Source organism: Reyranella humidisoli, assembly GCF_019039055.1.
Lineage (GTDB): Bacteria > Pseudomonadota > Alphaproteobacteria > Reyranellales > Reyranellaceae > Reyranella > Reyranella humidisoli.
On the sequence record NZ_JAHOPB010000001.1, the window covers coordinates 1,231,365 to 1,286,588 of the forward strand.

56 protein-coding genes (2 of these 56 running past the window's edge) are annotated in these 55,224 nt (G+C 66.1%); 30 read left to right on the forward strand and 26 right to left on the reverse strand.

Annotation, left to right across the window (positions count from 1 at the left end; translation table 11 throughout):
• The 8 genes from KQ910_RS05970 to KQ910_RS06005 all read right to left on the reverse strand — a co-directional run.
• Positions 1-613 carry the 5' portion of a LutC/YkgG family protein gene (locus tag KQ910_RS05970; protein WP_216957553.1) on the reverse strand. 62 nt of this gene lie to the left of the window's left edge, so 613 of the gene's 675 nt are visible here — the first part of the coding sequence; its start codon is at positions 611-613; its stop codon lies beyond the left edge, outside the window.
• Positions 610-2,031 carry a LutB/LldF family L-lactate oxidation iron-sulfur protein gene (locus tag KQ910_RS05975; RefSeq protein ID WP_216957554.1) on the reverse strand — a complete coding sequence of 474 codons (1,422 nt, stop codon included), beginning with the start codon at positions 2,029-2,031 and terminating at the stop codon, positions 610-612. The genes KQ910_RS05970 and KQ910_RS05975 overlap by 4 nt, the downstream gene beginning before the upstream one ends.
• Positions 2,031-2,819, reverse strand: coding sequence for a (Fe-S)-binding protein (locus KQ910_RS05980; RefSeq protein ID WP_216957555.1), 789 nt, complete (start codon positions 2,817-2,819; stop codon positions 2,031-2,033). Before KQ910_RS05980 ends, KQ910_RS05975 begins: the two co-directional genes overlap by 1 nt.
• A 155-nt stretch (positions 2,820-2,974) precedes the next feature.
• Positions 2,975-4,075: a murein transglycosylase A gene (mltA, locus tag KQ910_RS05985; RefSeq protein WP_216957556.1), complete on the reverse strand. Its 1,101-nt coding sequence runs from the start codon at positions 4,073-4,075 to the stop codon at positions 2,975-2,977.
• 17 nt (positions 4,076-4,092) lie between these two features.
• Positions 4,093-4,815, reverse strand: coding sequence for a Tim44/TimA family putative adaptor protein (locus KQ910_RS05990; protein WP_216957557.1), 723 nt, complete (start codon positions 4,813-4,815; stop codon positions 4,093-4,095).
• A 107-nt stretch (positions 4,816-4,922) separates the two neighbouring features.
• Positions 4,923-6,278, reverse strand: coding sequence for an adenylate/guanylate cyclase domain-containing protein (locus tag KQ910_RS05995; RefSeq protein ID WP_216957558.1), 1,356 nt, complete (start codon positions 6,276-6,278; stop codon positions 4,923-4,925).
• Positions 6,278-7,114: a class I SAM-dependent methyltransferase gene (locus tag KQ910_RS06000; protein WP_216957559.1), complete on the reverse strand. Its 837-nt coding sequence runs from the start codon at positions 7,112-7,114 to the stop codon at positions 6,278-6,280. The genes KQ910_RS05995 and KQ910_RS06000 overlap by 1 nt, the downstream gene beginning before the upstream one ends.
• 10 nt (positions 7,115-7,124) lie before the next feature.
• Positions 7,125-7,973 (reverse strand): MBL fold metallo-hydrolase, encoded by an 849-nt coding sequence (locus KQ910_RS06005; RefSeq protein WP_216957560.1) that lies wholly within the window; start codon positions 7,971-7,973, stop codon positions 7,125-7,127.
• Positions 7,974-8,171: 198 nt separating this feature from the next.
• Between KQ910_RS06005 and hspQ the strand changes: the two genes are divergently transcribed.
• Positions 8,172-8,543 carry a heat shock protein HspQ gene (gene hspQ / locus KQ910_RS06010; RefSeq protein WP_216957561.1) on the forward strand — a complete coding sequence of 124 codons (372 nt, stop codon included), beginning with the start codon at positions 8,172-8,174 and terminating at the stop codon, positions 8,541-8,543.
• Positions 8,544-8,555: 12 nt separating this feature from the next.
• Here the strand turns inward: hspQ and KQ910_RS06015 are convergent, their stop codons facing one another.
• The 6 genes from KQ910_RS06015 to KQ910_RS06040 all read right to left on the reverse strand — a co-directional run bounded on the left by KQ910_RS06015 (position 8,556) and on the right by KQ910_RS06040 (position 14,835).
• Positions 8,556-9,218: a cysteine hydrolase family protein gene (locus KQ910_RS06015; RefSeq protein ID WP_216957562.1), complete on the reverse strand. Its 663-nt coding sequence runs from the start codon at positions 9,216-9,218 to the stop codon at positions 8,556-8,558.
• Between the two features lie 121 nt (positions 9,219-9,339).
• A complete protein-coding gene (locus tag KQ910_RS06020; protein WP_216963635.1) occupies positions 9,340-10,797 on the reverse strand; it encodes an ABC transporter ATP-binding protein in 1,458 nt (485 codons plus the stop codon).
• A 50-nt stretch (positions 10,798-10,847) separates the two neighbouring features.
• A complete protein-coding gene (gene biuH / locus KQ910_RS06025) occupies positions 10,848-11,531 on the reverse strand; it encodes a biuret amidohydrolase (RefSeq protein WP_216957563.1) in 684 nt (227 codons plus the stop codon).
• An 8-nt stretch (positions 11,532-11,539) separates the two neighbouring features.
• Positions 11,540-12,466 carry an ABC transporter permease gene (locus KQ910_RS06030; protein WP_216957564.1) on the reverse strand — a complete coding sequence of 309 codons (927 nt, stop codon included), beginning with the start codon at positions 12,464-12,466 and terminating at the stop codon, positions 11,540-11,542.
• Positions 12,467-12,468: 2 nt separating this feature from the next.
• Positions 12,469-13,524, reverse strand: a complete 1,056-nt coding sequence (locus KQ910_RS06035; protein WP_216957565.1) for an ABC transporter permease — start codon at positions 13,522-13,524, stop codon at positions 12,469-12,471.
• 198 nt (positions 13,525-13,722) lie between these two features.
• A complete protein-coding gene (locus tag KQ910_RS06040; RefSeq protein WP_216957566.1) occupies positions 13,723-14,835 on the reverse strand; it encodes a BMP family ABC transporter substrate-binding protein in 1,113 nt (370 codons plus the stop codon).
• 210 nt (positions 14,836-15,045) lie between these two features.
• Between KQ910_RS06040 and KQ910_RS06045 the strand changes: the two genes are divergently transcribed.
• Entirely contained in the window at positions 15,046-15,705 is a 660-nt protein-coding gene (locus KQ910_RS06045; protein WP_229600339.1) for a GntR family transcriptional regulator, read from the forward strand.
• Between the two features lie 63 nt (positions 15,706-15,768).
• Here the strand turns inward: KQ910_RS06045 and KQ910_RS06050 are convergent, their stop codons facing one another.
• Genes KQ910_RS06050 through rph form a run of 4 tightly spaced genes read right to left on the reverse strand, consistent with a single transcriptional unit; the run spans position 15,769 to position 19,116 of the window.
• Complete coding sequence (locus KQ910_RS06050) at positions 15,769-16,635, reverse strand: transporter substrate-binding domain-containing protein (RefSeq protein ID WP_216957568.1); 867 nt, start codon at positions 16,633-16,635, stop codon at positions 15,769-15,771.
• Complete coding sequence (gene hemW, locus KQ910_RS06055) at positions 16,632-17,786, reverse strand: radical SAM family heme chaperone HemW (protein ID WP_216957569.1); 1,155 nt, start codon at positions 17,784-17,786, stop codon at positions 16,632-16,634. Before hemW ends, KQ910_RS06050 begins: the two co-directional genes overlap by 4 nt.
• Positions 17,783-18,397 carry an RdgB/HAM1 family non-canonical purine NTP pyrophosphatase gene (gene rdgB / locus KQ910_RS06060; protein WP_216957570.1) on the reverse strand — a complete coding sequence of 205 codons (615 nt, stop codon included), beginning with the start codon at positions 18,395-18,397 and terminating at the stop codon, positions 17,783-17,785. Before rdgB ends, hemW begins: the two co-directional genes overlap by 4 nt.
• Positions 18,397-19,116 carry a ribonuclease PH gene (gene rph / locus KQ910_RS06065; protein ID WP_068200264.1) on the reverse strand — a complete coding sequence of 240 codons (720 nt, stop codon included), beginning with the start codon at positions 19,114-19,116 and terminating at the stop codon, positions 18,397-18,399. The genes rdgB and rph overlap by 1 nt, the downstream gene beginning before the upstream one ends.
• Positions 19,117-19,251: 135 nt before the next feature.
• On the opposite strand from rph, the gene hrcA reads away from it, so the two are divergent.
• Positions 19,252-20,355, forward strand: a complete 1,104-nt coding sequence (gene hrcA, locus KQ910_RS06070) for a heat-inducible transcriptional repressor HrcA (protein ID WP_216957571.1) — start codon at positions 19,252-19,254, stop codon at positions 20,353-20,355.
• Between the two features lie 41 nt (positions 20,356-20,396).
• On the opposite strand, the gene KQ910_RS06075 is transcribed toward hrcA, so the two are convergent.
• The gene (locus KQ910_RS06075; RefSeq protein WP_216957572.1) at positions 20,397-21,008 is read right to left on the reverse strand and encodes a L,D-transpeptidase family protein; all 612 of its coding nucleotides are present in this window, start codon (positions 21,006-21,008) and stop codon (positions 20,397-20,399) included.
• Positions 21,009-21,060: 52 nt separating this feature from the next.
• Between KQ910_RS06075 and KQ910_RS06080 the strand changes: the two genes are divergently transcribed.
• The gene (locus KQ910_RS06080) at positions 21,061-21,762 is read left to right on the forward strand and encodes a fumarylacetoacetate hydrolase family protein (protein ID WP_216957573.1); all 702 of its coding nucleotides are present in this window, start codon (positions 21,061-21,063) and stop codon (positions 21,760-21,762) included.
• Between the two features lie 87 nt (positions 21,763-21,849).
• Here KQ910_RS06080 and ypfJ read toward each other — a convergent pair whose 3' ends face one another.
• On the reverse strand, positions 21,850-22,797 hold the full coding sequence (gene ypfJ, locus KQ910_RS06085) for a KPN_02809 family neutral zinc metallopeptidase (protein WP_216957574.1): 948 nt from the start codon (positions 22,795-22,797) through the stop codon (positions 21,850-21,852).
• A 65-nt stretch (positions 22,798-22,862) separates the two neighbouring features.
• Here ypfJ and KQ910_RS06090 point away from each other — a divergent pair, with 65 nt between their 5' ends.
• Together KQ910_RS06090 and KQ910_RS06095 are read left to right on the forward strand one after the other, a co-directional pair.
• Positions 22,863-23,684, forward strand: coding sequence for an exodeoxyribonuclease III (locus KQ910_RS06090; protein WP_216957575.1), 822 nt, complete (start codon positions 22,863-22,865; stop codon positions 23,682-23,684).
• A 12-nt stretch (positions 23,685-23,696) separates the two neighbouring features.
• Entirely contained in the window at positions 23,697-23,942 is a 246-nt protein-coding gene (locus KQ910_RS06095) for a GlsB/YeaQ/YmgE family stress response membrane protein (protein WP_216957576.1), read from the forward strand.
• Here the strand turns inward: KQ910_RS06095 and KQ910_RS06100 are convergent.
• The 3 genes from KQ910_RS06100 to KQ910_RS06110 are packed head-to-tail and all read right to left on the reverse strand — an operon-like array spanning position 23,939 to position 27,642.
• Positions 23,939-24,427 (reverse strand): class I SAM-dependent methyltransferase, encoded by a 489-nt coding sequence (locus KQ910_RS06100; RefSeq protein ID WP_216957577.1) that lies wholly within the window; start codon positions 24,425-24,427, stop codon positions 23,939-23,941. The two genes, KQ910_RS06095 and KQ910_RS06100, sit on opposite strands and share 4 nt — an antisense overlap.
• Before the next feature lie 25 nt (positions 24,428-24,452).
• Complete coding sequence (locus tag KQ910_RS06105) at positions 24,453-24,902, reverse strand: cyclic nucleotide-binding domain-containing protein (protein WP_068200279.1); 450 nt, start codon at positions 24,900-24,902, stop codon at positions 24,453-24,455.
• Between the two features lie 19 nt (positions 24,903-24,921).
• The gene (locus KQ910_RS06110; RefSeq protein ID WP_216957578.1) at positions 24,922-27,642 is read right to left on the reverse strand and encodes an ABC transporter ATP-binding protein; all 2,721 of its coding nucleotides are present in this window, start codon (positions 27,640-27,642) and stop codon (positions 24,922-24,924) included.
• A 171-nt stretch (positions 27,643-27,813) separates the two neighbouring features.
• Here KQ910_RS06110 and KQ910_RS06115 point away from each other — a divergent pair, with 171 nt between their 5' ends.
• From KQ910_RS06115 to KQ910_RS06215, 21 genes are all read left to right on the forward strand, one after another.
• Positions 27,814-29,085, forward strand: coding sequence for a glycosyltransferase family protein (locus KQ910_RS06115; RefSeq protein ID WP_216957579.1), 1,272 nt, complete (start codon positions 27,814-27,816; stop codon positions 29,083-29,085).
• A 13-nt stretch (positions 29,086-29,098) separates the two neighbouring features.
• On the forward strand, positions 29,099-30,373 hold the full coding sequence (locus KQ910_RS06120) for a glycosyltransferase family 4 protein (RefSeq protein WP_216957580.1): 1,275 nt from the start codon (positions 29,099-29,101) through the stop codon (positions 30,371-30,373).
• Between the two features lie 2 nt (positions 30,374-30,375).
• Positions 30,376-31,482, forward strand: coding sequence for a glycosyltransferase family 4 protein (locus tag KQ910_RS06125; RefSeq protein ID WP_216957581.1), 1,107 nt, complete (start codon positions 30,376-30,378; stop codon positions 31,480-31,482).
• Positions 31,479-32,072, forward strand: coding sequence for a histidine phosphatase family protein (locus KQ910_RS06130; RefSeq protein WP_216957582.1), 594 nt, complete (start codon positions 31,479-31,481; stop codon positions 32,070-32,072). Before KQ910_RS06125 ends, KQ910_RS06130 begins: the two co-directional genes overlap by 4 nt.
• Complete coding sequence (locus KQ910_RS06135) at positions 32,069-33,217, forward strand: glycosyltransferase family protein (RefSeq protein WP_216957583.1); 1,149 nt, start codon at positions 32,069-32,071, stop codon at positions 33,215-33,217. The genes KQ910_RS06130 and KQ910_RS06135 overlap by 4 nt, the downstream gene beginning before the upstream one ends.
• Positions 33,214-33,993 (forward strand): polysaccharide deacetylase family protein, encoded by a 780-nt coding sequence (locus tag KQ910_RS06140; RefSeq protein WP_216957584.1) that lies wholly within the window; start codon positions 33,214-33,216, stop codon positions 33,991-33,993. The genes KQ910_RS06135 and KQ910_RS06140 overlap by 4 nt, the downstream gene beginning before the upstream one ends.
• On the forward strand, positions 33,990-34,496 hold the full coding sequence (locus KQ910_RS06145) for a hypothetical protein (protein ID WP_216957585.1): 507 nt from the start codon (positions 33,990-33,992) through the stop codon (positions 34,494-34,496). Before KQ910_RS06140 ends, KQ910_RS06145 begins: the two co-directional genes overlap by 4 nt.
• The gene (locus KQ910_RS06150) at positions 34,493-36,445 is read left to right on the forward strand and encodes an ABC transporter ATP-binding protein (protein ID WP_216957586.1); all 1,953 of its coding nucleotides are present in this window, start codon (positions 34,493-34,495) and stop codon (positions 36,443-36,445) included. The genes KQ910_RS06145 and KQ910_RS06150 overlap by 4 nt, the downstream gene beginning before the upstream one ends.
• A 1-nt stretch (position 36,446) precedes the next feature.
• Positions 36,447-37,442 carry an ABC transporter permease gene (locus KQ910_RS06155; RefSeq protein WP_216957587.1) on the forward strand — a complete coding sequence of 332 codons (996 nt, stop codon included), beginning with the start codon at positions 36,447-36,449 and terminating at the stop codon, positions 37,440-37,442.
• A gap of 7 nt (positions 37,443-37,449) precedes the next feature.
• A complete protein-coding gene (locus KQ910_RS06160) occupies positions 37,450-38,640 on the forward strand; it encodes an ABC transporter permease (protein WP_216957588.1) in 1,191 nt (396 codons plus the stop codon).
• A gap of 449 nt (positions 38,641-39,089) precedes the next feature.
• Complete coding sequence (ccmA, locus tag KQ910_RS06165) at positions 39,090-39,749, forward strand: heme ABC exporter ATP-binding protein CcmA (RefSeq protein ID WP_216957589.1); 660 nt, start codon at positions 39,090-39,092, stop codon at positions 39,747-39,749.
• Between the two features lie 76 nt (positions 39,750-39,825).
• A complete protein-coding gene (gene ccmB, locus KQ910_RS06170) occupies positions 39,826-40,491 on the forward strand; it encodes a heme exporter protein CcmB (RefSeq protein WP_216957590.1) in 666 nt (221 codons plus the stop codon).
• A 14-nt stretch (positions 40,492-40,505) separates the two neighbouring features.
• Positions 40,506-41,225, forward strand: coding sequence for a heme ABC transporter permease (locus KQ910_RS06175; protein WP_229600340.1), 720 nt, complete (start codon positions 40,506-40,508; stop codon positions 41,223-41,225).
• Positions 41,222-41,362 carry a heme exporter protein CcmD gene (ccmD, locus tag KQ910_RS06180; RefSeq protein WP_216957592.1) on the forward strand — a complete coding sequence of 47 codons (141 nt, stop codon included), beginning with the start codon at positions 41,222-41,224 and terminating at the stop codon, positions 41,360-41,362. Before KQ910_RS06175 ends, ccmD begins: the two co-directional genes overlap by 4 nt.
• A complete protein-coding gene (gene ccmE / locus KQ910_RS06185) occupies positions 41,359-41,793 on the forward strand; it encodes a cytochrome c maturation protein CcmE (protein WP_216957593.1) in 435 nt (144 codons plus the stop codon). Before ccmD ends, ccmE begins: the two co-directional genes overlap by 4 nt.
• Before the next feature lie 118 nt (positions 41,794-41,911).
• Positions 41,912-43,873, forward strand: coding sequence for a heme lyase CcmF/NrfE family subunit (locus tag KQ910_RS06190; protein WP_216957594.1), 1,962 nt, complete (start codon positions 41,912-41,914; stop codon positions 43,871-43,873).
• A complete protein-coding gene (locus tag KQ910_RS06195; protein WP_216957595.1) occupies positions 43,874-44,413 on the forward strand; it encodes a DsbE family thiol:disulfide interchange protein in 540 nt (179 codons plus the stop codon).
• A gap of 104 nt (positions 44,414-44,517) precedes the next feature.
• Positions 44,518-44,979: a cytochrome c-type biogenesis protein gene (locus KQ910_RS06200; protein WP_229600341.1), complete on the forward strand. Its 462-nt coding sequence runs from the start codon at positions 44,518-44,520 to the stop codon at positions 44,977-44,979.
• A 6-nt stretch (positions 44,980-44,985) separates the two neighbouring features.
• Positions 44,986-46,257: a c-type cytochrome biogenesis protein CcmI gene (gene ccmI / locus KQ910_RS06205; protein WP_216957596.1), complete on the forward strand. Its 1,272-nt coding sequence runs from the start codon at positions 44,986-44,988 to the stop codon at positions 46,255-46,257.
• Positions 46,258-46,608: 351 nt separating this feature from the next.
• Positions 46,609-48,834, forward strand: coding sequence for an HsdM family class I SAM-dependent methyltransferase (locus tag KQ910_RS06210; protein ID WP_216957597.1), 2,226 nt, complete (start codon positions 46,609-46,611; stop codon positions 48,832-48,834).
• A complete protein-coding gene (locus KQ910_RS06215) occupies positions 48,834-50,336 on the forward strand; it encodes a restriction endonuclease subunit S domain-containing protein (protein WP_216957598.1) in 1,503 nt (500 codons plus the stop codon). The genes KQ910_RS06210 and KQ910_RS06215 overlap by 1 nt, the downstream gene beginning before the upstream one ends.
• Before the next feature lie 17 nt (positions 50,337-50,353).
• On the opposite strand, the gene KQ910_RS06220 is transcribed toward KQ910_RS06215, so the two are convergent.
• Positions 50,354-51,301, reverse strand: a complete 948-nt coding sequence (locus KQ910_RS06220; RefSeq protein WP_216957599.1) for a DUF4268 domain-containing protein — start codon at positions 51,299-51,301, stop codon at positions 50,354-50,356.
• Between the two features lie 394 nt (positions 51,302-51,695).
• On the opposite strand from KQ910_RS06220, the gene KQ910_RS06225 reads away from it, so the two are divergent.
• The 3 genes from KQ910_RS06225 (at position 51,696) to KQ910_RS06235 (ending at position 52,879) form a co-directional block, all read left to right on the forward strand.
• Entirely contained in the window at positions 51,696-52,094 is a 399-nt protein-coding gene (locus tag KQ910_RS06225; RefSeq protein WP_216957600.1) for a nuclear transport factor 2 family protein, read from the forward strand.
• Between the two features lie 93 nt (positions 52,095-52,187).
• Complete coding sequence (locus KQ910_RS06230; RefSeq protein ID WP_216957601.1) at positions 52,188-52,439, forward strand: DUF4160 domain-containing protein; 252 nt, start codon at positions 52,188-52,190, stop codon at positions 52,437-52,439.
• Positions 52,440-52,450: 11 nt separating this feature from the next.
• Positions 52,451-52,879: a DUF2442 domain-containing protein gene (locus KQ910_RS06235; RefSeq protein ID WP_216957602.1), complete on the forward strand. Its 429-nt coding sequence runs from the start codon at positions 52,451-52,453 to the stop codon at positions 52,877-52,879.
• On the opposite strand, the gene ahpF is transcribed toward KQ910_RS06235, so the two are convergent.
• The gene (gene ahpF / locus KQ910_RS06240) at positions 52,880-54,484 is read right to left on the reverse strand and encodes an alkyl hydroperoxide reductase subunit F (protein ID WP_216957603.1); all 1,605 of its coding nucleotides are present in this window, start codon (positions 54,482-54,484) and stop codon (positions 52,880-52,882) included.
• Positions 54,485-54,729: 245 nt separating this feature from the next.
• Positions 54,730-55,224, reverse strand: the 3' portion of a protein-coding gene (ahpC, locus tag KQ910_RS06245; RefSeq protein WP_216957604.1) for an alkyl hydroperoxide reductase subunit C. It continues 75 nt past the right edge of the window; 495 of the gene's 570 nt are visible here — the last part of the coding sequence; the start codon falls outside the window, past its right edge; it ends in the stop codon at positions 54,730-54,732.

The following is a 55,224-nucleotide window of genomic DNA, read 5'->3' on the forward strand; positions in this document are numbered from 1 at the left end:
GCTCGATGTCGCCGGTGCGCGACGGGCCGGTGATCGTGTTGACGGTGCGCGGCATCAGATTCTTGCCGTAGCGTTCGCGCAGCCTGCCCCACACATCCTCGTAGCCGGCGACCACATCGGCCTCGCGCAGCACCACGACGTGCGTGTCGGGCAGCAGGTTCAGCGACACGGGATGATCGGGGCCGGAAGCCATCACCACGGTGCCGGTTTCCGCAATGCCGGCAAAGGCCCCGGTGACCGAGACCTGGTCGCTGCCTTCACCGCGGCCGCGGCGGATCGACAGCATCTTCTGGCTCGCCCAGTCATAACCTTCCAGCAGGGGAGAGGGTGCCATGGCGACATTGGCCGGCAGGTTGTTGCGCGCGAGATAGGCCGTCACTTCGCCCGGCACGTCGTCCGCGCCGACGCGCGCGACGGTCGCGTTGAGGGTCTCGGCCCACTGGCAGAACAGGGCGACCTTCTCGGGGTGCGGCAGCTGTGCGCGCGCAACCGAAGGGCCGCGGGGAGGCGAGACGAGGCGCGCTTCGACCGCGCTCCGGGCGTCGCCCGCCAACTCGCCGCGGCGCAGAGAGCGCCGGATTCCGCCCAGGATCTGCGTCCGCGCGTCGCTCATGACTTCCTCCGCGCGGCCCAACGGGCATGGAACGTGCCGCCGGCCTGCGGCGCTGGAAAGTCGCGAAAGCGGGTCCAGCCGCCAGCCAGCGGCAGCGTGCCGTACCGGCCATCGGCGCGGCCGAACAGCGCCAGCACACGGTTGGCGATACCGGTCAGACGGCGATAGAGCGCGGGCCGTCGCGCGAGGAAACTCCACACCGCCAGCCCCTGGCGCATGCCCTTCGGCGTCAGGTGCTTCTCGAACTCGCGCTCGCGCCAGTGGCGCATCAGCTTCGGCAGTGGGATCCGCACAGGGCACACGCTCTCGCAGCGGCCGCAGAAGGTCGAGGCATTGGGCAGGTTGCTCGCCTCCTCGACGCCCACAAGCTGAGGCGTCAGCACCGCGCCCATCGGGCCGGGATAGACCCAGCCATAGGCATGGCCGCCGACGGCGCCATAGACCGGGCAATGGTTCATGCAGGCGCCGCAACGGATGCAGCGCAGGATATCCTGCATCTCGGTGCCGAGCACCGACGAGCGGCCGTTGTCGAGCAGTACGACGTGATACTGCTCGGGACCGTCGAGATCCTCGCGCTTCTTGGGGCCTGTATTGAGCGTCGTATAGGCCGAGGATTCCTGTCCCGTCGCCGAGCGTGCCAGCACGCGCAGCAGCACCGCGGCGTCCTCGAGCGTGGGGATCACCTTCTCGATGCTGGCCAGCACGATGTGCATCTTCGGCAGCGTGTTGGAGAGGTCGGCATTGCCTTCGTTGGTCACCAGCATCGACGAGCCGGTCTCGGCTACCAGGAAGTTGGCGCCGGTCAGGCCGACATCGGCGTCGAGGAACTTCTGGCGCAGGACGTAGCGCGCCTCTGCGACGAGATCGTTACGTTCCGTCAGGCGCTTGTCGAAGCCGAGCTTGGCGTGATGCTCCAGGAAGGTGTCGGCGACCTGGTCCTTGGTGAGATGGACGGCCGGCGCGATGATGTGGCTCGGCGGCTCGTTGCGCAGCTGGATGATGTACTCGCCGAGATCGGTCTCGATCGGCGCGATGCCCAGCGCTTCGAGATGCTCATTGAGCGCGATCTCCTCGGCCACCATCGACTTCGACTTGGCGACGGTCCTCGCGTTCACGCTCTTGCAGAGATCGGAGATGATCTGGCGTGCATCGGCGGCGGTCGGTGCCCAGTGGACCTTGCCGCCGAGTGCGATCACCTTGCGCTCGAACTCCTCGAGGTAGAAATCGAGATGGGCCAACGTGTGGTTCTTGATGTCGCGCGCCCGGTCGCGCAGCGCCTCGAACTCGGGCAGCCTCTCGGCCGCCTGACGCCGCCGCTCGGAGAAGCCGACCTTCAGCTTCGCCAGCGAATCCTGCAGGTTGGGATCGGCCAGCGCGTGGCCGACATTTGCCTTGAAGGCGTGTGCCGTCGATTCCATCAGCTGCGCTCCGGCTCGCCGATGGCGGGCAGGTCGCCCATCCCGGCCAGGACTTCTGCGACATGGCGCACCTGCACGGCACTGCCTTCGCGCTGCAGCTTGCCCGCCATATTCATCAGGCAACCGAGATCGCCGGCCAGCAAGGTGCCGGCGCCGGTCGAGGCGATGTCAGCGGTCTTCTCGCCGACCATGGCATTCGAAATCTCCGGATACTTCACGCAGAAGGTGCCGCCGAAGCCGCAGCAGACTTCCGGCGTCTTCATTTCGTTGAGCTTCAGCCCCTGCACCGAGCCGAGCAGTCCACGCGGCTGCTCCTTCACGCCCAGTTCGCGCAGCCCGGAGCAGGAATCGTGATAGGTCACGGCGCCATCGTAACGCGCGGCGACCTTCCTGACGCCCAGCACGTCGACCAGGAACGACACGAGCTCGAAGCTGCGGGCCGCAAGATCCTCGGCGCGTGCCTTCAGCGCGGGGTCGTCGTCGAACAGGCCGGGATAATGATGCGACAGCATCCCGCCGCAGGAGCCCGACGGCGCCACGACGGCATCGTAGCCTTCGAAGGCATCGATCACCTGCAGGGCAATGGCGCGCGTCGTCGCGCGGTCGCCGGAGTTGTAGGCCGGCTGACCGCAGCAGACCTGGAGGGATGGCACCTCGACGGTACAACCTGCTTCTTCCAGGAGCTTCACGGCGGCAAAGCCCACGGACGGCCGGAACAGGTCGACGAGGCAGGTGACGAAGAGCGCGACGCGGCGCGGGCGGGCGGAGGTGGCTGGCGATCTGGACACGTCGCGAACATGGCAGCGACGAATTTGGCGTGCAACGGCCGCTTGTCCGAAAAGGTTCGAAGGGCGGTGGAAGGGCAACGGCCACCGGATGCCGGCCCCGGGCGATGGGCCGGCTTTTCACCGCCCGCGAACCGCCGCGGGCAGGGTCCCGGCGGTCAGTTCTTGTTGGGCACCAGGATGATGGCGCGGCCTTCGCTGTTCATGCGGCCCGCCCACTCGGCGGCCTGAGCCCCACTGCCGTAGAAGATGTCGCCCCGGGCCGGACCTTTGATGGCGGCGCCCGTGTCCTGGGCGATCATCAGGCGGCGATAGGATTCGGTGGCGCCGGGCTTGCGGTAAACCGGACGGCGCGTGTCGATCCATACCGGCGTACCGTAGGGCGTGATCGTCGGATCGATGGCCATGCTGCGCTGCGCGGTGAGGGGCACCCCTTCGGCCCCGATGGGTGCCGAGGTCTTGGTATCCCGGAAGAAGATGTAGCGCTCGTTCTTGCGCATTACGTCGCGCGCCTGCTGCGGATTGCGCTTCAGCCAGTCGCGGATGGCGGGCCAGGTCGCATCCTCCTTCTTCATCACGCCCGTCTCGACCAGTACGGCGCCGATTGCCGTGTAGGGCCGGTTGTTGGAGCCGTCGAAGCCCAAAGTCATGGTGCCGCCCTCGGCGAGCTGCACGCGGCCGCTGCCCTGGACCTGAACCTCGAACAGACCGACGGGATCCTGAACGTAGGCGATCTCGAGGCCCTTGCCCTTCAGCGCGCCGGCTTCGATCTCGGTGCGCGTATAGTAGGGCTGGTCGGTGAGATCCGGCGGCTTGCGATAGACCGGGACGGTGAAGAGGCGGGAGGGAACCTTGCTGCCGCGCAGATCCGGCTCGAAATAACCCGTGAACTTGCCCGGCGCCTGGACGATCAGCGGGCGGAAATTCGTCTCGAAGAATGCGCGCGAGCCGCGGGCATCGCCGGGCTTCACCGCCGCTGCGGCCTCGCAGATTCGCGCCCATTCACCGGGCGTGATGGTCTTCTCGCCGCCATCGGTTGCGATCCGGACGTCGGGCCCGGCCGTCAGCCTGGGACACGACCGGCGAAATGTGGCGAGCGCCTCGGCGTGGCGATCCCCTGCCCAACCGGCGATCTCGTTGTAGGACGTCGGCTCCATCGCGATCCGCTGTTGCGGTGCGGAGCCGGGTGTCGAGGCGCAGGCAGACAGGAAACCGGCGACCAACAGGGTCAGGCCACCGGCGAGAAGGCTCCCTCGCATTCTCGGAAACGCCTCCCTCAACCTTCGCTTTCGGTCTTGATAAGCTGCCAGTTGGGATCACCCGATGTCGTGTCGCGACGGAACGTCCAGAGGTCGACGACCTTCTGGACCTCGTTGGGATTGCCATCGACGATCTGTCCGTCGGCATTGCGCACGACGTTGATCTGCTCGCTGACGAACCGGACAGTGACGACGGCGTTCGGTCCCTGCATTTCCGCCGCAGCGATGTCCGAGGCCTCGAAGCCGATCAGCGTCGTCTCCGCCGTCTCGTTGCGCTCGATCCGCCCGCGAATGGCGGCTTCGAAGCTGGAATAGGTGGCGCTGTCGAGCAAGGGCTTCAGCGAGCCCGTGTCGCCGCGGGCGAAGGCCTCGACGATGGCTGTGAAGGCGGCGCGCGCGCCACCGGTGAAGCCGATCGGCTCGAAGGCGGGATCGGCCGCGCGAATGGCGGCGACGCCGGGCGTCGCGCTCGGCATCACGGTGGCCCGGATGCCGCCGGGTCCGCTGGTCGGCGAGGACTGGCGCGGGGCCGGCGCATTGGCTGTCGGCAACGGCACGACATTGTCGTTGCCTTGCGACGCATCGCCGACGCGCGGCGTGGTCGGCGGCGCGGGTGGCGTGAACGGATCGCGTGCCGGCGGCTGTTCGTTGCCGGTGCGTTTGCCCAAGACGGATCGCAACCGCAGGATCAGGAAGACCGCGACCAAACCGATCAGGATGATGTCGTAGTTGTTACCCACGATGGCGCTCCGAAGGCTCGCTATCCCACGCGCTCGACTGTCTCAAATTACATAGGCTGCGAATGGGGAAAGGGCAAGGCAACGACCTGACCGCTTTCGAGCCGGGTTCATGCGGCCAGGACCAAAATATCGACGGATTCGCCAACGCCTCCGACCTGCCGGCCGGGCCGGCGCTCAAGGGGAGCGGCGGGGCGATATCCCTGGCGTTCGGCGAGCGCGTAGGTGGCGCCGTCGGTGATGGCACGGGTCCGCTCGACCTTGTTGTGCTTCTCGAGCTTGGAGGCAAAGTTCACGGCATCGCCGATGACCGTGAATTCGAGGCGTTCGCCGTCGCCCACGGCCCCGAACACCACCCGTCCCGAAGAAGCGGCGAGGCCGATGTCCAGCGGCGGCAATCCGGCGGCCCGCCGCTCGGCGGCCCAGGCGGTCGCGGCCTCCATCACGGCCTCGGCGGCCCTGAGCGCGTCAGCCGCAGCGGTCGGCGACGGTGTCACCGCGCCGAACGACGCCAGGATGCCGTCCCCCAGAAACTTGTCGATGCTGCCGCCGGCGGCCACGATCAGGGGACAGACGCGGTGCTGATAGTTCTGCAGGAGCTTCATCACCTCGTCGGGCTGAAGCTCCGTCGACAGTCGCGTGAAGCCCCGCAGGTCGACGGTCAGGATGGCGACGTCGCGCAATTCGCCTTCGCCGGCCCGGATCGACATCTCCGCCCCGCGAATGCGCGCCGCGACGCCGGGGTCGAAGAAGCGCGAGAGGTCGTGGGCCGCGACCCCCTCGCTGACCGAGCGTACCAGCAGATGGCGCGCCCGCGAGATGGCCAGCGCCAGCACCGCCGTTGCCAGCAGGATGGCGATCATCTTGTCGACCTCGGCGCCCACGAGCAGAGCGGTCGAGGTCATGTACTCGACATAGTTGTGCGTGACGTTCGGCGGGCCGCCGAGGCCGGAAGCGGCGTAGAAGGTGAGGCCGGCCCAGCCCGCCGCCGCCACGATCCCGGTGAACACCACGAAGCGGGCTTCGAAGCGCAGCGCCCGCAAGGCGATGAAAAGGAACACGTAGAACAGCGTCGGGGCCTTGAGATAGAAGGCCGCCGACTGCGCGTATTTCAAGTGGAAGGTCCAGATCAGCGCCATCAGCAGCGCGATGTCGACAATCACCGAGACGTAGAGCATCCAACGCGCCAGGCGTCTGGCATGCGCCAGCACGATGCGCACGACGCAGAAGGCCGCGTAGGTGAACAGTACGGTCAGTTCGAGCGAGAACTCGTCCTGGACCGTGCCCTCGGCCATGGCCGTGCCCTGATAGAGCGCCGTGACCAGCAGCACGATCAGAAGCTGGGTCCAGCCGATCAGAATCTCGCTGCGCTCCTGCTGGGCGCGGATGGCGTCGCGCACGCGTTCCGGGACGTTGTCCGGCCCGCCGCCGCCGTCGAACAGCCAGTCGCGGAAGCGGGAAAGCATCAGCGCTTCTCCAGCCAGAGGCTGGCGGGCATCGCATCCGGCGGTCGCGGCAGGCGCGCGATAACCGAGGCAGCCAGCCGGTCGGCCATGCGTCGCTCCGCCCAGACGCTGGAGAAAAGTGGCTTGAACGCCCCGCCGGTCAGCAGCGGCACAACGCCCTGCTGCTCGTTGTAGGCGCGCCAGCCCCAGATCGCGGGATAGTCGAAGGGCAGGAAGATGTCGTGGATGTGGACCAGTGCGCCCGACGGGAGGCCCGGCAGGACTCGGTTCAGCAGGATGTCGACGTCGCTGCCCGGCATCAGGATGTGGCTGGAATCGATGAACAGGACGTCGTCCTTCATCAGCCCGTCGAAGACCTTGGCCGGCGCCGCCTGAAGGGTCGACGACTTCACCCGGACGCCGGGCAGGTCGGCGATATCGGCCCGCGGCGCGGGATCGATCGCCAGGATTTCGCCGACACCGCCCACGGCCCTGGACAGGACGCGCGTCGAATGGCCGGACCCGACCTCGATGATGTGGCGCGGCTTGCGCTCGCGGACCAGCGCATAGGCGACCGCGGCATCGAGAGAGGGAAACCACGATTGCTCGAACAGTGCCTTGCAGGTTTCCAGCGTCTGGGCGTGCGCATCGACGGCATCGAGCACGGCGCCGAACTGGTCCGAGTGCTCCTCGAACAGGCGCTCGATCGCGGGATAGGGCGGCTGCGCGCCGGGCGGCGGCAGCAACGGCGCGTAGCGATGCGGAATGAACCAGCCGCGCGGCTTCAGGCCGAGGACGGTCGGCAATCCCAACGCAAACCGCCTCCAGCGGCCGCGCAGGCTGGGCGTGGCACTCATCGGTACATGCTCACGGCGTTAGGGTCAGGCCTTCATGGGCGACGAGCACGCGCGGCAGACCGCCCGGCGCAAAACCCGGCCGCACGGCAGCCGCCGCGCGCGCCACGTTGTCCATGAAGGCGTCGTCATGGCTGGGATCGTGATGGAAGATGGCGAGCGTGCCGACTCCGGCTGCGTCGGCAATCCGAACACCTTCCTGCCAGGTCGAGTGGCCCCAGCCGCGATAGCGCTGGTACTCCTCGTCGGTGTAGCTCGAATCGTAGATCATCACGTCGGCGCCGCGACACAGTTCGACGATGCCGTGGTCGATCGTGCCTTCCCGATGTTCCGTGTCGGTGATGTAGCAGATCGACTTGCCGAGATGGTCGACGCGATAGCCGGTGGCGCCGTTGGGATGGTTGAGTGGCGTCGTGTGCAGCGCGACGGCGCCGCACGACAGCGTGTCGCCGGCCCGGAACTCCCTGAATTCGACCCGTGCCTGGAAGATGTCGAGCGAGACGGGATAGAGCGGCGCCTGCATCAGGTGTCCGACGACCTTCTTCAGCGTGTAGGGCGCCTCCAGATGACCGGCCCACATGCGGACCGAGCTGCGCTGGTCGAAGAGCGGCGCAAAGAACGTGAGGCCCGAGATGTGATCGAGATGCGTGTGGGTGAAGTAGATGTCGATGTCGAGCGGCGCCTGGCGTGCGAGTTCGACGCCCAGCGTGCGAATACCCGTTCCGGCGTCGAAGATCATGCGCCGGCCCCCGGCGGTGATCTCCAGACACGAGGTATTGCCGCCATAGCGCGCGTATTCCGCGCCGGGACATGAGATGGATCCCCGCACGCCCCAGAACCGGACTTTAAGACCGTCGACCAACAAACTCTTCCCGGTAAGTGTGGCGCCAGAGTCCACAGGGAGGTGGGTGCCGTCAACCGAGGCGCGAGGCAATAAGATCTGGCCGCATTCTTGCGTGGCGATCCGGGCGGCTGTTTTTCACGTATTCTTGCAGTCGGCGGTCGAATCCGGCGTTCCGACTGCGTTGCCTACCGGCCGGTTCGGAGCAATACTTTGCCTATGGACACCATCAATCCCGCTACCGCCCCGGCGCTCGCCGCGCCGCCCCTGCGTTGCGCCAAGTTCGCCATCGGCCAGGTGGTGAAGCACCGCATCTACCCCTTTCGGGGCGTGATCTTCGACGTCGACCCGGTGTTTGCGAACACCGAGGAGTGGCTGTCGTCGATCCCCGAGGAAGTGCGGCCGCGCCGGGACCAGCCCTTCTACCACCTGCTCGCCGAGAACGCGCAGACCACCTACGTGGCCTATGTCTCGGAGCAGAACCTGCTGGCGGACGATACCGGCAAGCCGGTGTCGCACCCGCAGGTGCCGCAGTTCTTCAAGGAACTGAAGCGCGGCCACTATGTGTCGCGCGAGCGCGCACTGCATTAAGAGCGAGCGGCTTTACCGCAGCGCGGCCGCCACCTGATCCACGGTGGCGGTCCATCCGACGATCGCGCCCTGCGCGCGGATCATGTCGATCGCCGCCTTCTTGAATTCCGGGAAATAGCTCTCGGTCGCGTCCTCGGCCAGCAGGCACTCGAAGCCGCGGTCGTTGGCCTCGCGCATGGTCGTCTGCACGCAGACTTCGGTGGTGACGCCAGCGAACACGAGATGCGTGATTTTTCTCTCGGCCAGGATCTCGCCGAGTGGCGTCGCGTAGAAGGCGCCCTTGCCGGGCTTGTCGAGCACGATCTCGCCGGGCTTCGGGCCGAGTTCCGGCACGATGTCCGCGCCGGGCTCGCCCGCGATCAGGATGCGGCCCATCGTGCCCGGATCGCCAATCCGCATCGAGGGCTTGCCGCGCAGCCGCTTGGCCGGCGGGCAATCCGACAGGTCGGGCCTGTGGCACTCGCGCGTATGGACGATCGTCAGGCCTGCGGCGCGGAACGCCTCGATCAGCCGCCCGACCGTCGGGACGATCGCCGACAACAGGCTCACATCGTTGCCTAGGGTCGCGCCGAACCCTCCCGGTTCGATGAAGTCGCGCTGCATGTCGATCACGATCAGCGCCGTGTGCGCGGGATCGAAAGTGAAGTCGAACGGCTGTGCGGCAATGGTTTTCACTAGCGCACCCCCGGTAGCTCAAAAGCAGGTGTCATCCCGAGCGTAGCGAGGGATCCTTGCGCAGAAGCAGTTAAGGATCCCTCGCTGCGCTCGGGATGACACAAGGAGGTATCACTCGTCATCAATGCCCCGCCATGGCGCGGCCGATCGCGCCGACATCGGCGCTGGCGGCGTCGGTTTCGAGCGCAAGCTTGCCGTCGAACATGACGACGATGCGGTCGGAGAGCTGCAGGATCTCGTCGAGATCCTCGCTGACCAGCAGTACGGCGGCGCCGCGATTGCGCGCCTGGACGATACGGGCGCGGATCTCGGCGACGGCGGCGAAGTCGAGGCCGAAGCAGGGATTGGCCACGATCAGCAAATCGCCTTCGCTCGACAGTTCGCGCGCCAGCACGGCGCGCTGCACGTTGCCACCGGACAGACCGCGGATGGCCGCGTCCGGTCCCGGCGTCTTCACCTTGTAGGCTTCGATCAGCTTGCGCGCGGTCTCGCGCATCGGACCGCGCTTGAGCCAGATACCATTCGACGAGGAAGGCGGCTGGTCGAAAGAGCGCAGCGCGATGTTCTCGGCCACCGACATGTCGGCCACGCAGGCGTTGCGCAGCGGCTCCTCAGGCAGGCAGGCGATCCTGTGGCGGACCATCTCGGGGCGCGTGGCGGTGTAGACCTCGCCATGCACCAGCATCTCGCCGGCCTCGGCGTCGCGCTGGCCGGCCAGGGCTTCCACCAGTTCGCGCTGGCCGTTGCCCGACACGCCGGCGATGCCGACGATCTCGCCGGCCCGGATGTCGAGCTTCAGGTCTTCGACGGCGAGCTGGCCGACATTGTCGGCGACGGAAAGGCCTTCCAGCTTCAGCACCGCCTTGCCCGGAGCCCGCGCCTCGCGTTCGACCACGGTGCGCGTTTCGCGCCGGCCGACCATCATCTCGGCCATCATGTCGTTGTCGAGTTCGCTGGTCGGCCTGGTGCCGATGAGCTGGCCGCGGCGCAGCACCGTGACGGCATCGCAATAAGTGTTCACCTCACGGAACTTGTGCGTGATGGTGACGATGGTGATCTTGCCATCGTTCGTCAGCTTCTTCAGCGTCGTTAGCACCTCGTCGGCCTCGTCCGGCGTCAGCACCGAGGTCGGTTCGTCGAGGATCAGCAGGTTTCGCTTGAGGTAGAGCTGGCGAAGGATCTCGCCCTTCTGCTTCTGGCCGGCCGCGAGATCGGCGACGGGCGTGTCGATCGGCACGGTGAACGGCGTCGTCTCGAAGAACGACTTGAGCGCCCGCCGCTCCGCCGCCCAGTCGATCACGGCCGGCAGGTCGCCGCGCGACAGCACGAAATTCTCCAGCACGGTCATGTTCGGCACCAGGGTGAAGTGCTGATAGACCATGCCGAGTCCCAGCTCGTGTGCCTGGCGTGGATGGGCGATTTCGACCTCGTGGTCGTTCAGCAGGATCTGGCCCAGGTCGGCGGCGTAGTAGCCCATCGCGCACTTCACGAGCGTGCTCTTGCCCGCGCCGTTCTCGCCCAGCAGCGCATGGAAGGCGCCGGCCTTGATCTTCACCGTAACGTCGTCGAGCGCGGCCATCGCGCCGAAGCGCTTGGTGAAGCCGATCAGCTCGAGGGACGGCGCGGTCGTCACGCGATTGCCTTCAGGACTGCAGCCGAATTGGCGACGGCGCCGAACACGCCACCCTGCATCTCGACCATCTTCAGGGCGGCGGCGTGGTTGCCGGGATCGGTGGCGCCGGTGCAGTCCTCCAGGATCAGGCACTCGAAGCCGCGGTCGTTGGCTTCCCGCATCGTGGTGTGGACGCAGACATCGGTGGTGATGCCGGTCAGCACCAGATTGTCGATGCCGCGCGTGCGCAGCATCAGTTCGAGGTCGGTGGCACAGAACGATCCCTTGCCCGGCTTGTCGATGATCGGCTCGCCGGCGATCGGCGCGAGATCGGGAATGATCTCCCAGCCCGGCTCGCCGCGCACCAGGATGCGACCGCAGGGTCCGGGATCGCCGATGCCGGCGCCGATCTGCTGCGACCGCCAGCGCTTGTTGGGCGGCAGGTCGGAAAGATCGGGCCGATGCCCTTCGCGCGTATGGATCACGGTCCAACCGGCCTTGCGCGCGGCGGCCAGCAGCGTCTTGATCGGCTCGATGGGCGCGCGGGTCAGCGACAGGTCGTAGCCCATCTTGTCGACATAGCCGCCGACGCCGCAGAAGTCGGTCTGCATGTCGATGATGACCAGCGCCGTGTTGTCGGCGCGCAGCGCGCCGTTCCATGGCCAGGCGTAGGGGCGGGACTCGATGTGGGTCTTGCTCATGGCGGCTCCTACTTGACCGCGCCCAGCTCGGCCGGCGCGCCGCGGACGCTGCGCGCGGGCGAGCAGGTGGCGATCATCAGGGCGAGGGTAAGGACATAGGGCGCGGCGCTGAAAAGGTAGTAGCCCTGGGTCACGCCGACCGACTGCAGCGCGGGGCTGATCGCGCCCGCCGCACCGAACAGCAGCGAGGCCCACAGGCAGCGGATCGGGTCCCAGCGCGCGAAGATCACCAGCGCCACGGCCATCAGGCCCTGGCCGCTCGACAGGCCTTCGTTCCAGCTTCCGGGATAGTAGAGCGACAGGAAGGCACCGCCGATGCCGGCGAAGGCGCCGCCGACCGCCGTCGCCAGCAGGCGGACGCGGGCCACCGAGGCGCCAATGGCGAGGGCGGCGTCGACGCTCTCGCCGGCGAGCCGGACGATCAGGCCCCAGCGCGTGTTCTTCAGCGCCCAGGCCAGAGCGAAGGCGAGCAGGATGCCGAAGATGAAGAGCGGATTGACCTGCAGCGCCTGCTGCACCTGCGGGATGCTGCTCCACCCGCCGAGGTCCAGCGCGCCGAGGTTGGGCGCCTTGGGCTGGATGTAAGGCTTGCCCAGGAAGAAGGCGAGGCCGGTGCCGAACAGCATCAGGCCGATGCCGGTGGCGATGTCGTTCACCTTGGGCAGCTGGCAAAGCACCGCATGCAGGGCACCCAGCATCAGGCCGACACCGGCCGCGACCAGCACGCCGAGCCACGGCGAGCCGCTCAACAGTGCCGTGCCGTAGGCGCTCATCGCGCCCATCATCAGCGTGCCCTCGAGGCCGAGGTTGATGCGGCCGCTGCGCTCGGTCAGGCATTCGCCGAGGCTCACGAAGATGAAGGGCGTGCTGACGCGGATCGCGCCCGCCAGCATCGCCAGTGGCACGCCCCAGAAGCCGATGTCGCTGCCGTCCATGCTCAGCGTCCCTCCACGGCCCGAAAGCGCCACAGCCAGTTCCACGAGCGGCCGTACAGCGTCTCGCTTGCCAGGATGCAGACGAAGATGATGCCCTGCAGCACGACCACCGCGGCGTCCGGCAGGTCGAGGCGGCGTTGCAGCAGGCCGCCGCTGGCGCCGATGCCGCCCAGCAGGATGGCGACCGGGATGATGGCCAGCGGATGATGACGCGCGAGGAAGGAGACCAGGATGCCGGTGAAGCCGTAGCCGACCGCCAGCGAGGCATTGGCCTTGCCGTGGACCGCCGCCACCTCGACCATGCCGGCAAGGCCTGCCGCCGCGCCGCCGGCGAAACAGGCGATCAGCACGTAGCGGCCGACATTGAGGCCCATCATGCGCGCGGTCTTCGGGTTGCCGCCGATCACCTGCATGGCGAAGCCGAAGGTGGTGAAGCGCTGCACGACGTAGCAGATCACGCAGGCCGCGATGCCGAGCGCCAGGCCCCAGTGCACGTCGGAGCCGCCGATCGTTCCCAGCATGTTGGCGTCGCCGATCGGGTGGGTCGACGGCTTGTTGAGGCTCGACGGGTCGCGCAGCGGGCCTTCGACGAAGTGGTTCATCAGCGCGATGGCGATGTAGGTCAGCAGCAGGCTGGAGATCGTCTCGTTGACGCCACGGTACTGGCGCAGGCCGCCGGCCAGCGCGATCCATGCGCCGCCCGCGATCATCGCCGCCGCCGCCATGGTGAGCTGTGCCACGAGCGGACCGGAGCCCGAGACGGCGACACCCGCGGCCGCGGCCGCGACGCCGCCCAGAACCAGCGCGCCTTCGTTGCCGATGATGATCAGCCCCAGCCGCGCCGGCAGCGCCGTGCACAGCGCCGTCAGGATCAAGGGTGCTGCGCGCGTGAGCGTGTTCTGGAAGGAGAACCAGCTCCCGAACGCACCCTGGTACATGAGAGCATAGGCCTCGAACGGATCGACGCCCGCATAGAGGATCAGCAGCAGGCCGAAGATCACCGCCGACGCCAGCAGGGCCAGCGCCGAGACGGCGATGCGTTCGAAGGCGGTGCCCATGGTTACTCGCGGCTGACGTGAAGCGAAGGATCCCTCACTTCGTTCGGGATGACACTATTGTTGGGATTTGCGCAGTGCGCCGATGCAGCAAATGGTGTCATCCCGAACGAAGTGAGGGATCCTTGATTCATATGCGATGGCCCTGCCGTCATACGGGGGATGAGAAGAGTTGCTCGTCTCACGCGTGCGCGGCGTCCGTCAGGACGTCGCGCCGATCACACCCTCGACCAGGTAGTTCATGCCCTCGAGGACCGGCTCTGTCTGGGTGTAGGCGGTGCCGCCGGCGATGACGGTGTTGCCCTTGTTGTCCTTGAGCGGACCCTTGTAAATGGCGAAGCTGCCGTTGAGGATTCCGGTCTTCACCTCGTCGACCTTGGCCTTGGCGGCATCCGACACGGCCGGTCCGAACGGCGAGGTGCGGACATAGCCTTCCTTGAGGCTGCCGCGCACGAAGTTGCCCGGGACGCCGCCCTTCTTCATCGTCTCGACGAAGTCGACGTATATCTTCTCCCAGTTCCACTCCGCGCCGGTGAGGTAGCCCTTGGGCGCGAGCTTGGCCTGGTTGGTGTGATAGCCGCTGGTGTAGATGCCGGCACGCTCGGCGGTCTCGATCACGACCTTCGGGCTGTCGACATGGCAGGTCACGACGTCGACGCCCTGCGCGATCATCGAGTTGGTCGCCTCGGCTTCCTTGACGGGCAGCGACCAGTCGCCGGTGAAGATCACCTGGGTGGTGGCCTTCGGGTTCACCGACCGCGCGCCCATGGTGAAGGCGTTGATGTTGCGCAGCACCTGGGGGATCGGCTTGGCGGCGACGAAGCCAAGCTTGCCGCTCTTGGTGGTCATGCCGGCGACGATGCCGGCGAGATACTGCGCCTCGTCGATGTAGCCGAAGTAGCTGCCGGTGTTCATCGGGTTCTTGGCCTGGTTCCACAGGCCGCCGCAGTGACGGAACTGGATCTTCGGATACTTCGCCGCCATGCGCAGCATGTGCGGGTCGAAGTAGCCGAACGAAGTCGGGAACAGGAGCGTGGCGCCGTCGAGGTTGATCATGCTCTCCATCGATTTCTCGACGGCGACCGTCTCGGGCACCTTCTCTTCCTCGACGACCTTCACGCCGGCCATCTTCTTCAGGACGGCCGCGCCCTCGGCGTGGGCCTGGTTGTAGCCGTAGTCGTCGCGCGGGCCGACATAGATGAAGCCCACGACCAGCGGCTTCTGCGCCATGGCGCCGCCTGCCAGCCCGAAGGCCGCCGCGCCCGCGGCGCCGCCGAGAAGCGCCCGCCGGCCGATATTGAACTTGTCGATCATCGAACGTCCCCCTTGCTCGCTCGGGCGTCGCGGCCCGTAGGGGAAACAGCAAGTGGTGTGCCATGCCTCGGAGGCGCCAAAAGCAGGCAAATCCGGAAAGAAGAGGCACTTTGCCCACCTCAATTGTATGCAATTTCATCGCCATGCATTCTTTTTGGGCATGACTGAGTGCACAATCCGCTTTGGCATCCATCTTGTATGCAAATGGGCATGCGCACCGACCCCAACCCGACCCTGGCCGACAAGCTCGCCACCGCCATCGCCGACGGAATCCTGAACGGCACGCTGCCGCCCGGCGAACGGCTCGACGAGGTGGGACTCGCCGAACAGCATGGCGTGTCCCGCACGCCGGTTCGGGAGGCGCTCCGACAGCTCGCAATGAGCGGCCTGATCGACATGCGGCCGCGCAAGGGCGCCATCGTTTCCAAGGCCACACCCGAGGAGATCGAGAGCCTGTTCGTCGCGATGGCCGAGATGGAGGCAACCTGCGCCCGCCTCGCCGCGATGAGCATGACACCGATCGAGCGGCGGCGTTTGCAGGCACGCCACGAATCGATGGTAGCGCTGGCCGCGGCCGGCGAGACCGAAGCCTATTCCGACGCCAACGTTGCCTTCCATTCGGCGATCTACGCCGGCGCCCACAATGCGCCGCTGGCGGAATATGCGATGAGCCTGCGCCGCCGGGTCGGCCCCTTCCGCCGCGCCCAGTTCCGGATGGACGGCCGCCTGCTGCGCTCGAACCAGGAGCACGACGCCGTGGTGCGCGCGATCCTCTCCGGCGACGCCACCGGCGCCCACGCCGCGATGATCCATCACGTCAGTCTGGTGGAGGATGCCTTCGAAGCCTTCGCGGCGATCAACGCGGCTTGATCAAAAAGCTCTCCTCCCCTTTCAAATGGGGAGGAAAGCTGAAACCAGAAGCGTGTCCGCCGCTCAGTTCAGCGCGAACGGGAAATACTTTTCGCTGAGCTTCTTGTAGGTGCCGTCGGTCATCATCTCGCCGAACGCCTTGTTCAGCGCCTCGCGCAGCTTGACGTCTTCCTTGCGCAGGCCGGCGGCGACGCCCACGCCCAGGGTCTGCGTGTCCTTGATGTCCTGGCCGACCAGCTCGCAGCACTTGCCTTCGGGCTTCTGGCTCCACAGCCAGAGCTGCGCCTTGTCGCCGAACACCGCGTCAACCTCATCGTTGGCCAGCGCGACCAGCGCCTGGGCCACCGAGTCGTAGCGCCTGAGCTGGGCGGAGCGGCGGAAGCTCTTGTCGGCCCAGTCGGCGTGCATGGAATCGCGCTGGATGCCGATGCGCTTGTTGCGCAGCAGCGACGGCGGTCCGTCGAACGGGGCGCCCTTGGCGGCGATGAAGGCGCCGGGCGAAAGGTAGTAGCGGCGCGACAGGCCCATCCGCTGGCGTCGCTCACGCGTCACTTCCATCGACGACATGATGATGTCGAACTTCTTGTCGATCAGCCCTGGGATCAGCTGATCCCACTTGAGCGCGATGAACTCGCACTCCGCCTTGATGCGCTGGCAGGCTTCCTGCGCCAGCTCCATCTCGAAGCCCGCCGGCATGCCCTTGCGGTCGAGATAGTTGAAGGGCGGGAAGGCTCCCTCGGTGGCGATCGTGATCTTGAACGCCGGTGGCGTGAACGGGGATTTGGGGCCGGGCTTGCCGGCAGGCGCCGCCGGCTTGGCGGCCTGTGCGGGCGGTTTCGCCGGCGGCTTCTGCGGCGCCGGCTGTGTCTGCTGCGCGGACGCGATGCCCGTCATGGCCAGCAGCGCGATGAGACCGAACATGAGCCTCATGCGATCAGCCGCTCCAGCAGCGCGTTGAGGCGTTGCCGTCCGTCCAGCGTGGCGCGCAGGTGCGTGGCGTCGATCTCCAGGAAGCCCGCCCGAACGAGCGGTTCGAGCCGCGCCGCGTCGAGCGCGTCGACCGGATCGGCGCCGGCGACGGACGCAAAGGTGGCGCGGTCGATGCCGCCGGCCAGCCTCAGTCCCATCATCAGTGCCTCCTCCACCAGATCCCGTCCCTCGACCGTCGACGTCTCGGCCGTGCCGTGGCCCGTCCGCTCGACCGCTTCCAGCCAGGCTTCCGGGCCGCTCGACCGCCGGGTCGCCTGCTTGGCGTTACCGACGGCGAAGCGGCCGTGCGCGCCCGGGCCGATTCCGACGTAATCCTGATACCGCCAATAGATCAAATTATGGCGGCAGGCAGCCCCCGGTCGCGCGTGGTTGGAAATCTCGTAGGCCGGCATGCCGGCACGTTCGAGTCGCGCCTGTGTCTGCTCGAACATCGCGGCGGACGCTTCCTCATCCGGCAGCACGAAGTTTCCGCGCGCATGATCGGTGAAGAAGCGCGTCCCGCGCTCGATGGTGAGCTGATAGAGCGACAGATGCTCGCCGGCGAGCGCCAGCGCGCGCTCCAGCTCCTCCGCCCAAGCCTCCGGCGTCTGGCCGGGCCGCGTGTAGATGAGATCGAAGGAGTGGCGTGCGAAGTGGCGGCGCGCGGTGGCGAGCGCTTCCAGCGCCTCGTCGGTCGAGTGTTCGCGGCCGAGGAATTTCAGAGACGCTGTGTCGAGCGCCTGTACGCCCAGCGAGACGCGGTTGACGCCGGCCTCGGCCAGTGCGGCGAAGCGGCCGGCCTCGACCGAGGTCGGGTTGGCTTCCAGCGTGATCTCGATCTCGGGCGCGCTGTCCCAGAGCTCGCGCGTGCGCGCGATCAGCGCGGCGACGGTCTCGGGCTCCATCAGCGAGGGCGTCCCGCCGCCGAAGAACATGGTCTCGACCCGCCGGCCCGGCGCCTCGCGCGCGGCATGCTCGAGCTCGCGCAACAGCGCCGCGCGCCAGCGCGCCTGCTCGACGCCGTCGCGGACGTGGCTGTTGAAATCGCAGTAGGGGCACTTCGACTTGCAGAAGGGCCAGTGGACATAGACGCCCAGAGGCGCCGGGCTCATCCGAAGCAGGCCTCGACCATCATCCGGAAGGCGCGGCCGCGATGGCTGATGGCGTTCTTCTCGGCGTCGGACATCTCCGCCGTCGTGCGCGTGTCGCCGGCGGGCTGGAAGCAGGGGTCGTAGCCGTGGCCGCCGCTGCCGCGCGGCGGCCAGACGATCGCGCCGTCGAGCGTGCCGTGGAACAGCTCGACATGCTCGTCGGGCCAGGCCAGCGCCAGCACGCAATGGAAGGTGGCGCCGCGCGCGGCGTCGGTCTTCGGCACGTTACGGGCGGCCAGCTCGTCCTGGATGCGGCGCATGCCGACCATGGCGTCGCGTGTCGGCCCTTCCCAGTCGGCCGTGTAGAGACCGGGCGCATGGTCGAGCGCGTGCACGCTGAGGCCGGAATCGTCGGCTAGGGCCGGCAGGCCGCTGCCGCGCGTCGCCGCCAGCGCCTTCAGCGTGGCGTTCTCCTCGAAAGTCGTGCCGGTCTCATCGGGGGCCGGCAGGCCGAGATCGGCCGCCGAGACGATCTCGACGCCGAACGGTGCCAGCATGGTGCGGATCTCGCCCGCCTTGCCGCGATTGTGGGTCGCCACAACGAGCTTCGGCAGGACGAAGCGGCGGGCCATCAGTCGAGCCCGACCGCGGCGCGCTGCAGCTTGCTCAGTTCGCCGATGCCCTTCTTGGCGAGCTTCAGAAGCTCGAGGAACTGATCTTCCGAGAACGGATCCTGCTCGGCCGTGCCCTGGATCTCGACGATGCCGCCCTTGCCGGTCAGCACGAAGTTGGCGTCCGCTTCGGCCTTCGAATCCTCCGGATAGTCGAGGTCGAGCACGGCCGTACCCTCCCACAGGCCGCACGAGACCGCCGCCACCTCGCCGCTCAGCGGATTGGCGGCCAGCTTGCCGTCCTTGATGAGACGCTGGAAGGCGAAGTGCAGCGCCACCCAGGCGCCGGTGATGCTGGCGGTGCGCGTGCCGCCGTCGGCCTGCAGCACGTCGCAGTCGATGTTGATCTGGCGCTCGCCCATGGCCTGCAGATTGACGACAGCGCGCAGCGAGCGTCCGATCAGGCGCTGGATCTCCTGCGTGCGGCCCGATTGCTTGCCGCGCGCGGCCTCACGGTCCGTGCGCGTATGGGTCGAGCGCGGCAGCATGCCGTATTCGGCTGTCACCCAGCCCTTGCCGCTGTTGCGCATCCACGGCGGCACCTTCTCGTCGACCGAGGCGGTGCAGAGCACATGGGTGTCGCCGAACTTGACCAGGCATGACCCTTCGGCGTGACGGGAAAAACCAGGTTCCAGGGAAACCGGGCGAAGCTGGTCGGGGGCGCGGCCTGAGGGGCGCATGGATTTCTCCTGAGGGATGAGCGGCCGGTGTGTAGCGCCCGGAAGAAGGCGAATCCAGCCGCCATCCGGTGTTTAGGGTCCGATTGATGGGCTGGCTTCATTGACCCTGCTGTCTGCACTACCTACATTTTTTCCATGGCGATCCACCGCATCGGCATTCCCGGGGGCGCCCTTGCCGATTCCCCGACAGGACAACGCGCCGCCTCCGTGGCGGAGCTGAACGAGCGTGCGCGCGAGGTGCTGCGCCATGTCGTGGAAGCCTATGTCGAGACCGGCGAGCCGGTGGGCTCCCGCGCGCTCACCCGCAAACTCACCGAGACGCTGTCGCCGGCGACCATCCGCAACATCATGGCCGACCTTCAGGATGCCGGGCTGCTCTACGCGCCGCATACCTCGGCTGGCCGCCTGCCGACCGATGCCGGGTTGAAGCTGTTCGTGAACGGCCTGCTCGAGGTCGGCAACGTCTCGGAGGAAGAGCGCGAATCGATCGAGGCGCGCTGCGCCCCGTCGGGCCGCAGCGTCACCGAGGCGCTGGAGCAGGCGACCACGATGCTGTCGGGCCTGTCGCGCTGCGCCGGCCTCGTGATGGCGCCGAAGACCGAGCAGCCGCTGAAGCATATCGAGTTCGTCAACCTGGGCCCCGGTCGCGCGCTGGTCGTCACGGTGACGCAATCGGGCCATGTCGAGAATCGCGTGATCGACACGCCGCTCGGCATGCCGCCCTCGGCCCTGACCGAGGCCAGCAACTATCTCAACGCGCGCCTGAGCGGCCGCACCTTCGACGAGGCGCGGCGGCTCATCCTCGAGGACATCAAGCTGAAGCGGGCCGAGTTGAACGATCTGACCGCGCGCGTGATCGAGTCCGGTCTCGCGACATGGTCCGGCGAGCCGGGCGGCGGTGCGCTGATCGTGCGCGGCCAGGCGCGACTGCTCGAGGACATCACGGCGATCGAGGATCTGGAGCGCGTGCGCATCCTGTTCGATGCGCTGGAGCGCGGCGAGAGCTTCGTGCGCCTGCTCGAACTCGCCAACACCGCGTCGGGCGTGCAGATCTTCATCGGTGCCGACAATCCGCTGTTTGCCAACACCGGTTGCTCGATGGTGGTGGCGCCGTTCCGCGATTCTCAGGAGCGCATCCTCGGCGCCATCGGCGTGATCGGCCCGACGCGCCTCAACTATGCGCGCATCATCCCGCTGGTCGATTACACCGCGCGTGCGATCGGGCGGATGGTCGGCTGATTCATATTCCTCTCTCCCGCCAGGGGGAGAGGCGGAAGAGCTCACCAATCCTTGTCGTCGAAATCCTCGAACTGCTTCATGCGCTCATCTTCCTCCGGGCGCGGCGCGGCCTCCTCGTTGGCGGCGTGTGAGAGGACGCGCAGGCGGGTGTCGCGGGTGAGGAGCGGCAGCAGCTCCAGAAGATCGTCACGGGAGAAGGCGACGCAGCCTTGCGTGCCGGCGTAATCGTCGCGCGCGATGTGGAGGAAGATGGCGCTGCCCCATTCGCCCTCGGGCGGATCGTCGTTGTAGCCCACCACGACGACGAGATCGTAGAGCCCGTCCTCGCGCCACATCTTCTCGGCGCTCCACTCGTTGGGGATATTGACCAGCCGGTTGTAGGTCGGCGAACGCGGGTCGTCGCACCAGCCGTCATGCTCGCCGATCGGCCGCGCCGGCAGGGCGACTTTCGGCAGGACCACCAGGTCGTTGCGGTAATAGATCCGGCGCAGCGGAAATTCGCCGACCGGGGTGGCGGAATCGCCCTCGACCTTGTCCTCGCGGATGCCGCCTGCACCCACGGTGCAACGCCAGCGCCGCTCGCCCAGAGTGGCCCATCCCAGGGAAGCGTCAGCCGAATCGGCCTGTACGATCAGCACATTCTCGTCGGTCATTGCCCAGTACTCCGGTGCCCTTCATAAAGGCACGCTCTTGAGGGAGAAAGCGATGGCTTATGTCGTTACGCCGCCGGCCACCGTCGGCGTGCCGGTCCACGGAACCGGCGATCTGTTCCCGGTGCGCCGCATCTTCTGTGTCGGCCGCAACTACGCCGCCCATGCCCGCGAGATGGGACACGATCCCGACCGCGAGCCACCCTTCTTCTTCACCAAGCCGGCCGACGCGATCGTGATCTGCGCCGACCCGAAGAACCCGACCAAGGTGGCTTACCCGCCCGCCACCAAGAACCTGCATCACGAGATGGAGCTGGTCGTGGCGATGAAGTCGGGCGGCGCCGACATCCCGGTCGAGAAGGCGCTGGAGCATGTCTACGGCTACGGCGTCGGCCTCGACATGACTCGCCGCGACCTGCAGAACCAGGCCAAGGACATGGGCCGCCCGTGGGACATGGGCAAGGGCTTCGACCAGTCCGCCCCGATCGGCGAGATCTATCCGGCGGCCAAGATCGGCCATCCCGCCAAGGGCACCATCCAGCTCGATGTGAACGGCAAGACCCGCCAGAAGTCGGACCTCAATGCGCTCATCTGGAGCGTGCCCGAGACGATTTCCTACCTGTCCGGCCTCGTCGAACTCGCCGCCGGCGACCTGATCTACACCGGCACGCCCGATGGCGTGGCCGCGGTGGTGAAGGGCGACACGCTGTCCGGCTTTGTCGACGGCTGCGGCACGGTGACGTGCGTGCTGGTGTAGCGCTGGGGCGCGCGTTCTTATCCGTTCTGCACGGTGCGGGCTCTCGCGCTTGTGAAAGCGCTGCCGCCCGCCACAACTCTAGCGAAGCTAGAGTTGTTGGGCCCTGAACGTATCGCACTGGCGGGGATCACCCGTCTCCAGACCCTTGCGGAACCAGCGCGCGCGCTGCGCACTGGTGCCGTGGGTGAAGCTGTCGGGCACGACGCGGCCCTGGCTCTGCTTCTGTAGCGCGTCGTCGCCGATCGCGCTGGCGGCGGCCAGAGCCTGGTCCACGTCCTTGTCGTCGATCATCTTGCCGCCGCGCTGCTTGTCGGCGCGATTGGCCCAGACGCCGGCGAAGCAGTCGGCCTGGAGCTCGGTGCGCACCGACAGCGCGTTGCTGTCACGCTTGCTCATGCTCTGGCGCATCTGCTGAACCTTGCTCGAGATGCCGAGCAGGTTCTGCACGTGATGGCCGACTTCGTGCGCGATGACATAGGCCTGCGGAAACTGGCCGGGCACGCGGAAGCGGCGCGCCAGCTCGTCGAAGAACCCGAGGTCGAGATAGACCCGCTGGTCGGCCGGGCAATAGAAGGGGCCCATCGCCGCCTGTCCGACGCCGCACTCGGTGCGCGTGGCGTCGCGGAACAGGACCAGCTTGGGGTCGCGATACTGGCGGCCCATGTCGCGGAAGATGTCCTGCCAGACATCCTCTGTGCTCTTGAGCACGCGCGACACGAACTGGCTCTCGGCGTCGCCGGCCGGCGCCTGCGTGCCCGGCGTGCGGCTGGCCGAGGAGGAGGGAGGCGCCGGCATGGAGCTCGAGGTGCCGCCCCCGCCGCCCGCGATGTCGCTCAGGATGGCGCCCGGATCGGCGCCCATGATCATGGCGATGACGACGAAGGCCACCAGGCCGAAACCGCCCTTGAACAGCCCGCCCCCGCCGCCGCCCATCGGGATGGGAAAGCCGCCGCCGCCCAATCCCCCGCCGCCGAACCCGCCGCCTTCGCCGCGGCGATCCTCAATGTTGTTGCTCTGGTCGCCATCCATCTGCATGGCAGGTCTCCTTGGTCGAGATGTTCCCGACGAGATCGTCTCCGGATCGTCTATAGTGCCCGGCGATGAGTCTCACCATTGCGACCTGGAACATAAACTCGGTCCGGCTGCGGATCGAAAACGTCGAACGGTTCGTGAAGTTGCGCAAGCCCGACGTGCTGTGCCTTCAGGAGACCAAGTGCCCGGACGAGTTCTTCCCGCACGAGGCCTTCGAACGGATGGGCTACACCCACCGCTTCGTGCAGGGGATGAAGGCCTATAACGGCGTGGCGATCCTCTCCAGGGTGCCGTTTGCCGCCGGCAACATCCACCACCGGTGCGGCAAGGAGGATTGCCGGCATGTCGAGGTCGCCCTGGACGTCGGGGGCGATCCGATCCTGCTCGACAATCTCTACATCCCGGCCGGCGGCGACATTCCCGACCCCGACCTCAACGTGAAGTTCGCGCACAAGCTGGATTTCTACCGCGAGATGGCGGCCTGGTATGCCGAGCGCAAACCCGGTCCGCGCGCCCGCAAGGGCCTGCGCCGCATCACCGTGGGCGACCTCAACGTGGCGCCCCTGGAGCACGACGTGTGGAGCCACAAGCAGCTCCTCAAGATCGTCTCACACACGCCCATTGAGGTTGAGCTGTTCGGCAAGCTCCAGGCGTCGCTCGACTGGATCGACGTGCCGCGCAAGTTCGTACCCGAGAACGAGAAGCTCTATTCATGGTGGAGCTACCGCAACAACGACTGGCGTGTGTCCAATCGCGGGCGCCGGCTCGACCATATCCTGGCGAGCCCCGCTCTTGCCGGGGCGATCCGCAGCCACCACATCGACGCGGACTTGCGCGACTGGGAGAAGGCATCGGACCATGTGCCGGTGTCGGCGACGTTCGAGGTCTAGGGGGAGCCCGCCATGCTGCAGATAATCTTTACCATCCTGATCGGCTTCGTCGTCGGTCTTCTCGCCCGCTGGATTGGTCCCGGCGGAATGATCCAGGGCTTCTGGGTCACCGTTCTGATCGGCGTCGCGGGCTCGGTGATCGCCACCTATGGCGGTCAGGCGCTCGGCCTCTATCGCGCCGGCCAGCCAGCTGGGTTCATCGGCTCCGTCGTCGGCGCCATCGTGCTGCTGGCACTGGTCCAGCTCTTCGGCCGCTAACGCACGCGGTAAAGAAAGTACCGGTCCTTCGGCACGCCCGGAGGCTCGGGCAGACGCTGCCAGCGCGCGACGTCGAGCGACTGGTTCGCCAGCACGTAGCCGCCCGAGGCTGCCAGACGGTCGAGCGCCGGCCCCAGCCACCTGCCCATCGCGACGTTCGCTTCGTGGTCGCCGGTGCCGAGATCGGTGTGGATCAGCGCGGCCGTTGCGCCGAGCTTTCGCGCTGCTTCGTCGATCGTCCGGTCGGCATCGCCGAGGAACAACCGGTCGTCGGGCGGGATGCAATCGGGATGGGCGGCGACCTTGCGCTCGAACACATAGATGTCCCGAGCCGGAAAGAGCTCGCGGAGATGGTCGTAGGTGCGGCCGTTGCCCAGTCCGACTTCGAGGATCGGGCCGGGCACGGCATCGACCATGGGCTTGAGGAAATTCAAGGCATCGCGCTGTGCCTGCATGCGCGCGATGAAACTGTCGAGACGGCTCATGACGATACGATGACTCTTCGAACGCTCAGGCGGCCCTGGTGGCGGCGCGCAGCTTCTGGTTGGTGTCTTCCAGGCGGTGGGCCAGCTCGCGCATGATCTCGATCGCCATCTCGGGGAATTCCGCGACCAGGCGATAGAACATGTCCTTGGTGATCTTGAGCGTGGCGAGCGGTTCCTTGGCCTTGATCGTCGCGGTGCGTGGAACGTCGCACAGGATGGCGATCTCGCCGAAGAAGCTGTTGCGCTTCATCTCGGCCACCGCGATCTGGCCGCTCGGCGTATCGATCAGCACGTCGGCGGTCCCGCCCAGGATGACGTACATCGTGTCACCCGGATCACCCTGGTGACAGACTTCCTGGCCGACGGCGAAATTCACCCTCTCGCTGGTGAAGGCCAGAAGTTTCAGTCTCGCCTGCTCGACCTTCGAGAAGATCGGCACGCCCTTCAGCAGCTCTACTTCTTCGTTGAGGTTCATCGTGTCCTCCTCGGTGCGCTTACGCCGATGCCATGAGCTCGGCGTAGAGCCCGCCTTTAGCCGCCAGCTCCGACGGCGATCCCTGGGCAACCACGCGGCCGCCCTGCATGACGACAATCGTTTCAAACGGTTCGGCCTGGTTGGGCCGGTTGGCGATCCAGACCACACCGCGATTGCTCTCGGTCGCGCAGGCCAGGACGTTGTCGCGGATGCGGTCCTGGGTGCGGCCGTCGAACATGGCGACCGCCTCGTTGACCACCATCAATTCGGGACGCTTGATCATCGCCCGGGCGATGCCGAGCTTCTGGCGCTGCGTCGAGGGCAGTCGCTTGCCGCCGACGCCCACATTGTATTCCAGGCCGACCTCGATCACCGAATCGCGGAGGCCAAGCTCGTTGAACACCTGGGCGATCAGGGTCCCGATGCGCGCCTCCGCCTGTGCCTGCCCATAGACCAGGCGGCCGAACAGGATGTTGTCCTGCAGGGTGGCGGCACTGTTGTACCGTTCGAAATCGTAGAACTCGACGGCGTCCCGCAGGTTGGCGGGCAGGTCGTCGGCAAAGGCACGCCGGGCACCGAGGATGCGCTCCTCCATCGCCGCGTCGATCAGGCCGAGGCGATGGCGCGCCTCGATGTAGCGGAACGGCAGGGTCATCAGCCGGATGCGGTCCGCTTCGGGCACCGCCTCAATGCCCTTGCCGCCGAGACGTTGCAGCAGCAGGCGGACGTTGGGCAACTCGTCCGCGGAGATGAAGCTGTACTGCTCGAACAGTGGATTGTCGGGCGACAGGCCCGAGAAGAGTTCGACCATGGTCTCGGCGATGCTGAGGCCCATCCGCTGCAGGTCGAGGTCGAGCCCGGTCTTCTTCAGCACCGACATCACGTAGGGATCGGTCGCGAGGTTGTCGCCGTCGAACTGCTTGCCGAGCGCGGTGCCGAACAGCAGGTTCTCGGCCACCGACAGGTTCTTGTTGTAGTGGTCGTCGTTGAACGGCTCGACGAGGCCGGCATAGGTGCCGTCCTGCAGGTGTTCGTGCAGCGTATGACGGGCCTTCAGGATCTTCCCGGCGAGGTCGGGCCGTGCCGCCGCGTCGATCGTGCCGCGCAGGCCCAGCGAGTAGATGTCCTCGTCCAGCTCGACCTGCTTCAGCACCCGCACCATGCAGGGCAGCAGGTCGGCCGGGCCGGTGGCGCCCGCCAGCTCGTAGTCGACCCAGTCGGCATTGGGATCGAATGCCGGATTCCCGGCCCGCTCCGACTCCTTCCAGAAGGATTCGCGCAACGCCCTGGTCGCCTCGTCGTAGGTGGCTGGCAGTACCGGCCGGATCTTGAGGCCGAACAGCAGGTTGTCGCGGACCGACAGCGGGAACAGGTAGGTGTCCTGGCCGACATAGGCCAGGCGCGAGCCGATGACGTACTCCGGCAGCTGGAAGAAATCCTTGCCGTCGATGCGGATCGAGCCGCTGCTGGGCAGCGTCTGGCGCGCCAGCACATAACCCAGGACTTCCTTGCCCGAGCCCGAGCCGCCGATCACCGCCACGCGGCTCGTGGTCGGCAGGGTGAGCGAGACGCTGTCGAGCTGCTTGACCCGGCCGTCCTCGGAAACCACCACGCCGACCAGCGCCAGCTCCTTGCCGAGCGGCGGCGGCGGCCCATCGGGGATCGCCTGCAACTCGGGCGGCATCATGCCTTCGGGCTGGAACTGGTCGATCACCTGCTCGTACTTGATCTGCACGTCCTGGCGCTGCTGGTCCCAGTCGATCAGCTCCTTGATCGGCGACGGCAGGTCCTTGTAGGCGAGCAGCACGCCGACCACGGCACCGACGTCCATCTGGCCAGTGATCGCGAAGTAGCCGCCCACCAGGTAGATCGCGAACGGCGTCGCCTGCGACAGGATGTTGTTCCAGAACTTGGCGACGAACTTCTTCTGGTAGAGGTCGAAGCGGATCTTGAAGATGCGGCCGAGCCGCTCGGAAATGTCGGCGCGCTCGTAGTTGGCGGCGCCGTGGACGTGGATCTCGTGCACGCCGTCGGCGGTCTCGGCGATGCGCCCGGCAAGCTGGCGAGCCGAGATCTGGCGCTGGCGGCCCAGCACCAGCACGGGCTTCCGAAGGCGCGGGATAATCGCCATCTGGACCGCCAGCAGCACGATCACGATGATCCCGAGCAGCCAGTTCTGCATCATGATGAAGATGATCGCCGTCAGCGCCTGGCCGCCCAGGAACATCGGCTGCACGAAGGCGTCGCCAATGAAGCCTCCCAGGGGCTCGACCTCGTCCTTCACCATGGTCGCCAGTTCGGCCTGCTTGACCTTGCGGAAGTGGGCCGGCGGGAAGCGCAGGATGCGGTCGTAGAGTTCGTAACGCAGGCGGCGCAGCATGCGCTCGCCCATACGGCCCTTCTGGGTGTTGATCGTCTTCTTGAACAGGCCGTTCACAACGACTGCACCCAGGAAGACGAAGCTCATGACCACGAGGTACTGGAGCTGGTCGACCTGGAAGCCGTCGAAGAAGCGGATGACCTTGCCCGGGAGGATGGCGCTCAGGTCGAGTTCCCAGACCAGGAACGGTATGGTCTTGCTGTCCTTGAACGCGTTGCCCTGGATGCCGTTGTTGATGACGGATTTCGGCACCGTCAACGACATGAAGTAGAAAACCTGGGCCAGGACCACCAGCAGCAGGATCACGACCTGTTCGGGCCGGCTGTGCCGCCAGATGTAGGAGAAGAGGCTGCGTTCCATGAATCCTGCGTCGCCGCGATCGCGACTCTCCCTATAGGCGATCAGTCCCTTGATTACATTAGATATTTTCCCGGTTGTCGCACCGGGGGTTCGCGCCATCGCCGGCTTGTGGCATAGTCGCGCCGTCGTTCACCGGTCGGGGCAATAGCCGCTTCGGCGAGGGAGAGGCCAATGCCCGCCAGCACCCGGTCCAAGCGTGTGCTTCTCTACAGCCACGATTCGTTCGGCCTCGGCCATGTAAGTCGCTGCCGCACGATCGCCAATGCTATCGTCGAAGCCGACCAGTCGGTTTCGGTGCTGATCCTGTCCGGCTCGCCGGTCGTGGGCTCCTACGAATTCCGTTCGGGCGTCGATTTCGTGCGCATCCCCGGCGTGGTGAAGATCGAAACCGGCGAGTACGATTCGGCGAACCTGCGCATGAACGTCGAGCATACGCTCGAGATGCGCACCCGCATCATCCGCGACACCGCCGACATCTACCGGCCGGATCTCTTCATCGTCGACAAGGAGCCGCTCGGGCTGCGCGGCGAGGTCGGCCCGGCGCTGCGGCTGCTGAAGGACCGCGGCACGCCGCTGGTACTCGGCCTGCGCGACGTGATGGACGATCCCGCCCAGCTTGCCAAGGAATGGGAGCGCAAGAACGTCGTGCCGGCGTTGCGTGATCTCTACGACGAGATCTGGGTGTACGGCCTGCCGCAGATCAACAAACCGCTGACCGGCATCGACGTGCCGCCGTCGGTTCGGCACAAGATGGTCTACACCGGCTATCTGCGACGCGAACTGCCGCTGCACGGCGACGTGCCGCACGAGATGGAGGAGATCGACGGTCCCTTCATCCTGGTCACGCCCGGCGGCGGTGGCGACGGCGACGAACTGGTCGACTGGGTGCTGGCCGCCTACGAGACCGATCCGAACATTCCCTACGGTGCCGTCATCGTGTTCGGCCCGTTCATGTCGGCCACTGCGCGCGAGGCCTTCAAGGAACGCGCCGCGAAGTTTCCGAACATCCGCACGCTCACCTTCACCAACAATCTCGGCGCCCTGATGCAGAAGGCGGCCGGTGTCGTCGCCATGGGCGGCTACAACACCTTCTGCGAGATCCTGTCGTTCGACAAACGGGCGATCATCGTGCCGCGCACCCGGCCGCGCCTCGAGCAGTTCATCCGCGCCCGCGCCGCCCGAAACATCGGTCTGATCGAAATGCTCGACGCAGGCCGCGGCCGCGCGCCCCAGGCCATGGCGACCGCCCTGCGTCACCTGCCGCAGCAGGGCTTGCCCAGCGACGTCGTGGTCCCAGGCCTGCTCGATGGCCTCGGCAACGTCTGGCGGCTCGTGTCCAAGCAGCTTTCCCATCCGCATCGGGGCCCTGCGTCGCTCGAAAGCGCCGTACAAGGCGGCGAACTCGCCTCCGCCGACCCGGTGCCGGGACGCGCGCGGACCTGATCTTCGGCCATCGATGTCGCAAACGGTCGGGGCAAAAGTCGCGGTCATCCTCAAGGGCTGGCCGCGTCTCTCTGAGACTTTCATCGCGCAGGAGATCGCCGGACTAGAGGCGCGCGGCATCGCGCTCGAACTCTGGTCGATGCGCCGGCCGACCGACAAGGCGCGCCATCCCGTCCACGATCGGGTGCGCGGCCGGGTCACCTACCTGCCGGAGTATCTGAAGGACGAGCCGGGTCGCGTCTTCGCCGCCTGGCTGAAGGCGCGTCGTCTGCCGGGTTATGCCGCGGCGCGTGCCAAATTCCACGCCGACCTGGAACGCGACCGCACGTCGAACCGTGTCCGCCGCTGGGGCCAGGCGCTGGTGCTGGCCGCCGAATTGCCGCCCACGGTCGAGCGGCTCTATGCCCATTTTCTCCATACGCCGGCGTCCGTCACGCGCTATGCCGCCGCGATGCGCGGCCTGCCGTGGAGCGTGTCGGCGCATGCCAAGGACATCTGGACCAGCGAGGACTGGGATGTCCGCGAGAAGCTGGACGACTGTGCCTGGCTGGTGACCTGCACCAACGTCGGGCTGCAGCGGCTGAAGGAACTGGCGCCGAATCCGGAGAAGCTGCGGCTCGTCTATCACGGGCTCGACTTCGCCCATCTGCCGGCGCCCCCGCCCGCGCGTCCGCCGCGCGACGGCTCCGATCCCCGCGATCCGGTCGTGGTCCTGTCGGTCGGGCGCAAGGTCGAGAAGAAGGGCTACGACGATCTGCTGAACGCGCTGGCCTCGCTGCCGGCCAACCTGCACTGGCGCTTCGAGCATATTGGCGCCGGTAGCCTGTCCGATACGCTGAAGGCGCAAGCGTCGTCGCTCGGCATCGCCGATCGCTGCGTCTGGCACGGCGGCCAGCCGCAGAAGGCGGTGTTCGCGGCACTGGCCGCCGCCGACCTGTTCGTGCTGGCGAGCAAGAAGGCCGCCGACGGCGACCAGGACGGCCTGCCCAACGTGCTGATGGAAGCTGCCCATCAGGGCCTGCCGCTGGTATCGACACAGGCGGCGGCCATCGGCGAGTTCGTCGAGGACGGCAGGACGGGCCTGCTCGTGCCACCGGCCGCCCCGCGCGAACTCGGCCTCGCGCTTGGCCGCATGATCGCCGATCCGGCCCTGCGGCAGCTTATGGCGCAACGCGCCGGCGAAGTCGTGCGCACGCGCTTTTCCTACGAAGCCGGCGTCGACTGGATCGCCTCGGCGCTGCAGGGCAAGCGGAGCGAGGGCACCGTCACCGCGCGCGCCGCGGAGTAGTCATGCGCGTGCTGCTGCACACGCCGCTGAAGGCGCCCGACAATCCTCTGCCTTCGGGCGACCGCGAGATGGCGCGCGGACTGGTGCGACTCCTCGAACGTCTCGGCCACAAGGTTCTGATGCCGGAAGCGAGCCGGGTCGCTCCCGGCGCACCGCCGGTCGCCACGCATCTCGGATTGGAGCGACGGGCAAGGGCACAGGCCGCACGGCTGATCGATCGTTGGCGTGCATTGCCGGCCCATCATCCCGAGCGCTTCGATCTCTGGTTCACCTACCATTGCTATTACCGGAAGCCCGACTGGCTGGGCCCCGTCGTGTCGCAGGCGCTGGGTATTCCCTACGTGATCGCCGAGGCCTCGCATGCGCCGCGGCGTGCCCAGGGGCCGACGCGGATCGGCCATCGCGCCGTCGAACGCGCACTGGCGGCAGCGGATCTGGTGCTGACCGTCAATCCGCGCGACGTGGCCGGCGTCAAGGCGAGGTTGCGTCCCGGTGCACGTCAGCTCTGGCTGCCGCCATTCATCGACGTCGCACCGTTCCGTGTTCCCTCGCGCCGCGATCCGGGACAGCCGCCCTTGCTGCTGAGCGTCGGCATGATGCGCACGCGTGACAAGCTCGAGTCCTACCGCGTGCTGGCGCGCGCCTTCGCCCTGTTGAAGGACCGTGCGTGGCGGGCGCTGCTGGTGGGCGACGGCCCGGCGCGCGCCGAAATCGAGGCGCTGATGGCGCCGTTCGGCACGCGTGTGCGCTTCGCCGGTGCCGTGCCGCATGCGGAACTGCCGGCGCTTTACGCGGCGGCGGACCTTTACCTTTGGCCTGCGATCAACGAAGCCTACGGCATGGCCTTTCTCGAAGCCCAGGCGACCGGCCTGCCCGTCGTCGCCGGCCGCACCGGCGGCGTGCCCGCGGTCGTGGCCGACGGCGTGAGCGGCTTGCTGACGCCGATCGGCGATGCAGCCTCCTTTGCGGCTGCCATATCGCGCCTGCTGGATTCACCGGACGAGCGTGCGCGTCTGGGTGCCGCTGCGGCCGCGCGCGTTGCCTCTCGGCACGACGAACGGGCCGCCGCCCAGGCACTTGCCGCCGCCCTGGCGACCTTGCGGCGATGAGGGCGATACCATTCGCCCTCCTGCGTCATGCCCCCACGGTCTGGAACGGCCACGGCCGGCTGCAGGGCCTCACCGACACCTGTCTCAGCCCCGAGGGCGAAGCGGCAGCCCGGAACTGGCGCCTGCCGGCGCCTGCCGCCGGCTGGAAGCGCGTGAGCAGCCCGCTGCAGCGTGCGCGCCGCACCGCCGAGCTCGTGCAGCCTCCGACGCCGATCGTTCTCGACTCCCGCTTGCGCGAGATGAGCTTCGGCATCTGGGAAGGCTTTACGGTGAAGGAACTGCGCGCGACCGGCGGCGAACGGTTCGCGGCGGCGGAAGCGGCGGGGCTCGACTTCCACCCACCGGGCGGCGAGTCGCCCCGCATGGCGATGATGCGCCTGTCGCAATGGAGTTCGACCCTGACCGAGCCTGTCGTTGCCGTATCGCACAAGGCCGCGATCCGGGCGCTGCTGGCGCTGGCGACCGACTGGAACATGCTGGGCCGGCCGCCGCACAAGCTCGACTGGAAATGCGCGCACTTCTTCGTCGCCCAGGATGAGGGGCGCGTGGCAATCGAGCGACTGAACGTGCCGCTCGAAGGCGTGCCATGACGGCGCGTGTCTTCTTCTATGTGCAGCACCTGCTCGGCATCGGCCATCTGCGCCGCGCCGCGGCCCTGGCGCGCGCGATCTCCGCCGGTGGTTTCGACGTGCTGCTGGTCTCGGGCGGCGCGCCGGTCGACGGGTTGGCGCTGGGCGGGGCGCGGTTCCATCAGTTGCCGCCGCTGCGCGCGGCCGATGCGCGGCTGAAGGAACTGGCGCAGCTCGACGGCACGCCGGTCGACGAAGCCTTCAAGGCGAAGCGGATCCGGCAATTGCTCGACCTGTTCGAGGCCGAGCAGCCCGACATCCTGCTGACCGAGCAGTTTCCGTTCGGCCGCACGCAGCTCCGCTTCGAGCTGATGCCGCTGCTCGACGCGGCGCAGGACCGGCCGTCGGCGCCGTGGATCGTCTCGTCGATCCGCGACGTACTGCGCCGCACCGCCTCGCCCGCGCGCGTCGACGAGATGGTGCAGACCTTCGAGGCCTTCGATGCCGTGCTGGTCCATGCCGACCCTGCGCTGGTGCGGATGGACGACAGTTTTCCCGCCTGGCCCGACATTCGGGACCGCGCGCTCTATACCGGCTACGTCGCCGATGCGGGCGCGGAACTTCCGCCGAAGACCGACGTGGGCAAGGGCGAGGTGATCGTGTCGGCCGGCGGCGGCGCCGTCGGTGCGCCGTTGTTGCATGCGGCCATCGCCGCCCGACCGCTCTCCCCACTGGCCGATCGCCGCTGGCGCCTCCTGGTCGGGCCGAACATGCCGGATAACGACGTCGCCGCGCTGCACGCTTCGGCCGGAGAGACCGTCATCGTCGAACCGGTGCGCTCGGATTTTCCGTCGTTGCTGCGCAACGCAGCTCTTTCCATTTCACAGGCGGGCTACAACACCGTGGTCGAGACGCTCTGTCATGGCGATCGCGCCGTGCTGGTGCCGTTCGGCACGGCGCGCGAAACCGAGCAGGCCGACCGTGCAAGGGTGCTCGTCGAGCGCGGCATGGTCGCCGCCGTCGCTCCCGACGCTCTGACGCCGGCGAGCCTCGCGGCGGCAATCGCCAGGGCGTGGGCCGGTCCATCGATCCGCAGCTTTCCGCCGGTCGATGCCAGCGGCGCCGCCGCCACGGTCGCGGCGCTGAAACAGATGGTGTCGCCATGAGCCGTTGGCAGGCGCTTGCCGACGAGGACGCGCGTTGGGGCGAGGCGGGCCGCACGGCCACGCTCTGGTGGCGTGACGACGATGCTGTCGATGTCGGTGAGCCCCTCGACAGGCTGCTCGCCATTGCGCGTGACACCGCCACGCCGCTCGCGCTCGCGGTCGTGCCGGCCAGGGCCACGTCGGCCCTGGCGAGCCGCCTCGCCGGCGAGGCGGGTGTCGACGTGCTGCAGCATGGCTATGCCCACACCAACCATGCGGTCGCGCCCGAAAAGAAGATCGAGATCGGCCTGCAGCGGCCGGCAATGCTCACCCTTGGGGAATTGGGTACCGGCTGGATGGCGCTGGAGCAGCGCTTCGGATCGCAGGCGCTCGCCGTCATGGTCCCGCCCTGGAACCGCATTGCGCCGGTCCTCGTGCCGACCCTGCCGGAGATCGGCTATCGCGGCCTCTCGACCTTCGGACCGCGTCCCCGCGTCCATCCGGTGCGCGGCCTGTTGCAGGTCAACACGCATGTCGACCTGATCGACTGGAAGGGCGGCCGCCGGTTCGCCGGCGAGGAGACGGTGGTCGATGCACTGGTCGCATCGCTTTCGCGCGCACGCGCGGGCGACGGCGAACCGGTCGGCGTGCTCAGTCATCATCTTGCGATGGACGCCGGGGCATGGGATTTCCTAAGGTCGTTGTGGGAAATAACAAAGACACTGGAGAACGTCCGTGTGCTCGGCGCGCGCGAGCTGTTCGGTGCTGAGGTCAGGGGTCAGGGAGGGCGCGGGTGAATTCCGCCGATCTGCGCTATCCGCAGAAGACGCTGGTTGCAGACTATACGCGTGCGGCGACGGGCGTCGCCCTGTGCGGCGCGCCTCTGCTGCTGCTCGACGTGAACCGCTGGCTGGCTGCCATCCTGCTGGCGGGCCTGGCGCTGTTTGCGCTGTTTCTCGTCCGTACGGCGCTGCGTCACCGGACGCGCTACGTGCTCAGTCCGGACACGCTCTGCGCGGACGGGCCGGGGGGCACGCTGGTGGAATGGAACCGTCTCGACCGGCTGAAGCTCAGTTATTTCTCGACCAAGAGAGACCGGTCTGATGGCTGGATGCAGCTCAGTGTCGGCTCGACAGGCGGCAGGTTGATAAAGGTCGATTCCGCCCTTGAGGGCTTTCACGATATCGTGGAGCGGGCGGCGCAGGCGGCCGAGGCCACCGGCGCGCCGCTCAGCGACGCGACGCGGGCGAATCTGAGGTCGATGGGCATCGTGGTCGTGGGTCAGGAAGAAACCGTATGAAGGATCTGCTGCGCGTCGAGGACCTGACCGTCGAGTTCGGTGTGCACGAAGGCGTGCTGCGCGCCGTCGACAAGGTCTCCTTCTCAATCCCGCCCGGCGGCACGGTGGCGCTGGTCGGCGAATCGGGCTCCGGCAAGTCGGTGTGCAGCCAGGCCATCATGGGCCTGCTGCCCCGCACCGCCACCATCGCTTCCGGCTCGATCCTCTTCCAGGATCCGCGCGTCAACGAAGGCGTCGTCGACATCGCCCGGATCGACCGCTCCGGCCCGGCCATGCGGCGCATCCGGGGCGGCCAGATTTCCATCATCTTCCAGGAGCCGATGACCTCGCTGTCGGCACTGCACACGGTGGGCGACCAGATCGGCGAGGCGGTCGAGCTGCACGGCGCCCGGCCGGGCGGCCCGCTCGGCGGCAAGAACGGGCGCAAGCTCAGCCGCGCCGAGATCGATGCGCTCACGGTCGACATGCTGCGCATGGTCGGCTTCCCCGATCCCAAGCGGGCACTGCGCACCTATCCGTTCGAGCTGTCGGGCGGCCTGCGCCAGCGCGCGATGATCGCGATGGCGCTGGTCTGCCGGCCGGCGCTGCTGATCGCCGACGAGCCGACCACCGCGCTCGACGTCACCATCCAGGCCCAGATCCTGCGCCTCATGAAGGACCTGCAGTCCGAGCTGGGCATGGCGCTGCTGATGATCACCCACGATCTCGGGGTGGTCGCCAACGTCGCCGACGACGTGGTGGTGATGTATCGCGGCAAGGTCGTCGAATCGGGCGACCTGCACGACATCTTCCGCGATCCTCAGCATCCCTATCTCCGCGCGCTGCTGCACGCGGTGCCGCGCTTCGACATGAAGCCCGGCGAGCGCCTGCAGCCGATCCGCGAGATCAAGGGTACGACAGGGCATCTGTTGAAGGAGAAGCCGGTCTCGTCACCGACCGCGACCTTCAATCCCGACGCACCGGTGCTCAAGGTGCGTCACGTCACCAAGACTTTTCGTATCCGCAAGGCCGACACGCTGATGGAACAGCTGATGGGCAGCGGCACGACGCGCGCCATCCGCGCCGTCAACGACGTGAGCTTCGACGTCATGCGGGGCGAATGCCTGGGCCTCGTCGGCGAATCGGGCTGCGGCAAGACCACGCTCAGCAAGATGCTGATGCGCGGCATATCGGCGGACGCCGGCCAGGGCGGCCGGGTGATCTTCGACGACTGGGGCCGCAAGATCGACGTGATGAGCCTCGAGGGCGAGGAGCTGAACCGCTTCCGCACCAAGCTGCAGTTCATCTTCCAGGATCCATTCGGCTCCTTGAACCCGCGCATGACGGTGTACGACATCCTGGTCGAGCCGCTGGTCATCCATAAGATCGGCGACGATGCCTATCGCCGCGAGATGGTCGCCGAGCTGATGGAAATGGTCGGCCTCGACCGCCGCCATCTCAGCCGCTATCCGCACTCCTTCTCCGGTGGCCAGCGCCAGCGCATCGGCATCGCCCGCGCGCTCGCGCTGCGCCCCGACATGGTGATCTGCGATGAACCGGTCTCGGCGCTCGACGTCTCGATCCAGGCGCAGATCCTGAACCTGCTGAAGGACCTGCAGAAGCAGCTGGGCCTCACCTATTTGTTCATCAGCCACAATCTTGCGGTGGTCGACTACATCGCCGACCGCATCGCCGTGATGTGCGCCGGCCGGCTGGTCGAACTGGCGCCGGCGGGCGAGCTGTTCCGCAATCCCATGCATCCCTACACCAAGGCCCTGCTCTCGGCGGTGCCGATGCCCGATCCCGATTCCCGCCTGGATCTCGGCGCGCTGATGGAAGGCAAGGCGTCGGACCCGACGGTCTGGCCCGAGCCGTTCCGCGACGACGGCGGGACGCCGCTTTTCTGGACCGAGGCCGAGCCCGGCCACTATGTCCGCGTCTCGCGGCCCAACGGGCGAGAGGTGGTCTGACATGCTGCAGTTCATTGTCCGCCGCGTTCTTCTGATGATCCCGACGCTGTTCGTGATCAGCGCGCTCGTCTATTTCATCATCGACCTGCCTCCTGGCGACTGCGTGACCTCGCAGATCGAGGAGCTGCTGGCGCGCGGCGATCCCGATGCCCACGCCCGGGCCGCCGAGTTGCGCGATCTATACGGCCTCAATCATCCGCTCTGGCTGCGCTACTTCGAATGGGTGGGTGGAATCTTCTACTGGGATTTCGGTCTTTCCTGCCAGGATACGGTGCCGGTCGCCGACCTGATCAGCGAAAGGATGATGCTCACCATCATCATGGAAACCTGCACGATCGCCTTCATCTGGATCGTGTCCTTCGTGATCGGCGTCTATGCCGCGACGCATCAGTACAAATGGGGCGACTACGTCGCGTCGTTCATCGGCTTTATCGGCCTGTCGATCCCGAACTTCCTGCTGGCGCTGGTGCTGCTCTATGTCGGCAAGGTCTATTTCGGCCTGTCGATCGGCGGCCTGATGGACCCCGAGTACATCGACAAGCCCCTGAGCTGGGGCAAGGTCGTGTCGGTGATGCAGCACCTCATCATTCCGGTCATCGTGATCGGCATGTCGGGCACCGCCGGCATGATCCGCCGGCTCCGCGCCAACCTGCTCGACGAGCTGCAGAAGCAGTATGTCGTCACCGGCCGGGCCAAGGGCCTGCCGCCGATGAGGCTGCTGGTGAAGTATCCGCTGCGGCACGCGATCAATCCGTTCGTCGCCGACATCGGCGGCCTGCTGCCCGATGTCATCTCGGGCTCGGTCATCGTCTCGGTGGTTCTGTCGCTGCCGACCACGGGCCCGATGCTGCTGAGCGCGCTCAAGACACAGGACGTGAATCTCGCCGCCACCTTCCTGCTGTTCGTGGCCGTCCTCACCGTCATCGGCATGCTGATCTCGGACCTTGCGCTCGCCGCGCTCGATCCGCGCATCCGCTTCGGCAGTTCGGAAAAGTGAGGGTGCCATGACCGACACGACACCCACCGGCACCACACCCGATCCCAACCGCCGCGCGCCGCACTTCGTCTCGCAGGAGCCGTGGGACCCCTACGTCGCCGACAAGCTGACCGCCGAACAGGAACGCTACTATATGGCGGGCCAGTGGAAGCTCATGTGGTGGCGCTTCCGCCGCCACAAGCCGGCCGTCGTCTCGATGGCCTTCCTGCTGCTGATGTATTTCTCGACGCTTATCAGCGAGTTCATCGCGCCCTACGATTTGCACACGCGGCACTCGCGCTACATCTTCGCGGCCCCCCAGTCGGTCCATCTCTTCCACGAGGGCTCGTTCCTCGGGCCGTTCGTCTATGGCCTCAAGATGGAACGCGATCCGGCGACGCTGCAGCGCATCTATTCGCCCGACAAGACCAAGCCGCAGCCGCTGCGCTTCTTCTGCCTGGGCGAGAGCTACGAGTTCTGGGGCCTGATCGAGGGAAGCTTCCATTTCGTCTGCCCGCCCAAGGATGGCACCTTCTTCCTGCTGGGGACCGATCGATTGGGACGCGACATGTTCAGTCGCATCGTCTATGCCGCGCGAATATCCCTCACCATTGGCATCATCGGCATCGCGCTGTCGTTCGTGCTCGCCTTGGTGCTGGGTGGGCTCGCGGGCTATTACGGCGGCTGGATCGACAGCGTGGTCCAGCGACTGACCGAGATCATCAAGAGCTTCCCGCATTTGCCCTTGTGGCTCGCATTGTCCGCCGCGCTCCCCGTCACCTGGTCGCCGCTGCTGGTCTATTTCGGCATCACCATCATCCTGGCGCTGCTCGACTGGCCGGGCCTCGGGCGCGCCGTCCGCTCCAAGCTCCTGTCGCTGCGCGAGGAGGATTATGCGGCGGCCGCCCAGATGATGGGCGCCAAGCCTGCCCGCATCATCGGCCGTCACCTGCTGCCGGGCTTCATGAGCCATCTGATCGCCTCGGCCACGCTGTCGATTCCGTCGATGATCCTGGCCGAAACGGCGCTGTCGTTCCTCGGCCTGGGGCTGCGGCCGCCGATCACCTCGTGGGGCGTGCTGCTGAACGAGGCGACGGACATCAACGTCGTCGCCGTGAACTGGTGGCTGATGTTGCCGGTCGTGCCGGTCATTCTCGTGATTCTCGCCTACCAGTTCATGGGTGACGGAATGAGAGACGCTGCGGACCCCTACGCCTAAGCGCGAAGCGCTTAGGCGTGGCGGGCGTCAGGGCCTGTAACCAGGCCCGGGAGCCCGCGCGGTTCAGAACGGATGGGGGTGTTGCGACACCTTCAAGTCCTTGAAATCCTTATCTATTCTGCACGGTGCCGGCTCCCGGGCCTCAGAAGGCCCTGCCGCCGGCCAGTGCGCCGCAAGCGGCGCACTTTGCTCCTGCAGGCCCTGCCGCTCGCCGGGGTTACACGCCCAGCGCTCCGCGCCGGGCGTGTAACCCAAATACCCCGATTTTGCCCCATTTGGGTCTAGCGGAGGCCACCCGGGACTTCCATCTAGGTTGGGTATCTCCCCCGAACGTGGTCCCCCCAAAGCCACGTTCTAGCCTCCTCGGAGGCGCTCAGGCCGTCATCTCACTCTCCCCCGAGATGACGGCCTTTTTCTTTGCCTGCTTCCGGCGTGCTAGGACGGCGCCCATGGCGCCTCCGCTTCTCGAAGTGACCGGCCTGTCGTGCCGCCGCGGCGGCCGGCTGGTATTCGACCGTCTTTCCTTCGCCCTGGGCGAAGGCGAGCTCCTGGCGCTGACCGGGCGCAACGGCAGCGGCAAGACCAGCCTGCTGCGCGCATTGGCCGGGCTGACGCCGCCTCATGCCGGCACGATCGCCTGGCAGGGCGCCGACATCAGCCTCGACCCTGAGACCTGGCGGGGGCGGCTGGCCTGGCTCGGCCATCTCGAGGGGCTGAAGGGCGACCTCACGGTGATGGAGAACCTCGTCTTCGCTGAACGGCTGCGGGGTGGGGAGGCGGGGGACCGGCTGGAATGGGCCCTCGTCGCGTTGGACCTGATCGGTCTTTCCGCACGCGAGGTGCGGACCCTGTCGGCCGGCCAGCGTCGTCGCACCGCGCTCGCCCGCATCGTCCTGTCGCAGGCGCCGCTCTGGCTGCTCGACGAGCCGCTGAACGCGCTCGACGTGCCCGCCCAGGCCGCTTTCCGCACAGCGCTCCAGAGGCATCTCGCGGCCGGCGGTCTCGCCATTGCCGCGACGCATGCCGAACTCGGCATCGAGGGACGCTCGCTCGAGCTCGGGCCAGCCCTTTCAAGCACCTCTCCCCCGCTAGGGGGAGAGGCAGGGTGAGGGGGATGCGCACCGTGTTATCCCCTCACCTAACCTCTCCCCCTAGCGGGGGAGAGGAATATGAAGGTCGAGCAGCATGAGCGGCTTCCTCGCCCTGCTGCGGCGCGACCTGCATCTCGTCTGGCGGCGGCCGGGCGATGTCGGCGTCGTGCTCGCCTTCTTCGTCGTGGCGACGGTGCTGTTTCCGTTGGGCATCGGTCCCGAGACCAACGTGCTGGCGCGCATCGCCGCGGGCGTCCTGTGGTGCGCCGCGCTGTTCGCGGCGCTGCTGTCGCTGGAGCGGCTGTTCGCCGCCGATTATGAGGACGGCACGCTCGACCTGCTGCTGCTGGCGCCGTGGCCGCTCGAGCTGGCGGCGCTGGCCAAATGCCTCGCTCACTGGATCGTGACCGGCCTGCCGCTCAGCCTGCTGGCGCCGGTGCTGGGCGTCGCCTTCGGCCTCGACGGGCAGAGCCTGCTGGCGCTGGGCGCGACGCTTCTGGTCGGCACGCCCACTTTGTCGTTGATCGGCGGGCTCGCGGCGGCACTGACGCTCGGGGCACGCAAATCCGGCGCGCTGCTGGCGCTGCTCGCGCTGCCGCTCTGCGTGCCGACGCTGATCTTCGGCGCCGGCGCGATCGAGACGCTGGCGGCGGGCGAAGGCATCGTGACGCATGTCGCAATCCTCGCCGCTCTTGCATTGGTCGCCCTGGCCACGACGCCATGGGCGATTGCCGCAGCCTTGCGGCAAGCCGGCGAATAGGGAGGATGGGGCCGATGGCCGACCTGCATTTTCTCGCCAATCCTGCGCGGTTCCGGCGCTTCTCCCAGCGCGTGCTGCCGGGCCTCGGCTTCGCCACGGTGCTGATGCTGGCGGTCGGCGTCTACTTGGCGTTCTTCGTGGCGCCGGAGGACTACCAGCAGGGCCAGACCGTGCGGATCATGTTCGTGCACGTACCGTCCGCCTGGCTGTCGATGGGCGGCTACGCGATGCTGGCCGCGCTCGGCGCTTCGCTGCTGGTGTGGCGCCATCCGCTGGCGGCGCTGATGGCGCGCGCGGCCGCACCCGTAGGCGCGAGCTTCGCGGCTGTATGTCTGCTCACCGGCTCGCTGTGGGGCCGGCCGATGTGGGGCACCTACTGGGTGTGGGACGCGCGCCTCACCTCGATGCTGCTGCTGTTCTTCCTCTATCTCGGCCACATCGCGCTCAGCCGCGCGTACGATTCGCCCGAGCGCGGCGACCGCGCCGCGGCGATCCTGGCGCTGATCGGCGTGATCAACCTGCCGATTATCAAGTTCTCGGTCGACTGGTGGAACACGCTGCACCAGCCGGCCTCGATCACGCGGCTCGACGCGCCGGCGATCCACAATTCGATCCTAGTGCCGCTGCTCTGGATGGCGGTCTCGCTGCTGTTCCTGTTCGTCTACCTGGTGCTGCTGCGGACCGAGACCGAGATCGACCGCCGCCGCCTCGAGAATGCCGAGGCCGCGGCATGAGCAACCACGCGGCCTATATCCTCGCCTCCTATCTCGCCGCCGCACTCATCCTGGGCGGGCTGGTGATCGCCTCGCTCGGTGCGCGCAAGCGGGTGCGGCGCGAGCTGGCCGCGCGCGGTCTGGACAAGCGCCGATGACTCCGAAACGCCGCCGCCTCTGGTTGCTGCTGGGCTCGCTGGCCACGCTCGGCGTCGCGGCCACGCTCGTGCTCACGGCGCTGAACGACAATCTCGTCTTCTTCTATTCGCCGACGCAGGTGGCGGAGAAGAGCATCGGCCCGGACCGCCGCTTCCGCCTGGGCGGTCTGGTCGAGCAGGGCAGCGTGCAGAAAGAAGGGCAGGTCGTGCGCTTCACGGTGACCGATACGAACAAGACGGTGAAGGTCACGTATCGCGGCATCCTGCCGGACCTGTTCCGCGAGGGACAGGGCGTGATCGCCGAGGGCTCGATCGGCCCGGACGGCGTGTTCACCGCGCGCGAGATCCTGGCGAAGCATGATGAAAATTATATGCCTCCCGAAGTCGCGAAGGCGCTCAAAGAGTCGGGGCAATGGAAAGACAAGAAGTGACCGGTGGTGCGAACCCCCTCACCCAGCCTCTCCCCCAAGGGGGAGAGGAGCATGAGGAGAGGCGCCTCTTTCTTCCTCCTCTCCCCCGTGAGGGGGAGAGGCTGGGTGAGGGGGCGTCTTGATACCGGAGCTTGGTCATTTTGCGCTGATCCTCGCGCTCGCGGTCGCGCTCGTTCAGGGCACGCTGCCGTTGATCGGGGCGTCGCGCGGTGATCTCAGACTCATGGCCCTCGGCCGCACCGCGGCGCTGACTCAGGCGTTCCTCGTGCTGCTGGCGTTCGGCGCGCTGACGCAGGCCTATGTGACGTCCGACTTCTCCGTCCTCAACGTCGTCGACAATTCGCATTCGGCCAAGCCGCTGCTCTACAAGATCAGCGGCGTGTGGGGGAATCACGAAGGGTCGATGCTGCTGTGGGCATTGATCCTCGCGCTGTTCGGCGCCGCGGTCGCGGTCTTCGGCAACAACCTGCCCGACACGTTGCGCAGTCGGGTGCTCGCCATCCAGGCGCTGATCGGCGTCGGCTTTCTGGCCTTCCTGCTTTTCACCTCCAACCCGTTCGCGCGCGTGTTCCCGGCGCCGCCCGACGGCAACGGGCTGAACCCGCTGCTGCAGGATCCCGGCCTCGCCTTCCATCCGCCACTGCTCTATCTCGGCTATGTCGGTTACTCGGTGACTTATGCCTTCGCGGTCGCCGCGCTGCTCGAAGGCCGGGTCGATGCCGCGTGGGCGCGCTGGGTGCGGCCGTGGGCGCTGGCGGCCTGGTGCTTCCTCACCCTCGGCATCGCGCTGGGTTCGTGGTGGGCCTATTACATCCTGGGCTGGGGCGGCTTCTGGTTCTGGGATCCCGTCGAGAACGCCTCGCTGATGCCGTGGCTCGCCGGCACCGCGCTGCTGCACTCGGCCATCGTGGTGGAGAAGCGCGACGCGCTGAAGAGCTGGACGGTGCTGCTGGCTCTGCTGGCCTTTTCGCTGTCGCTGCTGGGCACCTTCCTGGTGCGCTCGGGCGTGCTCACCTCGGTGCACGCCTTCGCGCAGGACCCGTCGCGCGGCATGTTCATCCTGGCGTTCCTGCTGTTCGTCACCGGCGGCGGCCTCGCGCTCTACGCCTGGCGCGCGCCGCAGCTGCAGGGCGGCGGGCTGTTCCAGCCGGTCAGCCGCGAGGGCGCGCTGATCCTGAATAATCTCCTGCTGTGCACGCTCGCGGCCACCGTGCTGCTGGGCACGCTCTACCCGTTGTTCCTCGACCTGCTGACCGGCAACAAGGTCTCGGTCGGTCCTCCGTTCTTCAACGCGACCTTCGTGCCGCTCTGTGCGCCGCTGTTCGCCGCGCTCTGCGTCGGCCCGTTCCTCGGCTGGAAGCGCGCCGAGCTGTGGCCGGCGCTGATGCGGCTGCGGATCGCGCTGGTCGTGTCGCTGGCCGCCATCGTCGTCACCATGACGACGATCGACAGCCGCTCGACCTTGGCGGCGCTCGCCTTCGGCTTCGGCGTCTGGCTGATCGTCGGCAGCCTCGCGTCGCTCAGCGACCGCGTCCGCAGCGGCACGCTCCGAACCATCCCGCGCTCGACCCTGGGCATGGTGATCGCCCACGCCTCGCTGGGCGTCGTCGTGCTGGGCTCGGTCGCGACCTCGTCGTGGAACACCGAGCTGATGCAGACGATGAAGCCCGGCGACCGCATCGCCTTCGCCGGCTACAGCGTGCTGCTCGAGCGCATGGACGAGGTACGCGGCCCCAACTACATCGCCGAGCGCGCGACGCTTAACGTCAGCGTCGGCGGCAAGCCCTACACGGTGCTGCAGCCCGAGCGCCGGCTGTTCACCGTGCAGCGCCGCCAGGTCGCCGAGACCGCCATCCAGACCAACCTGCTGCGCGACTTCTACGCCACCCTGGGCGAGGGCGATCCGAAGCAGGGCTGGGTGATCCGCCTCTATCTCAACCCGCTGGCGCCGTGGATCTGGCTGGGCGCGGCGCTGTGCGCGCTGGGCGGCTTCGTCTCGCTGTCGGACCGGCGGCTGCGCATCGGCGCGCCGTCGCGGAGGCCCGCCCCTCAGGCGCCGCCCCTGCAGCCGGCCGAATAGATGCGCCGGCTCCTCTTCATCCTGCCGCTGCTGACGCTCGCGCTGATGGCGGGCTTCTTCGCCTGGTCGCTGACCAGCGGCCGCGACCCCGCCTCGATCGGCTCGGTGGTGGTGGGACGGCCGGCGCCGAAGCTCGACCTGCCGGCGCTGCGGCCGGGCGAGGCGCCGCTCACCGACGAATCCCTGCGCACCGGCAAGCCGGTGATCGTGAATTTCTTTGCAAGCTGGTGCACGCCGTGCCTGGCCGAGCATCCGCTGTTCACGCGGCTCGCCGAGCGCGACGGCGCGACGATCGTTGGCATCGCGTGGAAGAACAAGCGCGACGACGCGCTGCCCTGGCTGAAGCGGCTGGGCGATCCCTACCGGCTCGCGGGCCTCGACCTCGACGGCAAGACCGGCCTCGACTGGGGCCTCTCCGGCGTGCCCGAGACCTACCTGATCGACGGCGCCGGCATCGTGCGCCGCCACTATCGCGGACCGATCACCGAGCGGGATCTGAACGAGACGATCCTGCCGTTCCTCAAGGGGGCGGTGAAGTGATCGGCGCCCGTCTTTTCATGTTCCTCTCCCCCTTGGGGGAGAGGTTAGGTGAGGGGGTGCGCCGCCCCCTCACCCAGCCTCTCCCCCTGGCGGGGGAGAGGAGCTTGAGTTGGAGAGCGCTGCTCTGCCTCCTCGCGCTGCTATTCACCCTGCCCGCCCTCGCCGTCGAGCCGTCGGAAGTCCTGCCCGATCCCGCGCTCGAAGCCCGCGCCCGCGAGATCGGCCGGGCATTGCGCTGCGTCGTCTGCCAGAACCAGGCGATCGACGATTCCTCGGCCGAGGTGGCGCGCGACATGCGCCGCGCCGTGCGCGAGCGGCTGACGGCCGGCGACAGCGACGCCGACGTCTTCGCCTTCATGGTCGCGCGCTACGGCGACTACGTGCTGCTGAAGCCGCCCTTCAAGGCCGGCACGCTGGTCCTGTGGCTGGGCGCGCCGCTCCTGCTGCTGGTGGCCGGCGCCGCGCTCCTCCTCGCCGCGCGCCGCCGCCGGCACACACCGATCGTGGCGCCCAAACCGCTCGACGAGGAGGAGCGCCGCCGCCTCGATGCGCTCCTGAAAGGCTGACGGGCCATGCTCGAATTCCTGCTGGCCCTGCTCACCACCGCGACCGTCGCCGCTTTGCTCTGGCCGCTCCTGCGGATGCGCCTGCCCGCACGCGACCGGCTCTCCGGCGAACTGGCGATCTACCGCGACCAGCTCGCCGAACTCGACCGCGAACGCGACGCCGGCAGGCTGAAGCCCGCCGAGGCCGCCGCCGCCCGCACCGAGATCGAGCGCCGCATGCTGGCCGCCGGCGACGCCGCCGCGGCCACCGTCAAGACAAGGACCGCCACCGACGCGGCACAGAAGTGGCTGCCGCCCGCACTCTCGCTCTTCGTCCCGCTGCTGGCGCTGGGCCTCTATTTGCAGACCGGCCGCCCCGGCCTGCCCGCCGCGCCCTTCGCAGATCGCGGCACCGAACACGCGCCCGCCCCGCAACAGCTCGACGTCGCCGGCCTGCTCAAGGAAGCGCGCGCCCGCCTCGCGCAGGACCCCAACGACGCCGACGCGCTGGCAGCACTGGGCGAGGGCCTGACCCTGGAGGCCGGCGGCACCGTCACCCCGCCCGCGCTCGACGCACTGCGCCGCGCGCTGCTGGCGCGGCCCGACGATGCGCGCATCCTCTACTATCTCGGCCTGCACGAGGCGCAGAGCGGCGATTCGAAGGCCGCGATCGCCCGCTGGCGCGACCTCGAGGCCAAGAGCCCACCCGACGCGCCCTATCTCGGCCTGCTGCGCGCCGAGATCGCGCGGGTGGCCAGGGCCGCCGGGATCGAGATGCCACAAACCCAGACACCGCAATCCACCATGCCGACGCCCAGCCGCGAGCAGCAGGAGGCGATGGCCCAGCTCCCGCCGGAGCAGCGCCAGCAGGCGATCCGCTCCATGGTCGAGGGGCTGGCCGCGCGCCTCGCCGACGCGCCGCAGGACCGCGCCGGCTGGCTGCGCCTGGCCAATGCCTGGAAGGTGCTGGGCGAGAACGCCAACGCCGCCGACGCCTACGGCCGCGCCGACACGCTGGCCCCCGTCGACGCGCGCATCCTGGCCGACTGGGCCGAGGCGCATGTGCGCCAGCTCGCGCCCGGCGCCGCGCCCTCGGCCCAGGCCGTGGCCGTGCTGGAGCGGCTGGAGAAGGCCGAGCCGCGCAACGCGCTGGCCCTGTTCTACCTGGGCGTCGCCGCCGAAGCCGCGGGCAACAAGCCGGCGGCGCTGCAGCGCTGGAAGACGCTGCTGGCGCTGTTGCCGGCGGATGCGCCGATCCGCGGGATGCTGGAGGAGCGGATCAAGGCGGCGGGGGGGTGAGCTAAGTTGAGGGTGGGACCTAGCAAAGTTCACGAACTTGAATGTAACCCTGTCGGCCAGCGAGGCGTACTTAGCTCGGCATTTCCGGCCTTTTTGACCCAATCGAGCTGCGCCGTACCACAAAACCTCCCACATATTAGTTGGGATGCGTAGGCATGGATGCCTACCGTTGCATACCCTTCGATATCAGTCGCGCGACAGCTGAATAAGCAGGGAGCGCTGGATGAACAACCGGTTGCACCGCGTCCCAGCACATTGCAATCATGTGGCGTCGCATAGTCGACCAGTGTTGAACTAAGCCTGCATGATAGGCGAGTGGAAGAAGAAAACTGAGAAACGGGATCATCGCCTATGAGTCATTTGCATAAATTTTCTGAAGCGAAGGCGACATTCGATGCCGACCATGCGAATGCAGCAACATCAATCTGCATTGTACCGGTTCGCGGCAAGGCTCGCCCTAATGATTCAATTCGCAATGTGAGGGGCGAGCCCAATGAACAATATTACAAATGGCAGTTTGTTTATGGACTCGTGCACAGCGGCCTATATCCAAAAGATTACATCGGAGTGGAGGTCCATTTCCCAAAGGGAAATAAAGGTTCGGCCGCCCTGCAGCTAGATGGGGCGATTTTCGATGATGCGGCTTGGCTGGACCGCTACAACGCCTACTGGAACGACAGGAAGAGCAGTGATCTCGAATGGTTAAACGACCACTTGCTTGCAACTATCGAGTTCAAGAAAAATGACAAAGAAATTGAGAAGGTTTTCGCCGGCCAGATAAGGCCGGCTATGCGAGAAAAGGAGCCATCGGACGCTTACGTACTAGGCATGTACTACGACGCCGAGCGGCTCTATATGTTTCACCGCCGTTCGGGCTTGTATCTTCGATACGATGAATCCAAGAATCAAAAGGGGTTGGCCAGCAAGGTGGGGGATTTGTCCCTTCATTTGCCAGATCCCTACGCCTTCATTCCCTCATTTGAGGAGTTGAAGGCCAAGGTTCACAAGCCATCGACTCTCAATCGCGCCGCACGGGGGATTTCTGACCTCGACGTAATCACAACGATTTCCTCGGTGCAAATTCAGACCGCTCTGTCCGATGTACTGCGGGCAATGGACAAGGCAGGTCTGGTAAATCAACGGGGATATCAAATCCTCGTTCAAACCCTTGCCCTCAAGATTTTCGACGAGAAAAGAAATGAGGTTCGAAAGGACCGCCACCTGCAGTTCTTTGTGACGGACGAAGAAGCCTCCTTTAGCAATCTCGGGGAACCCAAGGTCCAAGGTTTTGTAGATCGCATGACTGCGCTGCGAACTGACGCATCTGCGAAGTATCAAAAAATTCTGCGAAACAACGAGATCGACTGGAGAAATCCAAGTCACGTTCGAGTTGTGGTCGCCATCAGCCAGGCGTTCCAAGATTACTCATTTGCACGGTCTGCGAGGAGTGATCTTTACCAGCTTGTTTTTTACAACTTTGCAAACTCGTTTAAGCGCGATGAAGCCGCTCAATTTCTTACGCCGCTGCCCGTTATCGATTTCGTAGTTAAACTGGTCAATCCCCGCGATGGCGAAACTGTTCTTGATCCCTGTTGCGGTATCGGAGACTTCTTGTCGCTTTCCTTTGTAAACGCATCGACGAAAGCGTCCGGCTGGCAATTGGATGATGCGAATATTTACGGCATCGATCTAGACGAAAACATGATCACGCTCGCGACACTGAATATGCTGTTGAACGGGGACGGTGAAGCTAAGCTATTCGACAAGCCAGACAAGGGATCGATCCTCTACAAGATCGCCCAGGGAAGCCCCCCGGCTTTAGTTTCATTGCTTCCTGACCATCACCAGCGAGGGAACTGGGATAACTGGCCAGATCAAACGAAGCTGCAGAAATTTGATGTGGTCCTAACTAATCCCCCCTTTGGGGAAGATCGCGCTTACAGGGTTAAGTCGGACACCGACCGGCGCATCATAGAGATGTATGAAACTTGGCACATCACCCGCGACAGAAGTACCTCGGATGAAAATGGCGGGTCTCCGGGAGCGAAGGTTCCTGCAAGGAAGTCGCCCAAAGGGAGCGACAACATCGATCTTGGAATCGTATTCCTTGAGAATGCATATCGAATGCTCAAGGACGATGGACGGCTTGGCATCGTGTTGTCCAACTCCATCGCTTCGATCAATCGTTGGACCAAAATTCGCGAATGGCTTGCGACCAAACTGCGTTTAGTGGCGTTTTTCGATTTGCCGTCGAACGTATTCGCAGAAACCGGCGTGAATACAAGTATTTTGGTAGCCTACAAGCCAAAGGCCGACGAGTTAAGGCGGTTGAGCGAGAGCGGCTACAGCATTTACGCCCGAGACATTGAACGCGTCGGATACGAGAAGCGCACGCTTAAGAGAAATGTTTTTTTCAATCCGCTTTTTCAAATGGATGAGACGACATTTGACATTCGAGTTGACGTCGAAGGGCGACCACTTCTCGACGAAGAGTTTACTGAAACACTCTCGGACTTCCGCACATGGGCCTTGGGTCAGGAGGAAACGCTGCAGCGCCTCTTTCTAAAGGAAGGCTAATGTCCTACCTACATGTACCCAAAGAGATATCGCTTGCGACCCTGAAGGCCGCCAACAGTTCCCTTTCCGCGGGAATGTACAAGCGAGTCGAAATCCCTACGTCTTCGACCAAACCCGTTCGCGACTTAATTGAAGGTTACGACAAGGGATCTGACCCAGGCTCCATGTATTACCTGCGTCACTCAACCCACCATTTCATTCGCACCAAAGCCCTTCAGGACCATAGCTGTTTAATATACCCCAAGGGCGGCGCTATTGCTCCAATCAGCCCTCGCGTTTTCGAAGACCTTCAGCTTTCCGATGGCGATATAATTATGTCGAAAGACTCGAACGTCGGAGAGTGTGCAATCATTAACGGCTCCGGCTGGAAAAACCACATGCTTAGCGGCGGTGTGGTTCGTATTAGGCCGCGAATCAATCGCTATTATTTTTTCTCATTCCTAAAGCACAACCTCTTCCGGGAGGATCTCACGGCGCGAGTGCCTCGGGGAGCCACGATCAAGCATGCAAATGAACTCTGGCTTGATTGTGCAATTCCGTTTCCGGCAGGCGCTAATTCAGAGCGTGTGACCAAATATGTTTCGGCTCTGATGCAAAGCATTGTCGAAAAGGAAATTGCGATACGCGCTAAAAACGACTCAATAAATAGCAAGATTGAGAACGAGTTGCTCTCGGGTCAAGTCGGCAGCCCGTACGCGTTCTCGCATCCCACCCTCGCGGAAATTCGGTCGCAAAAGCGTTTCGATGCTGCCATTTACTCCGAGTCTTACAAGAGGGAAGCCTTCCTAATAAGCAACTATAAGTTTGGAGCCGCGAACTACGACGACATGGGCTTTGACATTGGTCGAGGCCAAAACCTCCAAATTACTAGCATTGGCCAAAGCATTTACTCAGATCATCCGCGGTCCGACTTCTATCGGCTAGTCGCTCCCACTGATATTTCGGAGTTCAGGACGGTCGAATCTTTTCGATACTTGGGCAACAAGCGTAAGCTTGAGGTAGTAAAGAAGGGTGATGTGATCTTCGGCGCGGAGGGCTTTGGAAAAGGCCGTTGCATCATCCTGGTGGACGAGCAACATCGTACAATCTCAAATATTCATGGCGTGATTTTTCATCCGCGCGATGGCTCGATGACCAAAGGCATTTTCCTTGGATGTTTCCTGGGATACCTGCGGCGGAAGGGCATTGTCGACGCCGTCGGCGCAGGCGGGTCCGGAGGCAGTTTGGCGATTGGCTACCTAAATAAGGTGCTTATTCCTAATTTCTCGGAAGAGATCCAAGAAGAGATTTCGACGCTGTATCACTTTGAAGAGCCATGCCCGAATGGATCTCCAACACTGGCAACATTTGTGAGTTGGCACCGGGAGTGGAACGAAAAGCTGGGCATTTGGGAACTAGATCGTGAGATGAAGGTGCTTCAACGAACACTGCGCGATGTCCAGGACAAGATAATTGAGGGGAGCGACGTCGCCTTGCCAAGCTGGGCCGTCGATGACTTATAGGCCACCGTGTTTTCCGATCAAGATAGCGTCCTGACGATTGGCCGGAAGACAGTAGACAAGCGTAAGGCGGCATCTTCGAGCCAAGCAAAATAGATGGGCCAGCTCACTTCATCTTCAAGTGGGGAATCGGGGCGCAAATGCACAATGCGGCAGGCATGTCCGTCTGGAAGTTCGTTCCACTGTAACTGCATGCCTAACTGGTTTTCGAGTGCCTGCTGCTGCGCTTGCAATTGCTTAAACATCGACTTCGAATTTGGGTGATCGATGTAAACTTCCACGCTCACTCGTCGGTCCCTCGAAACGACAGAAGCAGCGAGGTGGATGCCAGCGCGGCCCAATGCCAGATTTGTCCAGTGTTGAGGCAGCGGTTTTTGCGGCCTCAAGGTAGATGCTTTCGCTTTCAGCCAAGCTGACCATTCAGTCCAGAACTTTAGCTGACGTTGCTTCGTGGGCGTAGTGGTTGTGGCCACCTTGGCACTTTCGCGGCTTGTCTTCGTCCAGTCGTTAGGTTTGACCAAGACGTTAAAACTCGGGGCCATCGGGGAGTCGCCAATTCGCCAAAGTTCAACTTCAGCAGCAAAGAAGTTCAGCCCTGCAGTCGTGCTTTGGTTAAGGAAGTCCAATGCGGCCACATGCTCAGGGCGAAAAGACTCCGCCAGCCAAATGACTTTTTTGGCACCTACCCCAGCTGCATAAGTGATTATCTGTCCCAAGTGAGAATGGTTCGTTTTCTCCAACTGGTTTTCGATAATGACTTGGCCGTCATCGTCGGAACAAAGCACATCAAGTTTGAAATCTCCGACCCAATGCTCAGTTCCCACCAGCTCCAGTTCCACTAGTCCTAGCGCCTCAGCTAATAGCTCCAGGTTCTCTTCCTGCGCCAACCAAGGCGTAAACTCTGCTGCCTCGTGCTTCCAGGCTTCTCGTAGATTGATTCGCTCTAGTTTGCCGAGCGGGGTTTTCATGGTGGTCCCTTCAGAATGGCAAGCAGCTTGACAGCATAGAGCGTGAAGAAACACAAGGCGGCTTCAATCCGACCTAGCTTGATTGTAAAGATTCTCCGGATTGTTGTGCCGCGATTAATCGCACCACTTAGTAGTTAGGCCTTTGGCCGAGCGGTGTGCTCCGGGTCTGGTGGTAGAATGCTGGCCGTGCGACGTCCGCCCTTGCTCGACGATGACGATTTGTTTTGGAGGCATGGTTGTGTGCCGACAGCGTGCATGCGCCTGTCTCGCAGCCAGCAATGCTAGGAAGCCTCGCTCCAGCGTGACGAGAGAGCCTCATTACCTCCCAGACAATCGCCGCCTCGCCTGTGCTGGCCTATCTCCCGCGTGGATCAACCATCCGCAGGAGGAAGCCATGTCCCATCCCACCGCCACGCCCGACGCCGTCGTCGAGGCCTACGTCGCTACCTGGAACGAGACCGATCCCGTGCGCCGCCGCGTCGGCCTTGCGGCGGCCTGGACCGGGACGGGGATCTACCGCGATCCGGTGATGGCGAGCGACGGGCCTGCCGGGATCGACGCCATGCTGGCGGGCGTGCAGGCGAAGTTCCCGGGCTTCGTGCTCAAGCGCACCTCGAAGGTCGACGCCCATGGCGGCCTGTCCGGTAGCCCAGTGGGGCTCTATCTGCGCTTCACCTGGTCGCTGGGTCCAGTCGACGGGCCCTCGGTCGTCGAGGGTGTCGATTTCTGCACCCTGGCGCCGGACGGGCGGCTGGCGTCCGTGGTGGGCTTTATCGACAAGATGCCGGGTTAAGAAAGCACGCGACGGTTGCTGTACCAATCTGTACGGCAATCTATCATCCCGTCTGATGGGTTATTGGAATAACCCGTCAGATGGGTTATTCTCATGCCGACCGTCCATCGCGCTGGAAATCTGCGCTTCGTGATCTTCCTCGACGATCATGGGCCGCCCCATGTCCACGTCTTCTCGGGGCGTGCCGAGGCGAAGATTCTCCTCGGATCGGACGGTGAGGGGCCGGAGCTGGAGTGGGCGCGTGGCTTCGATCGCGCCGGCCTGCGCCGGGTGCTCGTCGAAGCCATGGCGAGTCGGGCGAAGCTGCGGGCTGCATGGCGGCGGGTTCACGGCGCCGAAGGATGAGGAAGGTCGAGATGGCTGGGGATCGGTCGAAGGCTGAGTTGGATCGCGAAATCGACCGCGCCCTGGCGCGCGGCCGTCGCCGTGCCGTGACCGAGCCGCAGGCCGAGCGCGCGCACTATGAACGCCGGACCGGCCGGGTCGTGGTCGATCTGACCAACGGCTGCAGCTTCGTCTTTCCGGCGCGCTCGCTGCAGGGGCTGGCGCAGGCGACCGACGCGGAGCTGGCCGACATCGAGATCCTCGGCGCCGGCCATGGGCTGCACTGGCCCGCGCTCGATGCCGATTTCACCGTGCCCGGCCTGCTGATGGGCGTGTTCGGGACCCGCGCCTGGATGATGTCGGAGCTGGCCCGCCGCGCCGGCCAGACGAAATCCAAGGCCAAGGCCGCCGCCGCCCGCGCCAACGGCCGCAAGGGCGGCCGTCCGCGACGCGTGGCTTAGTTAAGCCGCTTCCCGGCCTTCTGAGGCCGGCACTTCCTTCACCTCGACCGGCGCACTCCGGATCAGGTGGTCGAAGGCCGACAGCGCGGCCTTGGCGCCCTCGCCCATGGCGATGACGATCTGCTTGTAGGGCACGGTCGTGGCGTCGCCGGCGGCGAAGATGCCGGGGACCGAGGTCTGGCCCCTGGCGTCGATCTCGATCTCGCCGCGCGGACTGAGTTCGATCGCGCCCTTCAGCCACTCGGTGTTGGGCACCAGGCCGATCTGCACGAAGATGCCCTCGAGCTCGATCGTCTTCTGCTCGCCCGACGTGCGGTCCTTGTAGGCGAGGCCCGTCACTTTGGCGCCGTCGCCGTGCACCTCGGTCGACTGCGCCGAGACGATCACCGTGGCGTTGGGCAGCGACCTGAGCTTGGCCTGCAGCACCGCGTCGGCGCGCAGCTGGCCGTCGAACTCGATCAGCGTGACGTGGCTCACCAGGCCCGCGAGGTCGATCGCCGCCTCGACGCCGGAATTGCCGCCGCCGATCACCGCCACCCGCTTGCCCTTGAACAGCGGGCCGTCGCAGTGCGGGCAGTAGGCCACGCCCTTGTTGCGATACTCGGCCTCGCCGGGGACGTTCATCTGCCGCCAGCGCGCGCCGGGCGAGAGCACGATCGTCCTGGCCTTCAAGGTCGCGCCGTTCTGCAGTTCGACCGTGGCCAGGCCGCCCGGCTGCGTCGCCGGCACGAGCCTGGTGGCGGTCTGCAGGTCCATCACGTCGACCTCGTAGTCCTTCACGTGCGCGGCCAGCTCGGCGGCCATCTTCGGGCCCTCGGTGTGGGAGACCGAGATGAAGTTCTCGATGCCCATCGTGTCCAGCACCTGGCCGCCGAAGCGCTCGGCGGCGATGCCGGTGCGGATGCCCTTGCGCGCCGCGTAGATCGCCGCGGCCGCGCCGGCGGGGCCGCCGCCGACCACCAGCACGTCGTAGGGCTTCTTCGCGGCGATCTCCTCGGCCGCGCGTTCGCTCGCACCGGTGTCGAGCTTGGCCAGGATCTGCTCCAGGCTCATGCGGCCCTGGCCGAACGGCAGGCTGTTGAGGAAGATCGAGGGCACGGCCATCACGCCGCGCTTCTCGACCTCGTCCTGGAACAGGGCGCCGTCGATCGCGGTGTGGCGGATGCGCGGGTTCAGCACGCTCATCAGGTTCAGCGCCTGCACCACGTCGGGGCAGTTCTGGCACGAGAGCGAGAAATAGGTCTCGAACGTGTAGTCGCCGTCGAGGTTCTTCACGCGCTCGATCGTGTCCTGCGCTTCCTTGCTCGGGTGGCCGCCGACTTGCAGCAGCGCCAGCACCAGCGAGGTGAATTCATGGCCCATCGGGATGCCGGCGAAGCGGACCGAGATGTCGGTGCCGGCGCGCACGATGGCGAAGGAGGGCTTGCGCATGTCCTCGTCGGCCTCGGCGAAGCTCACCTTGTCCGAGAGGGTCGCGATCTCCTGCAGCAGCTCCTTCAGCTCGGCCGACTTCGCGGAGTCGTCGAGCGAGGCCACCAGCTCCACCGGCATGGTCAGGCGCTCGAGATAGCCCTTCAACTGCGTCTTGAGGTTGGCGTCCAACATGGGAGGTACTCCTTGGAAAACTCTCGCCCCGCTTTCTTCAAGTTCCTCTCCCCCGCTAGGGGGAGAGGCTAGGTGAGGGGGCTTCCACCGGTGTTTCCCCCCTCACCCAACCTCTCCCCCCAAGAGGCGGCGTGAATACACGCCGCGGGGGAGAGGAGAATGAAAGAGGTCTTCATGTTCCTCTCCCCCGCTAGGGGGAGAGGTTAGGTGAGGGGGGGTCTCGCGATGCTTCCCCACCCAGCTCCTTAGATCTTGCCGACCAGGTCGAGGCTGGGGGCCAGCGTCTTCTCGCCTTCCTTCCAGGCGGCCGGGCAGACTTCGCCCGGATGAGCGGCGACGTACTGGGCCGCCTTGACCTTGCGCAGCAGCTCCGAGGCGTCGCGGCCGATGCCGCCAGCGGTGATCTCGACGATCTGGATCTTGCCATCGGGGTCGACCACGAAGGTGCCGCGATCGGCCAGGCCCGCTTCCTCAATCATCACGCCGAAGTTGCGGGTGATGGTGCCGGTCGGGTCGCCGACCATCACGTAGTCGATCTTCTTGATGGCTTCCGACGTGTCGTGCCACGCCTTGTGGCTGAAGTGCGTGTCGGTCGAGACGCTGTAGATCTCGACGCCCAGCTTCTTGAACTCGGCGTAGCTGTTGGCCAGGTCCTCGAGCTCGGTCGGGCACACGAAGGTGAAGTCGGCCGGGTAGAAGAACACGACCGACCACTTGCCTTTGCCCTTGAGGTCGGCGTC

Coding starts and splice junctions, on each gene's coding strand:
- KQ910_RS05995 (WP_216957558.1), bottom strand. CDS start 6,278: ATGCTTTCCCGCTTCCGCGACTGGCTGTTCGACGGCGGCGGCGGGCCG.
- KQ910_RS06040 (WP_216957566.1), bottom strand. CDS start 14,835: ATGATCGACAAGTTCAATATCGGCCGGCGGGCGCTTCTCGGCGGCGCC.
- biuH (WP_216957563.1), bottom strand. CDS start 11,531: ATGAGCAAGACCCACATCGAGTCCCGCCCCTACGCCTGGCCATGGAAC.
- KQ910_RS06210 (WP_216957597.1), top strand. CDS start 46,609: ATGAGTCATTTGCATAAATTTTCTGAAGCGAAGGCGACATTCGATGCC.
- KQ910_RS06175 (WP_229600340.1), top strand. CDS start 40,506: ATGGCCGACCTGCATTTTCTCGCCAATCCTGCGCGGTTCCGGCGCTTC.
- KQ910_RS06110 (WP_216957578.1), bottom strand. CDS start 27,642: ATGGAACGCAGCCTCTTCTCCTACATCTGGCGGCACAGCCGGCCCGAA.
- ccmA (WP_216957589.1), top strand. CDS start 39,090: ATGGCGCCTCCGCTTCTCGAAGTGACCGGCCTGTCGTGCCGCCGCGGC.
- ccmE (WP_216957593.1), top strand. CDS start 41,359: ATGACTCCGAAACGCCGCCGCCTCTGGTTGCTGCTGGGCTCGCTGGCC.
- KQ910_RS06215 (WP_216957598.1), top strand. CDS start 48,834: ATGTCCTACCTACATGTACCCAAAGAGATATCGCTTGCGACCCTGAAG.
- KQ910_RS05975 (WP_216957554.1), bottom strand. CDS start 2,031: ATGGAATCGACGGCACACGCCTTCAAGGCAAATGTCGGCCACGCGCTG.
- KQ910_RS06020 (WP_216963635.1), bottom strand. CDS start 10,797: ATGGCCGCGCTCGACGACGTTACGGTGAAGATCAAGGCCGGCGCCTTC.
- KQ910_RS06100 (WP_216957577.1), bottom strand. CDS start 24,427: ATGAGCCGTCTCGACAGTTTCATCGCGCGCATGCAGGCACAGCGCGAT.
- KQ910_RS06150 (WP_216957586.1), top strand. CDS start 34,493: ATGAAGGATCTGCTGCGCGTCGAGGACCTGACCGTCGAGTTCGGTGTG.
- KQ910_RS06105 (WP_068200279.1), bottom strand. CDS start 24,902: ATGAACCTCAACGAAGAAGTAGAGCTGCTGAAGGGCGTGCCGATCTTC.
- ccmD (WP_216957592.1), top strand. CDS start 41,222: ATGAGCAACCACGCGGCCTATATCCTCGCCTCCTATCTCGCCGCCGCA.
- KQ910_RS06120 (WP_216957580.1), top strand. CDS start 29,099: ATGTCGCAAACGGTCGGGGCAAAAGTCGCGGTCATCCTCAAGGGCTGG.
- KQ910_RS06160 (WP_216957588.1), top strand. CDS start 37,450: ATGACCGACACGACACCCACCGGCACCACACCCGATCCCAACCGCCGC.
- KQ910_RS06140 (WP_216957584.1), top strand. CDS start 33,214: ATGAGCCGTTGGCAGGCGCTTGCCGACGAGGACGCGCGTTGGGGCGAG.
- KQ910_RS06155 (WP_216957587.1), top strand. CDS start 36,447: ATGCTGCAGTTCATTGTCCGCCGCGTTCTTCTGATGATCCCGACGCTG.
- KQ910_RS06195 (WP_216957595.1), top strand. CDS start 43,874: ATGCGCCGGCTCCTCTTCATCCTGCCGCTGCTGACGCTCGCGCTGATG.
- KQ910_RS06000 (WP_216957559.1), bottom strand. CDS start 7,114: ATGAGTGCCACGCCCAGCCTGCGCGGCCGCTGGAGGCGGTTTGCGTTG.
- KQ910_RS06225 (WP_216957600.1), top strand. CDS start 51,696: ATGTCCCATCCCACCGCCACGCCCGACGCCGTCGTCGAGGCCTACGTC.
- ypfJ (WP_216957574.1), bottom strand. CDS start 22,797: ATGCAGATGGATGGCGACCAGAGCAACAACATTGAGGATCGCCGCGGC.
- hemW (WP_216957569.1), bottom strand. CDS start 17,786: ATGAGCCCGGCGCCTCTGGGCGTCTATGTCCACTGGCCCTTCTGCAAG.
- KQ910_RS06035 (WP_216957565.1), bottom strand. CDS start 13,524: ATGGGCACCGCCTTCGAACGCATCGCCGTCTCGGCGCTGGCCCTGCTG.
- KQ910_RS06090 (WP_216957575.1), top strand. CDS start 22,863: ATGAGTCTCACCATTGCGACCTGGAACATAAACTCGGTCCGGCTGCGG.
- KQ910_RS06130 (WP_216957582.1), top strand. CDS start 31,479: ATGAGGGCGATACCATTCGCCCTCCTGCGTCATGCCCCCACGGTCTGG.
- KQ910_RS06135 (WP_216957583.1), top strand. CDS start 32,069: ATGACGGCGCGTGTCTTCTTCTATGTGCAGCACCTGCTCGGCATCGGC.
- KQ910_RS06095 (WP_216957576.1), top strand. CDS start 23,697: ATGCTGCAGATAATCTTTACCATCCTGATCGGCTTCGTCGTCGGTCTT.
- KQ910_RS06080 (WP_216957573.1), top strand. CDS start 21,061: ATGGCTTATGTCGTTACGCCGCCGGCCACCGTCGGCGTGCCGGTCCAC.
- KQ910_RS06230 (WP_216957601.1), top strand. CDS start 52,188: ATGCCGACCGTCCATCGCGCTGGAAATCTGCGCTTCGTGATCTTCCTC.
- ccmB (WP_216957590.1), top strand. CDS start 39,826: ATGAGCGGCTTCCTCGCCCTGCTGCGGCGCGACCTGCATCTCGTCTGG.
- ccmI (WP_216957596.1), top strand. CDS start 44,986: ATGCTCGAATTCCTGCTGGCCCTGCTCACCACCGCGACCGTCGCCGCT.
- KQ910_RS06050 (WP_216957568.1), bottom strand. CDS start 16,635: ATGAGGCTCATGTTCGGTCTCATCGCGCTGCTGGCCATGACGGGCATC.
- hrcA (WP_216957571.1), top strand. CDS start 19,252: ATGGCGATCCACCGCATCGGCATTCCCGGGGGCGCCCTTGCCGATTCC.
- rph (WP_068200264.1), bottom strand. CDS start 19,116: ATGCGCCCCTCAGGCCGCGCCCCCGACCAGCTTCGCCCGGTTTCCCTG.
- KQ910_RS06220 (WP_216957599.1), bottom strand. CDS start 51,301: ATGAAAACCCCGCTCGGCAAACTAGAGCGAATCAATCTACGAGAAGCC.
- KQ910_RS06030 (WP_216957564.1), bottom strand. CDS start 12,466: ATGGACGGCAGCGACATCGGCTTCTGGGGCGTGCCACTGGCGATGCTG.
- KQ910_RS06115 (WP_216957579.1), top strand. CDS start 27,814: ATGCCCGCCAGCACCCGGTCCAAGCGTGTGCTTCTCTACAGCCACGAT.
- KQ910_RS06075 (WP_216957572.1), bottom strand. CDS start 21,008: ATGACCGACGAGAATGTGCTGATCGTACAGGCCGATTCGGCTGACGCT.
- KQ910_RS06045 (WP_229600339.1), top strand. CDS start 15,046: ATGCGCACCGACCCCAACCCGACCCTGGCCGACAAGCTCGCCACCGCC.
- mltA (WP_216957556.1), bottom strand. CDS start 4,075: ATGCGAGGGAGCCTTCTCGCCGGTGGCCTGACCCTGTTGGTCGCCGGT.
- KQ910_RS06235 (WP_216957602.1), top strand. CDS start 52,451: ATGGCTGGGGATCGGTCGAAGGCTGAGTTGGATCGCGAAATCGACCGC.
- KQ910_RS06125 (WP_216957581.1), top strand. CDS start 30,376: ATGCGCGTGCTGCTGCACACGCCGCTGAAGGCGCCCGACAATCCTCTG.
- ahpF (WP_216957603.1), bottom strand. CDS start 54,484: ATGTTGGACGCCAACCTCAAGACGCAGTTGAAGGGCTATCTCGAGCGC.
- rdgB (WP_216957570.1), bottom strand. CDS start 18,397: ATGGCCCGCCGCTTCGTCCTGCCGAAGCTCGTTGTGGCGACCCACAAT.
- hspQ (WP_216957561.1), top strand. CDS start 8,172: ATGGACACCATCAATCCCGCTACCGCCCCGGCGCTCGCCGCGCCGCCC.